This is a genomic window from Streptomyces sp. NPDC059718, assembly GCF_042733315.1.
Lineage (GTDB): Bacteria > Actinomycetota > Actinomycetes > Streptomycetales > Streptomycetaceae > Actinacidiphila.
On the sequence record NZ_JBHWGA010000021.1, the window covers coordinates 38,668 to 93,780 of the forward strand.

The 55,113-nt window shown below is 72.6% G+C and carries 55 protein-coding genes and 1 tRNA gene (1 of these 56 only partly in view); 19 read left to right on the forward strand and 37 right to left on the reverse strand.

All coding sequences use genetic code 11. The annotated features are described in order from the left end of the window. Positions 1-116 precede the first annotated feature (116 nt). Positions 117-476, forward strand: a complete 360-nt coding sequence (locus ACFV3E_RS23515) for a nuclear transport factor 2 family protein (RefSeq protein ID WP_500536405.1) — start codon at positions 117-119, stop codon at positions 474-476. Positions 477-485: 9 nt separating this feature from the next. Here ACFV3E_RS23515 and sigJ read toward each other — a convergent pair whose 3' ends face one another. Continuing rightward, positions 486-1,442: an RNA polymerase sigma factor SigJ gene (gene sigJ / locus ACFV3E_RS23520; RefSeq protein WP_500536406.1), complete on the reverse strand. Its 957-nt coding sequence runs from the start codon at positions 1,440-1,442 to the stop codon at positions 486-488. A 170-nt stretch (positions 1,443-1,612) separates the two neighbouring features. On the opposite strand from sigJ, the gene ACFV3E_RS23525 reads away from it, so the two are divergent. Further along, positions 1,613-1,996 (forward strand): hypothetical protein, encoded by a 384-nt coding sequence (locus tag ACFV3E_RS23525; RefSeq protein ID WP_500536407.1) that lies wholly within the window; start codon positions 1,613-1,615, stop codon positions 1,994-1,996. 31 nt (positions 1,997-2,027) lie between these two features. Here the strand turns inward: ACFV3E_RS23525 and ACFV3E_RS23530 are convergent, their stop codons facing one another. Further along, positions 2,028-2,462: a hypothetical protein gene (locus ACFV3E_RS23530; RefSeq protein WP_500536408.1), complete on the reverse strand. Its 435-nt coding sequence runs from the start codon at positions 2,460-2,462 to the stop codon at positions 2,028-2,030. 165 nt (positions 2,463-2,627) lie between these two features. Between ACFV3E_RS23530 and ACFV3E_RS23535 the strand changes: the two genes are divergently transcribed. After that, positions 2,628-3,683: a protein kinase family protein gene (locus ACFV3E_RS23535; RefSeq protein ID WP_500536512.1), complete on the forward strand. Its 1,056-nt coding sequence runs from the start codon at positions 2,628-2,630 to the stop codon at positions 3,681-3,683. Positions 3,684-3,773: 90 nt separating this feature from the next. Here the strand turns inward: ACFV3E_RS23535 and ACFV3E_RS23540 are convergent, their stop codons facing one another. The 3 genes from ACFV3E_RS23540 to ACFV3E_RS23550 form a co-directional block, all read right to left on the reverse strand. After that, entirely contained in the window at positions 3,774-4,508 is a 735-nt protein-coding gene (locus ACFV3E_RS23540) for a PhzF family phenazine biosynthesis protein (RefSeq protein ID WP_500536409.1), read from the reverse strand. Positions 4,509-4,522: 14 nt separating this feature from the next. Beyond that, complete coding sequence (locus tag ACFV3E_RS23545; protein ID WP_500536410.1) at positions 4,523-5,125, reverse strand: DUF4328 domain-containing protein; 603 nt, start codon at positions 5,123-5,125, stop codon at positions 4,523-4,525. A 99-nt stretch (positions 5,126-5,224) separates the two neighbouring features. After that, positions 5,225-6,067 (reverse strand): GntR family transcriptional regulator, encoded by an 843-nt coding sequence (locus tag ACFV3E_RS23550; protein ID WP_500536411.1) that lies wholly within the window; start codon positions 6,065-6,067, stop codon positions 5,225-5,227. A 231-nt stretch (positions 6,068-6,298) separates the two neighbouring features. Between ACFV3E_RS23550 and ACFV3E_RS23555 the strand changes: the two genes are divergently transcribed. Beyond that, positions 6,299-7,738, forward strand: a complete 1,440-nt coding sequence (locus ACFV3E_RS23555; protein ID WP_500536412.1) for a cellulose binding domain-containing protein — start codon at positions 6,299-6,301, stop codon at positions 7,736-7,738. A gap of 61 nt (positions 7,739-7,799) precedes the next feature. On the opposite strand, the gene ACFV3E_RS23560 is transcribed toward ACFV3E_RS23555, so the two are convergent. From ACFV3E_RS23560 to ACFV3E_RS23605, 10 genes are all read right to left on the reverse strand, one after another. Next, positions 7,800-9,743, reverse strand: a complete 1,944-nt coding sequence (locus ACFV3E_RS23560; protein WP_500536413.1) for a glycoside hydrolase family 5 protein — start codon at positions 9,741-9,743, stop codon at positions 7,800-7,802. Between the two features lie 2 nt (positions 9,744-9,745). Beyond that, positions 9,746-11,143, reverse strand: coding sequence for a phosphoinositide-specific phospholipase C-related protein (locus tag ACFV3E_RS23565; RefSeq protein WP_500536414.1), 1,398 nt, complete (start codon positions 11,141-11,143; stop codon positions 9,746-9,748). Positions 11,144-11,301: 158 nt separating this feature from the next. Further along, positions 11,302-11,553, reverse strand: coding sequence for a hypothetical protein (locus tag ACFV3E_RS23570; protein WP_500536415.1), 252 nt, complete (start codon positions 11,551-11,553; stop codon positions 11,302-11,304). A 233-nt stretch (positions 11,554-11,786) separates the two neighbouring features. Beyond that, the gene (gene sbnA / locus ACFV3E_RS23575) at positions 11,787-12,890 is read right to left on the reverse strand and encodes a 2,3-diaminopropionate biosynthesis protein SbnA (RefSeq protein WP_500536416.1); all 1,104 of its coding nucleotides are present in this window, start codon (positions 12,888-12,890) and stop codon (positions 11,787-11,789) included. A 226-nt stretch (positions 12,891-13,116) separates the two neighbouring features. Then, positions 13,117-14,187, reverse strand: coding sequence for a 2,3-diaminopropionate biosynthesis protein SbnB (gene sbnB, locus ACFV3E_RS23580; protein WP_500536417.1), 1,071 nt, complete (start codon positions 14,185-14,187; stop codon positions 13,117-13,119). Beyond that, entirely contained in the window at positions 14,184-15,218 is a 1,035-nt protein-coding gene (locus ACFV3E_RS23585; protein WP_500536418.1) for a TauD/TfdA family dioxygenase, read from the reverse strand. Before ACFV3E_RS23585 ends, sbnB begins: the two co-directional genes overlap by 4 nt. Next, positions 15,215-18,469 carry a non-ribosomal peptide synthetase gene (locus ACFV3E_RS23590; protein WP_500536419.1) on the reverse strand — a complete coding sequence of 1,085 codons (3,255 nt, stop codon included), beginning with the start codon at positions 18,467-18,469 and terminating at the stop codon, positions 15,215-15,217. Before ACFV3E_RS23590 ends, ACFV3E_RS23585 begins: the two co-directional genes overlap by 4 nt. Before the next feature lie 31 nt (positions 18,470-18,500). Further along, complete coding sequence (locus tag ACFV3E_RS23595) at positions 18,501-21,101, reverse strand: Pls/PosA family non-ribosomal peptide synthetase (RefSeq protein WP_500536513.1); 2,601 nt, start codon at positions 21,099-21,101, stop codon at positions 18,501-18,503. A gap of 448 nt (positions 21,102-21,549) precedes the next feature. Further along, positions 21,550-22,335, reverse strand: coding sequence for a hypothetical protein (locus ACFV3E_RS23600; RefSeq protein WP_500536420.1), 786 nt, complete (start codon positions 22,333-22,335; stop codon positions 21,550-21,552). Further along, positions 22,332-23,948 (reverse strand): serine/threonine-protein kinase, encoded by a 1,617-nt coding sequence (locus ACFV3E_RS23605; RefSeq protein WP_500536421.1) that lies wholly within the window; start codon positions 23,946-23,948, stop codon positions 22,332-22,334. The genes ACFV3E_RS23600 and ACFV3E_RS23605 overlap by 4 nt, the downstream gene beginning before the upstream one ends. 185 nt (positions 23,949-24,133) lie before the next feature. On the opposite strand from ACFV3E_RS23605, the gene ACFV3E_RS23610 reads away from it, so the two are divergent. Further along, entirely contained in the window at positions 24,134-25,096 is a 963-nt protein-coding gene (locus ACFV3E_RS23610) for a lytic polysaccharide monooxygenase auxiliary activity family 9 protein (protein ID WP_500536422.1), read from the forward strand. 33 nt (positions 25,097-25,129) lie between these two features. On the opposite strand, the gene ACFV3E_RS23615 is transcribed toward ACFV3E_RS23610, so the two are convergent. After that, on the reverse strand, positions 25,130-26,140 hold the full coding sequence (locus ACFV3E_RS23615; protein WP_500536423.1) for a questin oxidase family protein: 1,011 nt from the start codon (positions 26,138-26,140) through the stop codon (positions 25,130-25,132). A 284-nt stretch (positions 26,141-26,424) separates the two neighbouring features. After that, positions 26,425-26,847 (reverse strand): nuclear transport factor 2 family protein, encoded by a 423-nt coding sequence (locus tag ACFV3E_RS23620; RefSeq protein WP_500536424.1) that lies wholly within the window; start codon positions 26,845-26,847, stop codon positions 26,425-26,427. A gap of 140 nt (positions 26,848-26,987) precedes the next feature. Here ACFV3E_RS23620 and ACFV3E_RS23625 point away from each other — a divergent pair, with 140 nt between their 5' ends. Continuing rightward, positions 26,988-27,557, forward strand: a complete 570-nt coding sequence (locus tag ACFV3E_RS23625; RefSeq protein WP_500536425.1) for a PadR family transcriptional regulator — start codon at positions 26,988-26,990, stop codon at positions 27,555-27,557. A gap of 19 nt (positions 27,558-27,576) precedes the next feature. On the opposite strand, the gene ACFV3E_RS23630 is transcribed toward ACFV3E_RS23625, so the two are convergent. Next, entirely contained in the window at positions 27,577-28,512 is a 936-nt protein-coding gene (locus ACFV3E_RS23630) for a MerR family transcriptional regulator (RefSeq protein ID WP_500536426.1), read from the reverse strand. Between the two features lie 64 nt (positions 28,513-28,576). After that, complete coding sequence (locus tag ACFV3E_RS23635) at positions 28,577-29,539, reverse strand: LysR family transcriptional regulator (RefSeq protein ID WP_500536427.1); 963 nt, start codon at positions 29,537-29,539, stop codon at positions 28,577-28,579. 106 nt (positions 29,540-29,645) lie between these two features. On the opposite strand from ACFV3E_RS23635, the gene ACFV3E_RS23640 reads away from it, so the two are divergent. Together ACFV3E_RS23640 and ACFV3E_RS23645 are read left to right on the forward strand one after the other, a co-directional pair. Further along, complete coding sequence (locus ACFV3E_RS23640) at positions 29,646-30,341, forward strand: type 1 glutamine amidotransferase domain-containing protein (protein ID WP_500536428.1); 696 nt, start codon at positions 29,646-29,648, stop codon at positions 30,339-30,341. 41 nt (positions 30,342-30,382) lie between these two features. Then, positions 30,383-30,895 (forward strand): HD domain-containing protein, encoded by a 513-nt coding sequence (locus ACFV3E_RS23645; protein ID WP_500536429.1) that lies wholly within the window; start codon positions 30,383-30,385, stop codon positions 30,893-30,895. On the opposite strand, the gene ACFV3E_RS23650 is transcribed toward ACFV3E_RS23645, so the two are convergent. The 3 genes from ACFV3E_RS23650 to ACFV3E_RS23660 all read right to left on the reverse strand — a co-directional run bounded on the left by ACFV3E_RS23650 (position 30,855) and on the right by ACFV3E_RS23660 (position 35,191). Then, positions 30,855-33,050, reverse strand: coding sequence for an FUSC family protein (locus ACFV3E_RS23650; protein ID WP_500536430.1), 2,196 nt, complete (start codon positions 33,048-33,050; stop codon positions 30,855-30,857). The two genes, ACFV3E_RS23645 and ACFV3E_RS23650, sit on opposite strands and share 41 nt — an antisense overlap. A gap of 106 nt (positions 33,051-33,156) precedes the next feature. Continuing rightward, complete coding sequence (locus ACFV3E_RS23655) at positions 33,157-34,440, reverse strand: PP2C family protein-serine/threonine phosphatase (RefSeq protein ID WP_500536431.1); 1,284 nt, start codon at positions 34,438-34,440, stop codon at positions 33,157-33,159. A 76-nt stretch (positions 34,441-34,516) separates the two neighbouring features. After that, positions 34,517-35,191 carry a peptidoglycan-binding domain-containing protein gene (locus ACFV3E_RS23660; RefSeq protein ID WP_500536432.1) on the reverse strand — a complete coding sequence of 225 codons (675 nt, stop codon included), beginning with the start codon at positions 35,189-35,191 and terminating at the stop codon, positions 34,517-34,519. A 276-nt stretch (positions 35,192-35,467) separates the two neighbouring features. Here ACFV3E_RS23660 and ACFV3E_RS23665 point away from each other — a divergent pair, with 276 nt between their 5' ends. The 3 genes from ACFV3E_RS23665 (at position 35,468) to ACFV3E_RS23675 (ending at position 38,663) form a co-directional block, all read left to right on the forward strand. Next, complete coding sequence (locus ACFV3E_RS23665) at positions 35,468-36,439, forward strand: aldo/keto reductase (RefSeq protein WP_500371766.1); 972 nt, start codon at positions 35,468-35,470, stop codon at positions 36,437-36,439. Between the two features lie 74 nt (positions 36,440-36,513). After that, positions 36,514-38,016, forward strand: coding sequence for an MFS transporter (locus ACFV3E_RS23670; RefSeq protein WP_500536433.1), 1,503 nt, complete (start codon positions 36,514-36,516; stop codon positions 38,014-38,016). A 68-nt stretch (positions 38,017-38,084) separates the two neighbouring features. Continuing rightward, a complete protein-coding gene (locus tag ACFV3E_RS23675; protein WP_500536434.1) occupies positions 38,085-38,663 on the forward strand; it encodes a dihydrofolate reductase family protein in 579 nt (192 codons plus the stop codon). A 6-nt stretch (positions 38,664-38,669) separates the two neighbouring features. Here the strand turns inward: ACFV3E_RS23675 and ACFV3E_RS23680 are convergent, their stop codons facing one another. Beyond that, positions 38,670-39,185: a mycothiol transferase gene (locus tag ACFV3E_RS23680; RefSeq protein ID WP_500536435.1), complete on the reverse strand. Its 516-nt coding sequence runs from the start codon at positions 39,183-39,185 to the stop codon at positions 38,670-38,672. Between the two features lie 54 nt (positions 39,186-39,239). Further along, positions 39,240-40,208, reverse strand: a complete 969-nt coding sequence (locus ACFV3E_RS23685) for a LysR substrate-binding domain-containing protein (protein WP_500536436.1) — start codon at positions 40,206-40,208, stop codon at positions 39,240-39,242. Between the two features lie 72 nt (positions 40,209-40,280). On the opposite strand from ACFV3E_RS23685, the gene ACFV3E_RS23690 reads away from it, so the two are divergent. Beyond that, positions 40,281-41,213, forward strand: coding sequence for a DMT family transporter (locus tag ACFV3E_RS23690; protein WP_500536437.1), 933 nt, complete (start codon positions 40,281-40,283; stop codon positions 41,211-41,213). Here the strand turns inward: ACFV3E_RS23690 and ACFV3E_RS23695 are convergent. Together ACFV3E_RS23695 and ACFV3E_RS23700 are read right to left on the reverse strand one after the other, a co-directional pair. Further along, positions 41,180-41,911, reverse strand: coding sequence for a class I SAM-dependent methyltransferase (locus ACFV3E_RS23695; protein ID WP_500536438.1), 732 nt, complete (start codon positions 41,909-41,911; stop codon positions 41,180-41,182). The two genes, ACFV3E_RS23690 and ACFV3E_RS23695, sit on opposite strands and share 34 nt — an antisense overlap. Before the next feature lie 41 nt (positions 41,912-41,952). Beyond that, positions 41,953-43,461, reverse strand: a complete 1,509-nt coding sequence (locus tag ACFV3E_RS23700; protein WP_500536439.1) for a S1 family peptidase — start codon at positions 43,459-43,461, stop codon at positions 41,953-41,955. A gap of 216 nt (positions 43,462-43,677) precedes the next feature. Here ACFV3E_RS23700 and ACFV3E_RS23705 point away from each other — a divergent pair, with 216 nt between their 5' ends. Further along, positions 43,678-44,121, forward strand: coding sequence for an SRPBCC family protein (locus ACFV3E_RS23705; protein WP_500536440.1), 444 nt, complete (start codon positions 43,678-43,680; stop codon positions 44,119-44,121). A gap of 85 nt (positions 44,122-44,206) precedes the next feature. Here the strand turns inward: ACFV3E_RS23705 and ACFV3E_RS23710 are convergent, their stop codons facing one another. The 7 genes from ACFV3E_RS23710 to ACFV3E_RS23740 form a co-directional block, all read right to left on the reverse strand. After that, positions 44,207-45,328 (reverse strand): baeRF3 domain-containing protein, encoded by a 1,122-nt coding sequence (locus ACFV3E_RS23710; RefSeq protein ID WP_500536441.1) that lies wholly within the window; start codon positions 45,326-45,328, stop codon positions 44,207-44,209. 115 nt (positions 45,329-45,443) lie between these two features. After that, entirely contained in the window at positions 45,444-45,674 is a 231-nt protein-coding gene (locus ACFV3E_RS23715; RefSeq protein WP_500324247.1) for a hypothetical protein, read from the reverse strand. Then, on the reverse strand, positions 45,661-45,927 hold the full coding sequence (locus tag ACFV3E_RS23720; protein WP_500371776.1) for a DUF6400 family protein: 267 nt from the start codon (positions 45,925-45,927) through the stop codon (positions 45,661-45,663). Before ACFV3E_RS23720 ends, ACFV3E_RS23715 begins: the two co-directional genes overlap by 14 nt. Positions 45,928-46,099: 172 nt before the next feature. Continuing rightward, entirely contained in the window at positions 46,100-46,771 is a 672-nt protein-coding gene (locus tag ACFV3E_RS23725) for a VanZ family protein (RefSeq protein WP_500536442.1), read from the reverse strand. Positions 46,772-46,979: 208 nt separating this feature from the next. Beyond that, complete coding sequence (locus tag ACFV3E_RS23730) at positions 46,980-48,167, reverse strand: PP2C family protein-serine/threonine phosphatase (protein WP_500536443.1); 1,188 nt, start codon at positions 48,165-48,167, stop codon at positions 46,980-46,982. A gap of 69 nt (positions 48,168-48,236) precedes the next feature. Beyond that, positions 48,237-48,671 (reverse strand): nuclear transport factor 2 family protein, encoded by a 435-nt coding sequence (locus ACFV3E_RS23735; protein WP_500536444.1) that lies wholly within the window; start codon positions 48,669-48,671, stop codon positions 48,237-48,239. A gap of 79 nt (positions 48,672-48,750) precedes the next feature. Further along, the gene (locus tag ACFV3E_RS23740; RefSeq protein WP_500536445.1) at positions 48,751-49,029 is read right to left on the reverse strand and encodes a DUF6510 family protein; all 279 of its coding nucleotides are present in this window, start codon (positions 49,027-49,029) and stop codon (positions 48,751-48,753) included. 555 nt (positions 49,030-49,584) lie between these two features. On the opposite strand from ACFV3E_RS23740, the gene ACFV3E_RS23745 reads away from it, so the two are divergent. Next, on the forward strand, positions 49,585-49,854 hold the full coding sequence (locus ACFV3E_RS23745; RefSeq protein WP_500536446.1) for a hypothetical protein: 270 nt from the start codon (positions 49,585-49,587) through the stop codon (positions 49,852-49,854). A gap of 281 nt (positions 49,855-50,135) precedes the next feature. Here the strand turns inward: ACFV3E_RS23745 and ACFV3E_RS23750 are convergent, their stop codons facing one another. Continuing rightward, the gene (locus tag ACFV3E_RS23750) at positions 50,136-50,264 is read right to left on the reverse strand and encodes a hypothetical protein (RefSeq protein ID WP_500536447.1); all 129 of its coding nucleotides are present in this window, start codon (positions 50,262-50,264) and stop codon (positions 50,136-50,138) included. 5 nt (positions 50,265-50,269) lie between these two features. Here ACFV3E_RS23750 and ACFV3E_RS23755 point away from each other — a divergent pair, with 5 nt between their 5' ends. Continuing rightward, a complete protein-coding gene (locus ACFV3E_RS23755) occupies positions 50,270-50,854 on the forward strand; it encodes a DinB family protein (protein WP_500536448.1) in 585 nt (194 codons plus the stop codon). Positions 50,855-52,003: 1,149 nt separating this feature from the next. Then, a tRNA-Trp gene (locus ACFV3E_RS23760) sits at positions 52,004-52,078 on the forward strand. Between the two features lie 70 nt (positions 52,079-52,148). On the opposite strand, the gene ACFV3E_RS23765 is transcribed toward ACFV3E_RS23760, so the two are convergent. Beyond that, complete coding sequence (locus ACFV3E_RS23765) at positions 52,149-52,532, reverse strand: VOC family protein (protein ID WP_500536449.1); 384 nt, start codon at positions 52,530-52,532, stop codon at positions 52,149-52,151. A gap of 114 nt (positions 52,533-52,646) precedes the next feature. On the opposite strand from ACFV3E_RS23765, the gene ACFV3E_RS23770 reads away from it, so the two are divergent. Together ACFV3E_RS23770 and ACFV3E_RS23775 are read left to right on the forward strand one after the other, a co-directional pair. Then, positions 52,647-52,907: a hypothetical protein gene (locus ACFV3E_RS23770; protein ID WP_500536450.1), complete on the forward strand. Its 261-nt coding sequence runs from the start codon at positions 52,647-52,649 to the stop codon at positions 52,905-52,907. After that, positions 52,883-53,104 (forward strand): hypothetical protein, encoded by a 222-nt coding sequence (locus tag ACFV3E_RS23775; RefSeq protein ID WP_500536451.1) that lies wholly within the window; start codon positions 52,883-52,885, stop codon positions 53,102-53,104. Before ACFV3E_RS23770 ends, ACFV3E_RS23775 begins: the two co-directional genes overlap by 25 nt. A 20-nt stretch (positions 53,105-53,124) precedes the next feature. On the opposite strand, the gene ACFV3E_RS23780 is transcribed toward ACFV3E_RS23775, so the two are convergent. Next, a complete protein-coding gene (locus ACFV3E_RS23780; protein WP_500536452.1) occupies positions 53,125-53,412 on the reverse strand; it encodes a DUF1905 domain-containing protein in 288 nt (95 codons plus the stop codon). 236 nt (positions 53,413-53,648) lie between these two features. On the opposite strand from ACFV3E_RS23780, the gene ACFV3E_RS23785 reads away from it, so the two are divergent. After that, entirely contained in the window at positions 53,649-54,464 is an 816-nt protein-coding gene (locus tag ACFV3E_RS23785; RefSeq protein WP_500536453.1) for an SAM-dependent methyltransferase, read from the forward strand. Positions 54,465-54,516: 52 nt separating this feature from the next. On the opposite strand, the gene ACFV3E_RS23790 is transcribed toward ACFV3E_RS23785, so the two are convergent. After that, on the reverse strand, positions 54,517-55,113 hold the 3' portion of the coding sequence (locus ACFV3E_RS23790) for a Sco1979 family transcriptional regulator (RefSeq protein ID WP_500536454.1). The gene runs 312 nt beyond the window's last position; the window shows 597 of its 909 coding nt (coding positions 313-909); its start codon lies beyond the right edge, outside the window; it ends in the stop codon at positions 54,517-54,519.

Genomic DNA, 55,113 nt, shown 5'->3' on the forward strand with positions numbered 1-55,113 from the left:
CTGGTCCGCCCTAAACCTAAAATTCCCCCGCCCGCGGGCCCGGGCCGCCCCCCCCCGCCCCCGGGGCACCCACCACTGCCAGGTCGGTCCCGCGGGGCCCTGCCACACTGGTACCCGTGACCACCACTGACGCCGCGGCGGCGATACACGCGCACGTAGCGGCCTTCAACGCACGCGAGCTGGACGCGCTCCTCGCGGGTTTCACCGACGACGCCGTGTGGATCACCGGCACCACCACGGTGCGCGGCCGCGTCGCGCTGACCGGCCTCTTCGACGAGGCGATGCGCGGGCTGCTCCCCACGCTGGAGGTGCACGACCTCATCGCCGCGGGCGACCGCGCGGCCTGCCAGATGACCGAGACCCTCACCTACCGCGGCGAGCGCCGCACCTGCCCCATCGCCGCCTTCTACGAACTCAGGGACGGCCGCATCGCCTCGGCGAAGGTCTACCGCGAGGGCAGCGCGGACGTCGCCTGAGCGGCGTCGTCAGGCGGATCCGCTCGCCGTCCACGGCCGGAGCTTGTCCGGGTTGCGGACCGCCCAGATGCGGGTGACGCGGCCGCCGGTGACGCCGAACGCCGCCACGGTGACGGTGACCCCGGAGTGCTGGGCCACCAGTCCGGGCCGGCCGTTGACCGTCCGCTCCAGGAGCGTCAGCCCCGGCGACCTGGCGGCGATGTGGACCAGGTACTGGGCGATGCGCTCGCCGCCTTCGACCGGGCGCAGGACGGTGCCGACCAGCCCGCCGCCGTCCGCGACCATCGTGGCACCGGGGTCGAGGAGGCCGACGAGGGCCTTGATGTCCGCGGCCTCCCAGGCCTCCTTGAAGTGCCGCACCACATCGGCCTGTCCGGCAGCCGGCACCGCCGGGTCCCGCGCGTCGCGAACACGCCGGCGGGCCGAGTACGCCAGCTGCCGGCAGGCCGCCGGCGTCCGGCCGACGATCCCGGCGACCTCGGGGAAGGGGAACCGGAAGACGTCGTGCAGGACGAACGCCACGCGTTCGGCCGGCGTCATCGACTCCAGCACGACCAGGAAGGCCATGGTCACCGACTCGTCCAGGGTGACCCGGTCGGCGGGGTCGGCCGATTCCGCCCCGGCCCCGACGGCAGGCCCGCCGGTCCACTCCGAACGGTCGGGCAGCGGCTCGGGTATCCAGGAGCCGACGTAGCGCTCGCGCCGGACGCGGGCCGAGCCGAGCAGGTCCAGGCAGACGCGACTGGCCACCGTCGTCAGCCAGGCGCCGGGCGACTCGATGGCTTCCTGCTGCTGCCGCGACATCGCGTACCAGCGGGCGTAGGTCTCCTGCACGGCGTCCTCGGCCTCGGCCAGCGAACCGAGCAGCCGGTAGGCGAGGTTGATGAGATGGCGCCGCTCGCCGACGACCGCGCTCAGGTCCGGCTCGGACCGGTCGTGCCCTGACTGGAATGGGGTGCTGCTCATCCTCGCGACCGCTCCCTGGTTCGTCCCGTCCGCTTCCGCTCTCGTCACTTCGACGGGACACCGGCCCCGTTCGTCAGGCCGGTGCCCCGCCTGACAGTTCACGGGCCCAGGTCGTCGGACTGACGGGACAGTACCGATCCGCACCCGTGCGACAGAAGAGGGACCGCGTCATGGCCACACAGACAACGGCAGAACACCGCAGCCTCACGTTCCTCCAGGTCGCTGTCGTCCTGCAGACCTCGGCGATCTTCTTCCAGGCGGTCACCGCCGGAATGCTGCTGTCCTCGTCCCACGGCGAGGTGCTGCACAGCGTGGGAGCGCGCGTGATGTACGGCGCGTCGATGCTGTACGTGCTCGCCGCGATCCTCGCGTGGCGGCCGGGCGGCGGATCGCCCCGCCCCATCCTGTACGCCTCCGGCTTCCTCGTCCTCGCCTCGGCACAGGTGGTGCTGGGCATCGCCCACGTGCCGTCGCTCCATGTTCCCCTGGGCGTGCTGATGTTCGGCCTGAGCGTGCTGGCGCTGGGCCACGTGCTGTATGCCCGCCGGCCGTAGCCGGCCCGCGGTCACGGCCGTCCGGCGGACGTCACCAAGCTGAGGGCCGCTGCGCGCAGCTCACGCTCCCAGCCGGCAGTTGCGCGGGGTCGAGCCACTCGCTGTACCAGGCGGCGGTTTCGAGGAAGTGCGTCTCCTCCGGGGTGTCCGCCGCGGCCGCGTAGAGCCCGCACGCCACCTCGACCGCGGTCAGCTCACCCCGGACGAGCGCCCGCGCACGGTCGAGGAGCGCCCGCCTGCCGGCGGTCTCCTCGTCCGCCACCAGGATGCCCAGCTCGCTCAGGGCCCGTCGGTACAGCTCGCGGATCACGTCCGCGCCGCCGCGGCGCGACAGCCCGGCGAGCTCCCGCAGCGCGGGCGAATCATCGCCGTCCACGAGCGCGTGCGCCGCGAGCATCGGCAGGTCCTCGACGGGCACGATCCCCGCGACGTACTGCCATGCGCTGTTCCGCAACCGTTCGGTCATGCGGGCATCATGCGACGAGGCGGAACGCCGGGGCCAGGGAATTTCCCCGGCGGCGGTCCGCCGGGGCCCGGCCCTCCACGGATTCCGTCGTCGAGCGTGACATAGAGTGCGGTCGTTGCGCTCGGCGGGAAGGCGAAGGTGGAGGCTGCGGTGAAGTGCCCCGACATGTCGCGCGGTGGGCGTCTGGCCGCCCATGGTGCCGTCTCCACCTCCCTGGCCCTGCGCAGTGACCGCGCCCTGCGCGAGCTCGTCGACACGGCCGTGCCGCTCGGGTCCGGCATCGGCGGGAAGGCGGCCCTGCTGGAGGTGGCCGGAACCCCGGTCTTCGTCAAGCGGGTGCCGCTCACCGATCTGGAGAGGCAACCGGAGCACGTCCGGTCCACGGCGAATCTGTTCGAGGTGCCCGTCTTCTGCCAGTACGGCGTCGGCACCATCGGCGCGACGGGCTTCGGGGCCTGGCGCGAGCTCGCCGTGCACACCATGACGACGAACTGGGTGCTGGCGGCGGAACACGAGGGCTTCCCCCTGATGTACCACTGGCGGGTGCTGCCGGACTCGACGCCCCTGCCCGAAGAACTGGCCGACATCGAAAGGGCCGTCGCCTACTGGGGCGGCGGACCGCAGGTGCGCCGCCGGATCGAGGCGCTCCAGCAGTCCTCGGCGAGCGTCGCGCTCTTCCTGGAGTACATCCCGCAGAACCTGCACCAGTGGCTGGGCACCCAGGTCGAAGCGGGGGACGAGACCGCCGACCGGGCCTGCGCCATGGTGGAGAGGGAACTGGCGGCCGGCACCTCGTTCATGAACGGCCACGGGCTCCTGCACTTCGACGCGCACTTCGAGAACATCCTGACCGACGGCCGGCGGCTGTACTTCGCGGACTACGGCCTCGCCCTGTCCTCCGGGTTCGAACTGTCGCAGGTGGAAGCCGACTTCTTCGACCGGCACCAGGTCTACGACCGTTGTTACACCGCCACGTACCTGGTGAACTGGCTGGTCACCGCCCTGTACGGATTCCGGAGGGAGGACCGGGAGGGCCGCTACGCGCTGGTGCGCGCCTACGCGGAGGGCAAACGCCCCACGGGGATCCCGGAGGTGGCCGCGGCGATCCTCGCCCGGCACGCGCCCGTCGCCGCGGTGATGTCCGACTTCAACCTCTCCTTCCAGCGTCAGAGCAGGCAGACCCCGTTCCCGCTGGAGGAGATCCGCCGGCTCGGCGGTTAGCGAACCCGCTCGGCGCGGCGATCTTCGCGTCCGGGTACTCGTGCCGGGGCAGCACACCGGGCATGTGCCGCCCCAGCACCCGGACAGGGATCAGAGGTCGAGCAGATGGATACGGCGGCGGGACGAGGTCGGTGCGCCGAGGGTGATCGCGGGGCGGGTGCGTGTGGGGGTGCCCGGGATGGCGCGCTCCAGGTGGACGCGGCCGCCGAGTTCGACCAGGCCGTCCGGTGCGGGGGCGGTGAGGATCTGGGAGCCGCGGCCCTGGGCGATGTTGAGGGAGCGGTCGAGGCGGTCGGTGAGCAGGAGGGCCGCCGAGCCGGTGGCCTCGACCTCGTCGACGCCGTCGCCACGGCCCGGGAAGCCGCGGGCGCGGACGCGTCCGGCGGCCTCGTCCTCCCAGGCCCAGGCGTAGACCCACTCGCCGGGCGGCGGTACGGGCAGGGCGTCCACTTCCTCGGGCGAGTCGTACTGCCGCAGGGTGCGGTGCGGGGCCCAGGCGGGGCTGGCCTCCAGCCAGGTGAACTCGCCGTCGAGGCGCACGCCTACGACGCCGGCGGGGGTGATCAGTTCGGGGGCGTCCAGCAGCCAGGCGGTGCCCATGCAGGGGGAGCCGGCGAAGGGCAGCCGTCCGTCCGCGGAGCGGATGTCGATGATGCCCCGCTCGGGGTCGTCCACGAACACGGTCTCGGCGAAGCCCGATCGCCGGGCGAACGCGACGCGGTCCTGCTCGTCGGTGACGGTGCTCCCGTCACGCACCACGGCCAGCCGGTCGCCGTGGTCGCCGTCGGGTCCGCAGAAGACCCGCACTATGTCGTAGCCGGTCATGGATGCAGCCTGCCTCATGACTGCGTGACGGGGGAGAGGGCCACCGAGGCACCGAGCGTGGCGCTCTGGAGCGTGGTAATGCGCTCGATGAGGATGCCCACCAGTACGGCCGCGGCGATCATGAACGTCTCCGCGAGCGCGACCAGCGGAATCGAGGCCGGATCGATGTGACCCGCGGTCAGGAGCGCCAGCGCGTGTCCGAGCCAGGCCGCCCACCAGAGGTTCACGACCGTCTTGTCGCGGGTCTCCTGCCACGAGACCGAACTCGCGCGCCCGATGTCCAGGAGCACCTGACGCGGGACGAAGAAGTTGACCAGCGGGACGAACCACACGCCGATGGTCCAGCCGCGGGACGGGAGGGACGCCTGGGGGGTCAGCGCCTGCGCGTTGTGCCGTGCCCGTGCGAGCCAGACGAGGAAGAGCACGGTCGCGAGCGTCATCGCGTAGAGGAAGACCATGGAGACCATGCCGGACGTGCGCAGGGTCTGCTGCGTGGGATGGAGGTAGTGATCCCGGAGCGCCACCGCCCGGAACACATCCAGGATCGCGGCCGCGGCTATCGCCGCCTGCGCGCAGCGGGCGGGCAGCAAAGGGGATTTGGGGGGCTTGCTGGACATCGTGGATGGCCTGTCTCGGGTCGTGCGCGGCTCCGGTGGACACGGGAGCGGAGTGATCATAGGGGTTGAGGGCCGCACATGTGTACGGGTTGCGGGCCCTCATCCGCGGGGCTGTACGTCCCCCACCACGTGGGCGAGCGTGCCGGCCGGGGCGGCGCGTTCGTCGGGGGGCATGCCCGGGTGGTGTCCGGCCGGAACGGGCAGGCCCGCGGGCGCGGAGTCGGCGAGGGAGAGGCGCGAGACGATGCGGTAGCGGTCGCCGCGGTAGAGGGAGTGCACGTACTCCACGGGGCGGCCGGCGGCGTCACTGGTGAGGCGGTCGAAGAGGAGCGCGGGGGAGAGCACCGGCACGTGCAGGAGCCGGGCCTCCTCCTCGTTGGCGACGGTGGGTTCAATGGACTGGACGGCCTCGTGCACATGGACGCCGTGCCGCTCGCGCAGGTACGCGTAGAAGTCCCCGGACTCCATGTCGGCGGCGCGCAGCCCCGGCACCAGTTCGGCCGGTACGTGCAGGTACTCGACGGCCATCGGCTCCCCGTCGACGAGGCGGAGGCGGGCGATGCAGACGATCTCGGCGGCGGGCGACACGCGGAGCTTGCGGCCGACGCGGGCACCGGCCCGTACCGTGGCGAACTCCAGGACGCGGCTGAGCCAGTGGCCGGAGGCCTGCGGCAGGCTGAAGGCGTTCTCCCCCTGGGCGAGTTCCTGGGTGATCTTCGCGGGGGCGACGAACATGCCGCTCCCGTGGCGCCGGACGAGCAGGCCGGTGGTGACCAGTTCATCGACGGCCGAGCGCACGGTGGGGCGGGAGACGTCGAGCCGCTCGCACAGGGCGCGCTCCGAGGGGATCGGGGTGCCCGGTGCCTGGGACTCCACGAGTTCCAGGAGGTGGTCGCGGACCCGTTCCCGTTTCAGCGGTGACCGCGGTGCCTCACCCGTCATGCGCCCCGCCCTTCTCCGTGGCCGTGCAATGCCGTGTGTCCGAGGCTATCCAGTTGCTGACCAGTTCTCCAGCCTTCCGCCATCGCTTGAGCCGTCGACGTCCCGAATTCCCTTCCTGTTACGGGACTTGACCCTTCATCTGGTCTATGCCACCTTCCCTTACCAGTGGAAGACCAGTTGCCAAGTGGTAAGCCCTCCCCCACGCGCTCCACCCGACTGGAAGGGGTCCCCATGTCAGGACCGTTCCGCACCACCGCCCGGGTCCGCACCGCCATGGCCGCCTGCGCGACGGCGGGTCTCGCCTGCGCCGGGCTCGTCGCACTGCCCGCGTCCGCCGCGGCGGCCACGCTCACCGCGCAGTACCGGACGAGCGCGTCCGGGGCCACCGCGGACCAGAGCGAGCCCTGGTTCGAGATCACCAACCGGGGCACCTCGTCCGTCCCGCTCGGCGAGGTGACCCTGCGCTACTACTTCAAGGCCGACAGCCCCACCACCGCGTACCGCTTCGCGTGCTCCTGGGCGGTCAAGGGGTGCGCCAACATCACCGGTACCTTCGGCACCCTCGCCAACCCCACCGCCACCGCCGACCGTTACCTGGAGATCGGCTTCACCTCCGGCGCGGGATCGCTCGCCCCCGGGCAGGACACCGGCGACATGCAGCTGCGCTTCTACCGCGCGGACTGGCAGCGCCTGACCCAGTCCGACGACTACTCGTTCAACGGCTCCCAGACGTCGTACGCGGACTGGGACAAGGTCACCGTGCAGCGCGGCGGCTCGGTCGTCTGGGGCACCGCGCCCGCCGGCAACGACCCCACGACGCCGCCCACGGATCCGCCGACCACGCCGCCCACCGACCCCAACGCGCCCGCGCTCTTCGACGACTTCAGCTACACCTCGAGCAGCGACCCCGCGCTGCAGAGCCACGGCTGGACCGTGAAGTCGGGCCAGGGCGGCCCCGGCGTGCCGGGCGCCACCTGGTCCCCCCAGGACGTCACCTTCGTGGCGGGCACCGGAAGCAACAAGGTCATGAACCTGCGCCTCACCACCGACGGCACCGCCGCCGGCACCAAGGAGAGCGAGATCCAGACCAGCGCCCGCAAGTTCCGCAACGGCACCTACGCCGCCCGGGTGCGCTTCAACGACACCCCGACCGGCGGTCCCGACGGGGACCACGTCGTGCAGACCTTCTTCGCCTTCACGCCGCTCAACGCCCCGATGGACCCGAACTACAGCGAGCAGGACTTCGAGTACCTGCCCAACGGCGGCTGGGGCGAGCCGAGCAACATCATGTACACGACGTCCTGGGAGACCTACAACCCGGACCCGTGGAACGCCGTCAACACCCACTCGGAGAACCGCCAGAGCTACGAGGGCTGGCACGACCTGCAGTTCACCATCGACAACAACGCCATCACCTACTACATCGACGGTCAGGTCTTCGGCACCCACGGCGAGCCCTACCTGCCCGAGACCGGCCAGTGGATCGACTTCAACCACTGGCTCATCGACCTCGCCGGCCAGACGGGCAGCACCTCGCGCTCCTACAACCAGCAGGTGGACTACGTCTACTTCGTCAAGGACCAGGTGCTGACCCCGGCCCAGGTCGCCGCCAAGGTGGCCGCCTACCGCACCGCGGGCACCGTCTTCACCGACACCGTCCCGGCCAGCTGACCGGGCCCCGTGCCGCCGCCCCCCGCCACAGGGGCGCGGTGGGCGGCGCCACGGACCGCCCCTACGGAAGCGACCGGCAGTACAACGCGTCCGGCGTGCGGGAGGAACCGAAGCGGCCGGTGTAGGCGATGCCCGCCGCGTACTCGCCGTCCGCACACTGGCCCTTGTAGCCGCCGTACGCGAAGTCCCCGCCGGCACCCGACGCGGGACGGTTGTCGCCCCGGTCGAACCACACGGTGCGCCCGCCGCCGCCCAGGGCCATGCCCGCGGTGGCGCACAGCGCACTGGAGACGGCGGCGCCGTGGACGGCGTAGCCGACGAGGAACGAACCGGCCGGGCACTGCAGCTTGGTGTAGCCCGACGCCCAGTCCCCGCCCGACGGGACGTACCGCTCGTCCGTGACGACCTGGTACGCGCCCGAGGACGCCCACAGGTCCCCGGTGCCGGTGTCGGTGCACAGACCGCGGTTGCCGGTGTGGGCCAGCCCGATCAGCCGCTGCCCGTCCGGGCACGCCGCCTTGCGTGCGCCGGGGTCCCAGTCGGGACGGGCCCGCATGCGCAGGCTCTGCACGAAGTCGCCGTGGTCCGGGCCGAGCATCGACCAGCGGGCGACGGGGCCCACGTACCCGGTGCGGCCGGGGCTTCCGACGAGCCGGGACCAGGCGCCGGCCCGCCAGTCGTCGCCGTCGTACAGGCCCATCCGGTGGCCGGCGGCGTCCCAGTGCAGGAGCGCCCAGCCGTTGCCGTGGCGGTTCTCGTGCCAGCCCACCAGCGGCCAGTAGGCGAAGTCGGTGTCGGTCTGGATCAGGAAGTCGGTGAAGTTCGCGAACCACGCGCGGGACTTCTCGTTGGTCTCGTCCCGGCCGCCGACGCCGAACTCGCTGATCCACAGCGGTGCCGTGTAGTGCCGGCCGGTGTCCGACGACACGTAGAAGGCCTGCCGGCGCAGCTCCGCGAACAGCTCGTCGCGCCCGAGGTCGCTGTAGCGCGGGTCGTGGGTCTCGCCGATGCCGGTGGCGCCGCTGTGGCGGGGGCCGGTGTAGCCGTAGAAGTGCGCGGAGTACACCAGCTTCCCGGACCGGACGAGGGTGTGGGACAGCCGCTGGACGGGTTCGAGGGTGGGGCGGTCGTGGGGGAGGCCGTCGACGGGCAGGCCCGTCCAGTTGATGCCCTCGACGATGACCAGCAGGTCGGGGTTGGCCTCCTGGAGGATGCGGTCGCCCAGGTGCTGCGAGGCGGCGAACCAGTCGTGGTCGTCGCCGAGGCCCCAGTTGGGGTCGTCCCAGATCGAACGGCGCACCTCGTTGTACAGGTCGGCTCCGACGACACGCTTGTTGTCGTGGTAGCGGCGGACCATGGACAGCCAGTCGTCCTCCCAGGCGGCGGTGGACTGCGAAGCGTTCCAGCGCTCGTTGCCGTCCACGCCGCAGCACCAGCGGGTGGTGTTGGTGTGGTTGTTGAGGATGACGGCGAAGCCCGCGTCCGTGAGGGCGGCGACCACGGCGTCGTACACCTGCAGCGGTGTCCTGCCGCGCAGTTGGGGGTTGGCCGCGACGGCCGCGTCGGTGACGGGGACGGTGTCGTGGATCATCTCGCCGGAGAACGGCAGCCGGACGCTGTTGATGCCGAGTTCGGCGAAGCCGGAGAGGATCTCGGCGATCGGCGCCCGGTCGAGGCCGAGCGGCATGCGGCCGGAGTCCTCGCCCGCGTGGTGGTTCGCGGGGTCGCCCGGATCGCCCGAGCCGTTCCAGGTGCCGCTGGCGCCGTGCCAGTTGCCGGACGTGAGCTTGAAGCGGTTGCCTTCGGCGTCGACGATGTAGCGCCCGCGGGTGCTGAGCGGCGGGGTCCAGGACGCGGCGAGTGCGGTGGCCGGCGCCGCGGTGGCGGCGGGGGCCGAGGGCTCCGGGTCCCGCGCGAGCGCGGTCGTGGGGGTGAGCAGGCCGATGAGGGTGACGAGCGCGGCGGCCACGGCCGTGAGGGGCCGGCGCGGTAACGTCGCGGCCACGGCTACGGCACCACGGTGTAGGTGTTGAGCTGGTCGACCGCGCTCTTCGGCGAGCCGAGGTCGTAGCGGTCGACGGCCACGTACGTGGGCTTCTTGCGGGCCGCGGGCTCGCAGAAGTTCTGGGTGCGGTTGAGCAGCTTGCCGTTGTCGGTGGACGCGGTGCCGGCGATGGTCGTGTCCCGGAAGTGGTTCATGACGAACAGCGGCCGGAAACCGGGCTCCTCGCGGGTGAGCGGGACGTTGACCCCGGCGCCGTACCAGCGGCTGTAGCAGGACCAGTCGGAGGTGCTCGCGCCGGAGCCCATCGACCAGTAGTTCTCCACGGTCCACTCCTGCTGGTACAGCACGCCGAAGCTGTCGCGCTTGAGGCCCGTGTCGGAGCCGCGGGTCCGGTCGGTGAAGATCATCAGCTGCTTGCCGCGCGCGGCCAGGTCGGCCATGGCGGGCCAGCCGTGCTCCCGTACGCCGTCCTGGTCGGGGCGGTACAGGACGTCGTACAGACCGTTCACCCGGGAGAGCTCGGAGCGCAGCACCTCGGGGGAGACGTAGTCCTCCAGGAAGACGGTGACGAACTGCCCCGGGTGCTGCCGGAGGAAGTCGACCATCCGCTGCAGGTCCACCCAGAGGGCGACGGGACGGCTGACCAGCGTGCAGCTGTTGTGGCAGAGGATCGCGCCGTCCGGGGTCTGGTGGATGTCCATCATGAAGCCGCGGACGCCGTCGTCGAGTTGCTGCGAGATGCCGCGCGACTGGTTGGGGAAGAGGTTCACGAAGGGCGGGGCGAATCCGCCGTCGACGCCGTTGGCGTAGGCGTTGTGCGCGGTCAGGAAGGTGACCTGGTCCAGGGTGCGTTGGTCGGCGGGCGGCATGGCGGCCCGGGGGAGCGGGACGGGTGTGAGGTACCACCGGGACAGCGGGCCCGCGGCGCCCACGCGCGGCCGCTCGGGGTACACGCCCCCGCTCGGCGCGTCGCCCAGGGTGAGGCGGTCGGAGGTGCCGGGCACGCCCAGGGCGTACGTTCCGTCGCCGGCCGCCGTGATCTCCCAGGCCGCGTTCGCGCCGCCGCACGCAACGATCGCCGCGTCGGCGCCGGAACGCCCGAGGCAGTGGCTCGCGTCGTCGGTGCTGCGCAGTTCCTGCCCTCCGGACACCGCGACGGCCGTCCACTGCTGGCGGTCCTCGTTGCCCTTGGGCCGGTGCAGCGCCACGGTGCCGCCGCTGTCGGAGGCGTTGAGGCCGTTCACGGCGCTCTGTACGGAGAGGGTGCCGCCGGGCGCGGCGGCGGGCGCGGGCGCGCCGGACGCCGGTGGCAGCCCGGGAACGGTCACCGCGAGGACCGCGGCCGCCACCGCGCCTGCGCGGGGCAGGGAGACGAAGCGAGCGCTTCGAGAGGTAGTCATGCGCATGACATACCACCGGTAACGCTTGCCATGTAAGGGCGTGTCGGGCCGGGGACGGCCGGCCCCGGAGACGGGGAATGCGGGGGCCGGCGCCGGCCCCCGCATTCACATCGTGCGAACCGGTGCGTCATCCGGCCCGCGGTGCCGCCCGGACCGGCTCAGGCTTCGACGACGCCGGGTCCGACCCAGGCTTCGGTGGCGGCTCCGGGGCCGACCCAGGCCCTGATGACGCCGGGTCCGACCCAGGCTTCGGTGGCGGCTCCGGGGCCGACCCAGGCCTTGACGACGCCGGGTCCGACCCAGGCTTCGGTCGAGGTCTCGGACTGCGGGCCGGTGGCGGCGACGACCCCCGCGGCGATCAGCAGGGAGGCGGCGGAGAGTGCCAGAGCGGTGGCGGCGCGGCGGATCATCGTAGGTTCCCCCTTGGTCCCAGGTGTCGTTACCGACCGTGCTCACGAGGCTACGGCGACGCTCCTGGGCGGGGGATGAGCACGCGTGCTCATTTCCGCGCGGCGGATCTACTCAGTGCAGGCGGCCCGAATGCCTCTTGCGGAAACCCGGCCCGACGCGGACGTGCTGCTGCGGCGGTCGGGGACCGCCGCAGCAGCACGCGATCGACGGGGGCGGCGTCGCCGCCCGGCCGTCAGTGCAGTTGACCGTCGGGTGAGACCGACGGCATCCTCGCCGGTTCGGGTTCGGGTTCGGCGGGGGGTGCCGCGGGGGCGTTGGCCCACGCGGCTTCGGCCGCGGCCGCCCAGGCGGGGTCGGCCCAGGACGTGTCGGCCCGTTCGTCGGGTTCGAGGACGTCCTCGCCGTACAGGTCCTGCAGCCAGTTGCTCTGGTAGATCGTGTCGAGGTACCGCTCGCCGAGGTCCGGCGCGATCGCCACCGACGTGAGGCCGGGGGCGCCGTTCTTCTCGAGCCAGCTCATCGCGCCGCTGACCACGGTGCCCGTCGAGCCGCCGAAAAGGAAGCCGCGGCGGGCCAGCCGGTGGCAGGCGCGGATGGTGTCCGCCTCCTCGACCAGGACGACCTCGTCGACGAAGGACTCGTCGAGCAGCGGCGGGTGGACGCTCATGCCCAGCCCGGGGATCATCCGCCGGCCCGGGGCCCCGCCGAACGTCACGGAGCCGACGCTGTCCACCGCGACGACCTTCACCGGCCGGGACCACTCACGGAACCAGCGGGCGCAGCCCATCAGCGTTCCCGTGGTGCCGGCCCCGACGAACACGACGTCGACCTCGGGGAACTGCCGTGCGATCTCCGGAGCGGTCGTCCGGTAGTGAGCCCGCCAGTTGCCCGGGTTGGTGTACTGGCTGAGCCACACGTACCGGTCGTCCGAGGCGCACAGCGCGCGGACGAAGTCCAGCCGCGCGCCGAGGTAGCCGCCGTGGGCGTCGGGGCCCGAGATGATGTGCACCTGGCTGCCCAGGGCCTTCATCAGGAGCCGGGTCGACAGGTTGCACCGTGCGTCGGTGACGCACAGGAACCGGTAGCCCTTGCTGGCGGCGATCATGCTCAGGGCCACGCCCAGGTTGCCGGACGAGGACTCGACCAGGATCGACTCCGGAGTCAGGATCCCCTCCCGCTCGGCGGTCTCCACCATCTCGGTCGCGGCTTTGAGCTTGATCGAACCGGCGAAGTTGAAGCCCTCGCACTTGAGGAAGAGCGGTTGCCCGAAGATCGACTCGAGGTCGACGAAGAGCTCTTCCTCGTTGAAGGCCTGGGGAACGGATATGACTGTCACGATGGCCTCCTCATCTGCAGCGCCTCTCCCGTCGAGACGGGGGAGCAGCGCGTCAGCGGCCGCTGTGTCCTGCACTGATGAGCTTGCGTGGCTGGACCGTTGGTCTTTCCCGGAGGTGCGTCCGCATGCGGCTCCTTGTCGTCCGTCGCCGTGGTTCCCGCCCCTCCGTCGGGGGCCCGGGCCCAGGTCCGGGGTCCTGGGGTCGTGGGGGCGGGGTCGCGGCCGTTCATCCGTACCGGCGCAGTTCGTGGAAGAAGTCGTCGACGACGCGCAGCTCGCCGGAACGCGCCACCTCGTCGTAGACGTACTTGCCGACCGCGAGGTCGAGGACTCCGAGGCCGAAGGGCGAGAACACCACGGGCCGGTCCTCGCGGAGCGCCACCCGTCCGGCGATCACGTCGTCCAGCGTGCCGGCCAGGAAGTCCCGGTTGCCCGTGCGCTGCTCCGCCAGGTGCGGCGACGTGTCCGCCTTCAGGCAGTGCTCGACGTCGTCGACCACGTTGGTCGAGCCGAGCACGATCTCCGGCGTGAGGTCGCGCAGCGACATGTGCAGCACGAGCGGCTTGTGCCCGAACCAGGTCATGTCCCGTACGTGGGGTTCGCCTGCGACGGTGGCGAAGACCACCAGGTCGCTCGAGCGGATGAGCTGCTCGGGGTGCTCGTACAGGGTGATACGTCCCGGGGCGCCCGTTTGCTCGACGTAGCCGCGGAAGCCCTTCGCGCTCTCGGCGGACAGGTCGTGCACGCCGATCTCGTCGAAGTGCCATCCGGTGCCCACCAGGTAGGTGTGGATGTAGCGGGCGATCAGTCCCGTCCCGAAGAATCCGACGCGCTTCGGGCGCCGGTCGGGGCGGCTCAGCCGGTCGGCGGCCAGGGCCGCCATCGCCGCCGTCCTGGTGGCGCTGATGATGGAGCTCTCCAGGCACGCGATGGGGTAGCCGGTGTCGTGGTCGTTGAGGATCAGCACCGCCGAGGCGCGGGGGATCCCCGCCGCCACGTTCTCCGGGAAGCTGGAGATCCACTTCAGGCCGTCCACGCGCACGTCGCCGCCGATCGAGGCGGGCAGGGCGATGATCCGGGCCGTGGGGCGGTCGGGGAACCGCAGGAAGTACGACGGCGGGTTCACCGAGTCACCGGCGGAGTGCAGCCGGTACGTGGTCTCCACGAGCTCCGTGATCTGCTTCTCGCGCCCGTGCAGCGCGCGCTGGACCTGGGCACCGGGGACCACCGCGAACGGCGGTACGGTGAGTGGCCCGGAGGGCGTGGAACCCTGTGCGGCGGAGCGGTTGCTGGTCATGCGGTGGTCACCTCGACGGTCGGGGAGCAGTCGGCCAGGCGCACTGCGTCGGCCATGCCGACCAGCACTTCACGGGGGCCCTCGTAGGCCTCGCGGCTGTGCGCGGTGCGGATGTTGTCGACGAGCATCAGGTCGCCCGTCTGCCAGGGCTCGCGGGCGGTGTTCGCCTCGTAGACGGTGTTGAGCAGCTGGACGACGTCCGCGCCGATCGGGTCGCCGTTGCCGAAGCGGGTGTTGAACGGCAGGCCCTCGGCGCCGTACATGTCCACGAGGTACTCGTGCACCTCGGGGTCCATCGTCCATTCGTTGAGGAACGCGATCTGGTTGAACCAGCAGCGCCGGCCCGTGACCGGGTGGCGTACCACGGCACTGCGCCGCTGGCGGGTGCGCAGGGCCCCGTCCGGCTGCCACTCGAAGGCGATGGCGTTGGCGCGGCAGTAGTCCTCGACGGCGGAGCGGTCGTCGGTGCCGAAGGCCTCGGCGACGGTCGCCCCGATCTCGTCGTTGTAGCTGCGGGTGAGCAGCCAGCCCTCGCGCTCGAAGCGCTGGACCAGCTCGGACGGCAGCGCCTCGAGCACGGTCGGCGCGTCGGCCACCGCCGTCGCCCCGCCCTTCTCCGGCGCGGTCAGGCAGGCGAACATCATCATGCCGGGGAACTCCAGCCGGTAGCTGAGTTCATGGTGCATGCACATCGGCTGGTTGGGCGGCCAGTTGGAGGAGGAGTACAGGCCCTCGGCGTAGGTCCGCCGGGACGCGAAGGCCTCCTTCTCTGCGGTCAGCCGGCCGGCCAGTCGCTTGACGACGCCTGCGGCCTTGTCCGCGTCGGTGAGCCCGAGGCCGCGGATCAGGACCGAGCCGTGCTCGGCGACGACCGCGCGCAGCGCGTCGCGGTGCCCGTCGGCCCAGCCCGCCGGGTCCTGGACGGCCCCGGTGCGCAGGATCGGGGGTGAGCCGGGCCGCAGCTCGAGGTCGAGCAGGGACGGAGGGGAAGCTGAGGTCGACAACTGCGTCTCCTCTCGGTTGCCGTTCATGGGGAGGCCAGGAGTTCGGCGGCGCGCAGGACCGCCTGCGCCACCTCGTCCGGGCAGGTGCGGGGGAAGTGGTGACCGCCGCGGGCGAGCTCGTACAGCTCGACGTGCTCGGCCAGCAGCTGCCACTCGCGGTACCGGCGGGAGTGGTCCGCCGTGTACGGGTCGTCGGCGGCGACGACCACGGTGACCGGCGTGGACAGCCGCACCGGCGGTGCGGAGTCCAAGGCGTCGGCGAAGTATCGGTGGGCCGCGACGCAGTCGTGGCGGTAGGCGGCGGCCACGTGCCCGGCACGGGCCCTGTCCAGCTCGGCGAGCTGGCCGTAACCGCCGTCGCCGCTCAGTTCCGCGGCGATGTCGGCGTCGCTGCGGCCGGTCAGCGCGTCGGCGGCGGCACGCCGTCCGGCGGAGTCGCCGAGCAGCTGCGCGCCGAGGAACACGCGCTGGACCTCCACGCCGCGCTCCCGCAGCCGCCGGGCGGTCTCCACCGCGAGGGCGGTGCCCGAGGAGTGGCCCCACAGCAGGATCCGGGACAGTCCGCGGCGGGCGATCTCCTCGACCACCGCGTCGACCACCTGCGCCATCGGCGCGAAGTCCTCGTCGCGGGCGGCCGGGTCGTGGCCGGGCAGTTCGACGGCGTAGACCGCGCAGCCGGCGGGCCGCAGGGCCGCGGCCAGCGGCCGGAAGTTCACCGCGTTGCCACCGGCGTACGGGAAGCACACCAGGGCGCCGTGCGGCTCGCCGTCCGGCTCCGACAGGGCCTGCAGCAGTCCGGGCCGGCGCGTCGTCCGGCCGTCGACGACCTCGGCGAGGTCGGCGAGGACCGGGTGCGCGGTGACGTCCTTGAGGGAGATCGCGCGGTCCAGCAGGATCGCCAGCCGTACGGCGGAAAGCGAGGTGCCGCCGCGGTCGAAGAAGTGGTCCTGGCGGCCGATCCGCTCCTGCGGGATGCCGAGCACCGTCGCCCACGCCCTCGCCAGGCGCAGTTCGGCGGGGGTGCCGGGAACCTGCAGGTCCGTCCCGGCGGAGTCCCGCTCGGAGGTCTCCTCCGTGGCGAGCGCCGTCAGGGCCTTGCGGTCGATCTTGCTGTTGGCGGTCAGCGGCAGGCTCTCCTTCCAGTGGAAGGCCGCGGGCACCATGTAGGCGGGCAGGGAAGCCGCCAGGTGCTCGCGCAGCACGTCCGCCTCCACGGGCGCGGGGCCCGAGTAGAAGGCGACCAGCTGGCTGCCGTCGTCGCTGACGACGACCGCGCCGTCGCGCACCCCCGGCGCACGCACCAGGGTGTTCTCGATCTCGCCGATCTCGATGCGGAAACCGCGGATCTTGACCTGGTGGTCCTTGCGGCCGAGGAACTCCAGCGTGCCGTCCGGGTGCCAGCGACCGTAGTCGCCGCCGCGGTACAGCCGCTCTCCGGAGTGGTGGGGGTCGGTCAGGTACGCCTGCCGGGTGCGCTCGGGGTCGTTGATGTAGCCGCGGCCCACGCAGACCCCGGAGAAGACGACCAGACCGGGCGCGCCCAGCGGCACCGGGGACAGGTGCTCGTCGACGACGTACACCCGCACGTTGTTGACGGGCCGGCCCAGCGGCACCCAGTCGGTGTCCGGGACCCGGTCCATCACCGCGTGGTTGGTGTCGTCGCTGGTCTCGGTCAGCCCGTAGGCGTTGACCAGCTTCACGCCGGGCCGCACGGCGAACCAGCGCCCGATGAGGTCCTTCTTCAGGGCCTCGCCGGTCACCGACACGCAGCGCAGGTCCGGCAGTTCGCGCGGCTGCCGCTCCAGGGCGGACAGGACGACGTCCAGGTAGGAGGGGACGAGCTGGAGGACGTTCGCCCGGCCCTCGACGACCTTGTCGAGGAAGCGGTCGGCGTCCAGGATCGTCTCCTGCTCCACCAGCAGGGTGCGTCCGCCGACGAGCAGCGCCGAGACCAGCTGCCACAGCGAGATGTCGAAGCACTGCGGGGCGGTCTGCGCCACCACGTGCCCCTCGCCGATGCCGAGGTCGTCGATCTTGGCGTAGAGGTGGTTGAGGAACCCCGCGTGCTCGCACATGGCGCCCTTGGGCTCCCCGGTCGAGCCGGAGGTGAAGTAGATGTACGCCAGCTGGTCGCGGGCGACGGCCACGCCGGGATCCTCGCTCGGGTGGTCCTCGGCGTAGGCGTCCTCGACCGGCAGCCGCTGCACCTGGGGGAGCGCGGACAGCGCCTCGTCCAGCGTGGCGGTGCTGCCGCGCTCGGTCAGCGCCAGGCGGCACTCGGCCCGGGCCAGGGTGTTCCTGATCCGCCCGGCCGGGAAGTGCGGCTCGATCGGCAGGTAGGCGCCGCCGGCCTTGAAGACCGCCAGCACGGCCGCCAGCCAGTCCAGGTTCCGCTCGGTGACCACCGCGACCACGCCCTCGCGCTCCAGACCACGCGCCAGGAGGGCGTGCGCCAGGCGGTTCGCGCGGGCGTTGAGGTCGCCGTAGGTCCACTGGCGGTCCCCGTGGACGGCCGCGACCGCCTCCGGGTGCGCGCGGACCCGCTCCTCGAACAGCTCGTGCATCCGCCGGTCCGGCAGCTTCCTGCGCGGTCCGGCCATCCCGGTGACCTGCAGCCGGTTCTCCTCCGCCGACAGCAGGCTCTTGCGGGTGTGCTCGGCGTCCAGGTCGGCGGCGATCCGCGCCAGGGCGGCAACGTGGTAGCCGGCGACGCGGGCCGCGGCGTCCTCGTCCATGACATCGTTGGCGTAGCGCAGCCGCAGCGAGAGCCGGCCGCCGCGGTCCGAGGCTCCGACCCAGAGCACGGTGCCGGAGGTGAGCTCGACACCACCGCCGGACAGGTCGAAGACCGTCTCGAACAGAGGCTCGGCCAGGTCGAGCTCCTTGCGGAGCGCGTCGACCGGGAAGTCCTGGAAGGCCAGCAGTTGCGACTCGGCGCCGTGCGCGTCCAGCAGCAGGGACCGCCACGAGCCGGGACCCGCCGACAGCCGGCACGGCAGCACCGCACCGCCCGCGGCGACGTAACCGGTCACGACGTCGGCCTCGCCGGCGAGCGCTGCCAGCACCTTGGCGTGCGCGGCCAGCAGCACCGAGCCCACCGGGACGGCGACCTCCTCCGCCACACGGCGCACGGACGCCGTGAGGCCGTCGGGGACCGCCACCACGTGCTCGGCGGCGCCGGTGGCCGGTTCGGGAGTCCAGCGGGGGATCGCGGTGAACCCGCCCTTGACGAGCACTCCGCGCCAGAACTCCCGTCCGGCATGCGCTGCCATGTCCATCGACTTGCCTCCACTCGCGGTTTTCACGGGACTACACACCGCTGATCAGCGCGGTGGCGCGATCGCCGCCGCTGTCCGGGGTCTTCGGGCTCTCGGGCATCTCCCGGGCGGGGTTGCCGCCCCACCGGGCGAGCGCGGGGAGTTCCTCGCCCTTCATGACGAAGGAGTCCGGGGCGATCACGGCGCCGTCGCCGACGGTCACCCCGTAGTGGACGAGGGCGCCGACCCCGAGGGTGCAGCCGGCACCCAGCGTGCTGTGGTCGGACTTGAAGGCGCCGTCCTCCTGGGAGTGGCTCTGGATGACGGTGCCCGCGTTGAGGGTGCAGTCGTCGCCGATGGCGGCCAGGGAGCGCTCCGGGAGGAAGAGTCCGTCGTCGAAGACCCGTCGCCCGATCCGCACGCCGAGCAGACGCCAGACGACGTTCTTGAACGGGGTGCCGTTGAGGACGTTCAGGTACTCCGTCGCGGCCGTGACCTTCCAGTAGCGTTCGTGCCGCCAGAAGTCGGGGTCGTAGATCGAGCAGTACAGCGGCCGCAGCCCGCGGAACCTGGTGACGATGCGCTCGCCGAGCACGACGTAGGTGACGGTGACCACCAGGACCATGACGTTCGCGACCGCGACCGCGGCGGCGCCGTACATGGGGTAGAGGTCGGCGGCGACGGACGCGGTCAGCGCCACCAGGAAGAGCAGCAGCCACTGCAGCAGCAGGTGGAGCACCGCGGTGCCGGTGTTGTGCTTGTTCTTGTCCGACAGCAGGCGGTGGAACCCGTCGCCGTCCTTCAGATGGTCGAATTTGCTGTCGCGGTCCACCGTGCGGGGAATCTCGAAGCTGGGCGAGCCCAGCAGTCCGACGTTCTCCCGGACCGGCCCCTCGACGGGGACCATGACCTTGGTCGCCAGCAGGCAGTTCTCGCCGGTCCTGCCCTGGGGCGGATAGGCGATGTGGTTGCCCAGGAAATTGTGCGGGCCGATCGCCGTCCGGGTGACGCGGAAAGAGGTGCTCGAGTAGTCCGCATTCATGATGGACAGTCCGTCGGCGACCATGGTGCCGCTGCCGACCTTGCTCAGGTACGGATTCTCGTGCTTCACCTCGGTACCGAAATTCGAGCCGGTCTGTTCCACCGGCGACAGGTCGTACCCGATGGCGCGCAGGTAGTGCACGACGGCGGAACTGTCGCCGAAAAGGACGCGGAAGAACTTCCGGTTGGTGAGGAGGCCGATGGTGCGGTGGAGCCCGTAGCGGAACCCGTAGAGCGGGTGGACCGTGTCCGGCTTCACGAGCGGGTGCAGCAGTCGCGGCAAGGTGACCACGACGAGGAGGCCCACCAGCACCGCCCCGCAGAAGAGGGCGAAGGAGGCGGCGAGGGCGTCGGCGTAGAAGGTCCACGTCGTCAGGGCCACCGGGCCCGGCTCCAGCAGGAGGTCCAGGCGCGGGATCACCGCGAGAAGGATCGCCACCCCGCCGACCGCGACCGGGATCCAGGCGGCCAGGAGGATCAGCAACTGCGCCAGGCAGTAGGTGACACGGCGGCTCCTGCCGCACTCCACCGGCGGGACCATGCGGTAGTCCGCCGCGCCCGGCTGGGCGGGGGAGCCGTGCCAGCGCTCGCCGGCGGGGACCGCCTGGCCGCTGTGGAGCGAGGAGGCGTGGCCGAGTTGGGCGCCGTCGCCCATGGAGGTGCCGATGTCGAGCACGGTCACCTCGCCGATCAGCACTTCCCTGCCGAGGGTGACCGGACCGGTCTGGATGACCCCCGAGTGTCCCCGGTAGCAGGAGAAGTACGAGTCCTTGCGGATCACCGTGCCGTCGCCGATGGTCAGCAGGTCGGCGCAGACCGGGACGTGCTTGGAGAAGATGGCCACGCCGCGGCCTATTCGCGCGCCCAGCGCCCGCAGGTACAGCACGTACAGCGGTGAACCGACGAACAACACCATGGGGTTCGCCCGGATCAGGGTCCGCACGCACCAGAACCGGAAGTACGCCAGGCTCCAGATGCGGATCTCCTGCGGCTTCCACCGTCCGACCAGGAGCCACTTGCCCACGACCGGCAGGACGCAGACGCCCGCGAAGGCCGCGCCGCCGAACTCCACGGACCGCAGATAGATGTCGAAGGGGCTCGTGCCGGCGGATATCCACTCCGCCCCGCGCGTCACCACGAGCGCGGCCAGGTAGGAGTAGCCCAGGAAGAACAGTGCCTGCAGCACGCCGCAGAACACGTAGCGCGGCGTGCCCCTCGCCGCCGCCACCTGGATCGGCTCCGGGAGCGGCACGTCGGCGAGGGCCGAGGTGGCGGGGGTCTGGGCGCCGACCGGCGGGGCCTCCGCCAGGGCCGTCGCGAGACTTCTGATCGTCGGGTACCGGTAGATGTCCTTCATCGACACGGACGGCAGGTCCTGGTGCTTGCGCACGCGGGCGCAGAAATGTGCCATCACCAGGGAGTCGGCACCCATTTCCGTGAAGAAATGGCTGTCGACCGACACCCGGTCCGTGTGCACGATGCCCGCCAGGATGTCGGCGAGGATCCTTTCCGTGCCGTCGGCCGGGGCGGTGTAGGGGCGCCCGGTGGTTGAAGATTCATCGGGATCCGAAGCGGGATCCGACGCCAGGACCTCTGCAGATTTTTCCACGATGTGAGCTCCTTGAGGAAAAGTCGACCACGGGCGGCCGGTAAGGCCGGTACCCGGTGTCCCTCTTGCCCCGGCTATGGGCCGGAGCGAGTAATCCGGAAGCCATGCGGTCGTGAGCTCTTCTCTCGCCATACAACCATATGTCGCTCCTCGTAGTCTCCGCCGTCCTCGTTCGGACTGCCACTCGAAGATGATCGAAGTGGTATGTCGCGGCCCTGGACTGCGCAAATGCTCGGGAAGTCGCGATGAATCGACGAGTACCGTTCTTGAAAGGCGGAAAAACCACCGATTCGCAAGGTTGCGGGAAAGTCGCGGAGATGCGATAAGCGCTACCGAGAGTGGTCGCCCCAGTCAAGAGAGTTAAAAGGCGACGGGAAGGTGCTGAGGCCTCGTCATATGGCTGAGCCCGCCCGCGCACAGGCTGCGCGGGCGGGCTCGGTGGTCGCGGGGGTCACGGGCAGTCGTACGAGAAACCCGTCGTGACGGCGCGGTGGCCGGGAGTGGTGATGCGCAGTTCCGCCTGCGCCCGGTACGTGCCGTGACCGCGGAAGGTCCACAGCAGGTGCAGTCGCGCCTCGTGGCGGCCGCGGGGAACCTCTTCGTACAGCACGTCGGAGGAGGTGCCGTCGTTGCGTAGCCAGCGGTAACCGATCGTGCCCGGGCGGCCGTTGGTCGTGACGACTGCGACGAGGTCGACGGTCGTGTCGCACGCGGGCGCCGACGGGGACGGGGTCACCGTCACCCGCTTCACCTCGAGGCCCGGACCGAAGCGCTGCCAGGCCAGGAAGACGAGCACCGCCACCAGCACCGCTCCGGCCAGTACGTACCGCCGCGGCCACCTGCGACGACGCGGTCCGGGCGGCGGAAGCGGGATGATCCGGCCCCGCCACACCTCGGCCGCGACGTTGGCCCGCGCCGCCGCGGCGGGTGTGACGCCGGGCCCGAACCGCATGACCTCGCCCTCGACCCGGTCCGGCAGGACGACGGTGGGGCCGGCCTTCACCGTCGGCACGGTTCCCTCGGCGCTGACCACCGGCTCGAGCCGTGCCGTCGGCAATGTCGACGGCGCCCAGTGCTCGGCGAGGACGGTCGCGCTGTACTCGGGATCCGCGTCCTGCGGCGCCGTGCCGTGCGGCCTCGCGTCCTGGGGGGTCGCGTCGTTCGGCGCCGCGTCCGTGGGGCCAAGACGGAAGGTGCGCTCGGTGTCCTCCGGGGGGAGGTCGCGGGACCCGTTCACGTGATCACGCAACCACGGGCGAGGATCTGCTGGAACGACTGCCCGTTGGCCGCCGCGGGGTCGGTGGTGGCGACCGCGCCGAACCAACAGCCGCTGCTCCGCGGGAACGTGTGGTCGGCGGTGAAGGAGTACGAGGTGGAACCACTGCGGGTGAAGGTCTGTGCGCCGTCGGCGGTGCCGGGCTCCCCCTTCGCGTCGCTCGTGTACCAGGTCACCGTGACGGTCACGGGGCGTGCATCACTGGTGCGCAGCTGGATCGTGGCCGAGGCGCTGAATACACCCGTCTGGGCGAGCGAGGTGACCGAGACGTCGCTCACGCTCACCGGGGGTGTGGTCGACGCCGAGGGCGACACCGTCGGCGTGGTCGTCACGGACGCGGAAGCCGTGGCCGAGGCCGTCGTGGTCGGCGTCGGCGCGGTCGGCGTGCTGACGGCGGTCGCCCCGGTGGAGGCCGAGGCGCTCTCCGACGTGGAGGGCGACGGGCTCGGGGAGCCGGGCGAGGGACTGCCCGGTGGAGCCGTCGTCCCCGGCGCTTCGGAGGTGCCGCGCGGGGTCGCTCTCGTCGTTTCCCCTGTCCAGTTGGCGGTCGTCCCGCGCGGGTCCTCACCCGAGGCCACCGCGGCGAAGGTCAGCAGTCCGGCGATGATCACACCGCCCACCGCGGCGAGCATGCCCTGACGTGTCAGGCGCCGTGCGCCGCCGCCGACCACGGTCGTGGCCAGGTCGACCGTCCCCGGCCCAGGACCCGCCGACGGGAAGAGCAGCGGCAACAACGCCGCGAGCGCGGCGAGCCTGCGCTGCCCTCGCTCCTCCCAGTCGTTCCCGTAGGCCGCTCCCGCGATCACCTCCAGTTCCGCCACGTACGCCTCGGCGTCCGCCGGACGCTGCGCCGGGTCCTTCGCCATCCCGCGAAGGATCAGTTCACGCACCTGCTCCGGTGCCTGCTCGACCGGTACCGGCGCTTCGATATGCTGCACGGCCAGCTCGGCGAAGTTCTCACCATGGAACGGCTTGCGGCCGGTCAGGCACTCGTAGAACGTCGCGGTCGCCGCGTACACGTCGGTCGCGGGCGATGCCGGGCGCCCGTTCCACTGCTCGGGGGCCATGTAGGCGGGTGTTCCCGCCACGGCCCCCTTGGTTCCGGTGCGCAGGGCGATACCGAAATCGACCAGCTTCGACGATCCGTCCGCCGCGACCAGGACGTTCTCCGGTTTGTAGTCGCGGTGCACCACACCCGTGCGGTGGGCGGCGGCGAGGCCGAGCAACGACCCCTTCAGCACCACCAGGGCTGCTTCGGGCCCGGTGGCTCCTTCCTGGCGGAGTAACGCCCTCAGTGCCAAGCCGTCGACCAGCTCCATGACGATGGCTGCGCCTGCTGGACCCTCCACGTACTCGTACAGACTGGCGACATATGGAGTGTGGAGACCTCCCAGCAGTTGCGCCTCGGCTCGGAACTCCTGCAGGAACTCCGGGTCACCCCGCAGTTCCTCGCTCAGGTACTTGATCGCGACGGGCGTTGACGTGGCGTCATGGGACGCGAGCACCACGCGACCGCTGCCGCCCGAGCCCAGTTCTCTGGCCTCGGTGTACCCCGGAGCCCTCCAGCCGCTCATTCACTTGTCCCCCTGCCTGTGGCGCGGTGCCGGCGACCGCGTCGACTTTTCCTCAACAGACACGATTCCTCCGCGACCGGTTCCCGGGGAACCCCCCACCCGGCTGAACACCCCCCGCCGACCGTCCGTACTACGGGGGGACGTGCGTTCCGATCCACCGAACGGCAACAGGGAAGGCGGCCGGCATGGCCCCATCGCGCCACGTGCTCAGCTCCGTCGTCGCAGGCACGGCCGCGTTGCTGCCGCTGGCCCTGGCGGGGCCGGCGGCCGCCCACGGCGCGCCGGTGTCCCCGGTCAGCCGTGCCGCGGCGTGCGCGTCCGGAAGCGGACAGTACGTGGGGACGGCCGCCTGCCGGGCCGCCGCGGCCGCCAACGGCGGGAGCCGGCCCTTCGCGGACTGGGACAACCTCCGCGTCGCCGGGGTCGCGGGCCGCGACCGCCAGGTGATCCCGGACGGGAAGCTGTGCAGCGGCGGGCTGGCCGCCTTCCGCGGCCTCGACCTGCCGCGCTCAGACTGGCCGGCCACCCGGCTGACGCCGGGCGCCGCCTTCACCATGGCGTACGGGACGACCATCCCGCACCAGGGCACGTTCCGGCTGTACCTCACGAAGGAGGGCTACGACCCGACCCGTCCGCTGACCTGGTCGTCGCTGGCGAGCGACCCCTTCGTGAAGGTCACCGACCCGCCCGTGTCCGGCGGCGCCTACCGCATCAGCGGGCGGCTGCCCTCGAACCGCACCGGGCACCACGTCCTCTTCACGATCTGGCAGAACTCCTCGACACCCGACACGTATTACTCGTGCTCCGACGTCGTCTTCCCGGCAGCCGCGGCCAAGGCACCGGCCAGGCCCGCGAAGCCGGCCAAGTCGGCGAAGCCCCCGGCGACCGCGGCCTCCGCGACGCCCGAGGCCACGGCATCAAAGGGCACCGCGTCCCCCTCCGCCGCCCGGGCGGCCGGATCCCCCGCGGCCGTCCAGGCCTCCCCGCGGGACGCCGTGCGTACCCCGGCCACCCAGCCCGTGGCCGCCGAGAGCGAGGGACCGGGGCGCACCCTGCTGGCCCTCGGCAGCGCCACCCTGCTCGGCGGCATGGCCGCGATCGCGCTGCTGTTCCGGCTGCGCCGCTCGCCGGGCACCCGGGGCCGTTAGGCCCTGGTCGTCGAAGCCCCGCCGGACCGCCGCCTACCGCAGCGGTTCGCTCAGCTCGATGGAGCGCAGGGCGGCCGCCAGGGCCGGCTCGTCGCCGACGTCGAGGGCGGTGTCGGTCAGTTTGATGACGTGTTCGTCGCCGTGCTCCAGGGCCCGTGCGAAGACCTCCTCGGACGTGAAGGTGCCGGGCGGGGTGTACGCGACCGGCGCGTCCGGTGCGTACATCGCGGTCACCGCGGCGGAGGCCGTCCAGGCGACCCGCAGGCTGGGCACCCACAGGGCGCGCGGGAGCGCGGGCAGGGTGCGCAGGACGGCGTTGGGGGCAGTGGCCGCGTGGACCAGCATCGTCTCCTCGCCGTGGCCGTGGGTGGCGTACCGGTGGGTGGCCGCCCGCACCAGTTCGGTGAGCCGGGTGCGGGCCTCGTCCGGGTCCGTGACCGCCGCCGCCCACACCGGCAGGCCCGTGACGCGGCCGAGCCGGGCCGGGAAGCCGCCGTCCCGTACGGCGAGGGGCACGACCGCGTCGAGGGCGGCGGCGGCGCTGCCCGCGCCGGGCAGCGGTGCGAGGTCCGCGACGGGGTGGTGGCGGGCGGCCCAGTAGCCGAGGCCGTGGGCGAGTTCGGCCAGACGGGGTCCGGTGCTCTCGCCGGCCAGCAGGGTGCGTACGGCGTGGCCCACCCGGATCACCGGGTGCGTCGAGCCGCCGTACATGCCGGGCAGGAGGCGGGGCCACCACAGCGTGAGCACCTCCCGCCAGGGGTGCTCGGCGATCTCGCGCCCGAAGTAGCCGATCCAGTCGGCGGCCCGGCGTGGATCGCCGAGCGCGGCACGCCAGTTGCCGGCCGTGACCGGCTCGGTGCCGGAAGGGAACTCCTCGAGCTTGCGCGCGTACAGGTCGAGCCAGCGGTGCACAGAACGGGCCTGTCCGTGGGCGGCGAGGGCCTCGACGGCCATCGGCGCGTGGTTGGTGAGCCGTCCGAGCCGTTCGGGCCCCGATCCGTGCAGTCGCTGGAGCGCTTCGTCCAGGGTCCCTGTCGTATCCATGGCCAGGACAGTAGGCGGGGCGCGGCGGCGGCGTAACAGGCCGCGGACGTAGGACCGGGCCTAGGTCGCGCCGTCCTCGGAGCCCTTCGGAGCCCTTTCGGACCCGTTCGGCCCGGGCTCAGGCGAGCCCGGAGGAGTCCGCGGATCATGGGCTCCTCGGCCTTCGAGCGGGCCTTCGGTGCGCGGCCGGCACCGCTCGGTGAGGCGCTCGACGCCACCGTCGCCTGGTACCGCGGACTGCTCGCGGCCACGTGACGGCGGCGCCCTCCCGGCGCCGGGCCGCCTTACGGGGCCGGGACGAGACCGTCGGCGACGAGGCCGGCCAGGACGGCCTCCCCGAGCGCGTGCACCGCGGACTGCGGGCGCACCATCACGGTGAACTCCTTGACCAGGCCCGCCTCGTCGACCTGCAGCAGGTCGATGCCGTGGATGCTCCTGCCGCCCACGGTGGCACGGAACACCAGCACCGTCGACGGCGCCTCGGTGCCGTCGGCGCTCGTCCCGACCGTGCCGTCGAGGGTTCCCACGTAGTGGAAGTCCTCGAAGGTGCGCAGCAGGACGCCGAAGAGCCCCAGCACCATGGGCTTGCCCTCGAACGGGGTGAACTTCACCGGGCTGTAGAGGCGGATGTCGTCGTGGAACAGTTCGTCCAGCGCGGCGAGATCGCGGCGCTCGACGGCGGACCGGAAGCGGTCGGCGGCTGTCATGGCTCCTCCTGGTCGTCCGGCTCCGGACGTCGACACTCAGAAAATTGATTACTCAGTTTCTTGAGTATCATGAGGAGCGGTCACGCGGAAGAGCACGGCACGGCGGGACAGACGTGACGACGGACGGAAGGGGAGCCGGGATGGCCCTGCGGCACGCGGTCCTGGCCGCACTCCTGGACGGGGAGCTCAGCGGCTACGAGCTGACGAAGGCGTTCGACATCGGGGTGGCGAACTTCTGGCACGCCCTTCCGCAGCAGCTCTACGCCGAACTGGCCAGGCTCGAGAAGGAGGGGCTGATCGCGGGCCGTGAGGTCGTCCAGGACAGCCGGCCCAACAAGCGCCTCTTCCACGTCACCGAGGACGGGGTCGCCGAGCTGGAACGGTTCGCGGCGGCGGTCGGCAAACCCTCCTTCATCCGCGACGACCTGCTCGTGGCGGTGCAGGCCGCGGACGTGGTCGACGCCGGGGAGCTGATCGCCCGGCTCGGCGAGCGGGCCGCCTTCGCCGACGCCAAGATCGAGCTGTTCGAGCGGCTCCTCGCGCGGATGCGCGGCGACCGCACCGAGGAGGAGTTCCTCGGCCGCGGCCGCCGCGTCGGCCCCTACCTCACCTGCCTGCGGGGCCTGGCCTTCGAGGAGGGCAACCGGGACTGGTGCCGGCGGGCCGCCGAAGTCCTGCGGCAGCGGGCCCGCGTCGCCGAGGAACGCTGACGGCCCGCCACGCCCTGCCTCATCCCGCCCGCAGGGCGGCCGTCAGCCACGCGACCGCCGGGGCCAGCGCGGGCGGTGCCTCGTGGCCGCCCACCCGCGCCAGCAGCTGCCAGTAGCGCTCGTAACGGGAGTCGTGCGAGATCTCCAGCCGCTCGGCCAGCCAGCCCCGGAACTCCGGGCCGTCCGCCCGGCCGGACAACTCCGCGTACGCGCGGACGAGTTCCTCCACGACAGGGCGGGCCGCCGACGAGGCCGGGCCGATGCCCGCCGCCACGGCGCCGCCCGCACGCTCCCGCAGCAACTCGGCCGTCCGGCGGGCAGCCGCCGGGTCCGGCTGCCCGCCCTCCGCGAGGGCGCGGCTCTGGTCGGCGACGGCGCGGCGGACGCCGGCCCTGAAGTCCTCGTCCTGGATCAGCTCGGCCAGCTCCACCCAGGCGCCCACCTGCTCCGGCGAGGCGTCGTCGGGGAGTTCGGGCATCGCGGCGCGCATCATGGCCGGGAAACCGGGGTCGACGTCGATGCCGCTCACGATGTCGTCGACGAACTCGTCGACGAGGCGGCGGCGTTCACGGTCCGAGAGGGTGGCGAGTCGGTGCATCAGTTCCGTCTCCTGTGGTGAGGCCCCGCGCCCCGCGACCGTCCGCAGCACCGCCTGGCGGACCCGCAGGGTGCGGATCTGCACCTCCAGCGCCTCGGCGTGGGCCGCGGCGACCTCGGCGACGGTGACCTTCCTGTCCAGGATGGAGTGGACGGCCGCGAGGTCGATGCCGAGGTCGCGCAGCGTGCGCACGAGGGCCAGACGGTCCAGCGCGGCCCGGTCGTAGAGCCGGTAGCCGGCGGGTGTCCGATCGGTCGGCGGCACCACTCCGGTGTCCGACCAGTACCGGATGGTCTTCACGGTCAGACCGGTCAGCCGGGCCAGCTCACCGATGGTGTGGAGGGTGTCGTCATCCATGTCCGCCATCCTGGGGTCTCCCGCCGCGGGAGACTCAAGCATGCGCCCCCGGCGGCGCCGCGCCTCACCAGGCGCGGGCCTCGCGCAGCAGCAGGTCGCGGACGAGGCCGAGGTGCGGGTGGTGGTCGGCGCCCGGGCGCTGGACGAGGTAGGCGGTGTTGATGGGCGGGTCGTCGGGGTCGAGCAGCGGGACCAGGGTGCCCTCCGCCAGGGCGGCGGCGCACAGGTAGCGGGGGAGGACGGTGAAGCCCGCGCCCGCGGCGACGGTGGCGAGCACGCCGCGCAGGTCCGGGACGGTCACCGCGGCCTGGCCGGTGAGACGGCGGCCGAACACATGGCGCCAGTAGCGGCGCGCGATCGGCAGGTCCTCGGCGTACGAGACGAGCGGGACGCCGCTCAGCGCGCCGGGCCCGCCGGAGGCCACGTCCAGCCGGGCGGCCCGGGACGGGGCGGCCACCAGCACGAACTCCTCGTCCATCAGGGGCACGGCGCTGAGCAGGCGCCCGCGCGGGCGGTGCGTGGAGATCACCAGGTCGTGCTGTCCGGCCCGCAGCGACTCCAGCAGGACGTCGGTGAGCCCGGTGCCGATCCGCAGCCGTACGCCGCGCTCGACGAGCGGCGCGAGCGCGGGCAGCACGCGCTCGCACAGCAGCTCCGCGGGGCCGCCGAGGCGGACCGGCTCGGCGGGGAGGTCCGCGTCGCCGTGCCCGCGGTCGGCGACGGCGGCGAGCGCGTCGAGCGGCCCGGCCACCCGTCCGGCGAGCTCGTCGGCGAAGGGCGTGGCGGCGACGCCGCGGGGCAGCCGTTCGAAGAGTTCGCGGTCCAGTTGGCCTTCGAGCGTACGGATCTGGGTCGTGACCGTCGGCTGGGAGAGCCCCAGGAGCCGCGCGGCCGCGGTGAAGGAACCGGCGCGGTGCACCGCCAGGAAGGTGCGCAGCAGCGTCAGGTCCAGCGACCCCCCTCTCGGGCCCCCGCCCCCGCGCCCGGAGCGTATTCCCGGCGACCCATTGGAAAGCGTATGGCTCATGACGGCGATCCTATTGGATGCCAATGGGAGGTCCGCCCTACCGTCGAGCCGTCCGGCCCGCTCCGACGCGGTCCGGAGGCAACCGAGCACACCAAGGAGACCTGACATGGCGAAGATCCTGTTCGTCCTGACCGGCGCCTCGTCGTGGACGCTGTCCGACGGCACCGAGCACCCCACCGGCTTCTGGGCCGAGGAGGCCGTGACCCCGTACCGGATCCTCACCGCCGCGGGTCACGAGGTCGTGGTGGCCACCCCGGGCGGCGTCGTGCCGGCCGTGGACCGGGGGAGCCTGGCCGCCGAGTTCAACGGCGGGGAGGAGGGCGCCCGGGCCGTCGCCGAGGAACTGGAGGCGATGACGGTGCTGCGGCGCCCGATCAAGCTGGAGGAGGCGGACCTCGACGACTACGCCGCCGTGTTCTACCCCGGCGGCCACGGACCGATGGAGGACCTCGCCGTCGACCCGGTCTCCGGACGCCTGCTGACCGCCGCGCTCGGCTCGGGCAAGCCGCTCGGCGTCGTCTGCCACGGCCCCGCGGCCCTGCTCGCCGCCGAAGGCGCGGACGGCGGCTGGCCGTTCGCGGGCTACCGGCTGACCGGCTTCACCAACGCCGAGGAGATCCAGGGAGGGCTCGCCGGCCGCGCCCCCTGGCTCCTGCAGGACCGTCTGGTCGCCCTCGGCGCGGACTTCCAGGAGGGCGAGCCGTGGACGCCCCACGTGGTGACCGACCGTAACCTGATCATCGGTCAGAACCCGGCCTCCTCCGGTCCGCTGGCCGAGCGCCTGCTCGCCGCGCTGGGCTGAGGCTGGACCGGGCCGCCCGGCGCCCCCGAGGATGGGGTGCCATGAGGGTGAACAGCGTGGCCGACGCCGAGGCCCTGGCGCGCCTGGCGCACGAGGGCCAGACCGACCGCATCGGCGTGCCCTACATCGAGCACGTCCGGGCGGTCGCGGCGGGGCTCGCCGCCTTCGGCCCGGACCTCCAGATGGCCGGACTCCTGCACGACGTCATCGAGGACACCCCCTGGACCGCCGGTCGGCTGCGCGCCGCCGGCGTCCCGGAGCGGGTCGTCGGCATCGTCGAGCAGGTCACCAACCAGCCGGGCGTGCCCTACGAGGACAAACTGCGCCGGATCGCCGCCGGCCGGGACGCGGCCCTGGTGAAGATCGCCGACAACGCCCACAACAGCCACCCGGACCGGGCCGCGCGCCTCGACGAGGCGCAGCGGCTGCGGCTGGCCGCCAAGTACCGCGGGGCCCGGGCGATCCTGTGGCCCGCGGTGCCCCGCGAGGACGTCGCCACGATCCTCGCGGTCGTCAACCCGGCACTGCTGCCGGATCTTCCGCCGGCCGGCTGATCGCGGTGACCACCCGCTGGAGGCTGGCCAGCCAGATCGCGGCGTCGACGGCGTAGTACAGCAGCGGGTCCGGTGCCCGGCCGCCCGAGGCGGCGCAGACGTCCGCGATGACCGTGCGGTCCGTCGGCACGCTCCGCAGCGGGGACTCGACGGGTGCCGGACGCATCGTGCCCGAGCGCAGGTCGTACGTCAGCGGCAGTGTGGTCAGCCGCAGATGGTGCGCCGCGTCCCGCAGGTGCGCGGCGCTGAGCGGCCACGCGGCCAGCGCGCCCGGCGGGCAGTGGTCGACCAGGGTCTGCCCCATGGTGAGGACCCGGTTCCCGGCCAGCATGATCGCCTGGAAGTCCGTCGGGAGCGCGGGCCCCGTACCGGGGGTGTCGCGTTCGGTGGCGAACTGCGCGTAGCTCGCCTCCGCGATCAGCTGGGCGAGCCGGGCCCTGGACAGCGCGTCGCCCACCGTCCCGGTCCCGGTGATGCACTCGGTGATCCGGGTGACCGCCAGGGTGCCCTGGTCCAGCAGACGCGAACAGGCCCGCCCCAGCTCGCCCGTGCCGCCCCGCGGCCAGGCCAGCAGCCCGACGACGATGCCGGTCAGCGCACCCGTCACCACGTCCGCGATCCGGAACGCGGCGAGCTCCGGACCCGAGGGGGCGATCTGTGTGAAGGCGGAGGCCACCGCGACGGTGAAGAACGCCTGGCCCCAGCCGAGACCGAGCACCGGCCCCGCCGTGAACGCCAGGAAGAAGACGGGCGCCATCATGACCGCGTACACCGGCGTGTGGTCGCCCACGAGCAACAGCAGCAGCGCGGCCACCCCGGCCCCCACCAGCGTGCCCCGCACCGCGGGGACCACGGTCGTACGGGTGCCGGCGGCGCTGGTGCGCATCACCGTCAACGTGGTCAGGAGCGCCCAGAAGCCGTGCGACAGGTCGAGCCCGCCCGCGATCAGCCGCGCCGCGGCGAGGGCCAGTGCGATGCGCACGGCGTTCTGGAAGTAGACCGAGCGCGGCGTGAGATGGGCCCGCATCCGGTGCCCGTACAGGGCGACCGGCGACTGCCCCGCGTACCAGAACGGCCCCAGCCGCTCCTCGGGCCGTGTCGTGCCGGGCGGCACCGGCGCGCCGAGCGCGATCCGCACGGAGGTGACCAGGAAGGCCGCGGTGTACGCGATGTCGAGCGCGATCGCCCCGTCCCGCACCGTCGTGGCGGAGGTCGCTCCGGACACCGGCCGGCGGACCCGGCGCTCCTCGAAGGCCGCCGCGGCGGCCGCGCACGGGGCGACGAGCGGCGCCGGGGCCTCGCCCTTCAGCGCCCGGGCGGCGCTGTGGCAGGCGGTTGCCGAGGCCAGCAGCATCCGCGACCGGGCGGCGTCGGGGGCCGGTGTGCGCTCCGCCGCGTCCTCGGCCAACTGCCCGGTCTGCGCCAGCAGGTGCCGCAGGTACGCGGCCCCCTGGCACAGCGCCCGGTCGCGTGCCCCCGCCGACGCCGGGCGCTCGTCCTTCGGCACGTGGCTCATGCGCAACTGCTGCGCCGTCTCCAGCAGGCGTTCCAGTCGCTCGGTCACCACCGGCGGCTCGAGCGCCAGCGACTGCAGCGCCTTCGCCGCGGTCTCGCACGCGTGGGCGAGCCGGTCCTGGTAGCGGCTCGGCGACGGATCCGGCCACACCCACACCTCGGCGGCGGCCATCAGCAGCACGCCGACCACCAGGCCGCACAGGCGCAGGCCCAGCGACTCCGGCTGGTACGGGGGGAAGCACGGCAGGATGTAGAACAGCTGCAGCCCGTTGGCGAGCCCCACCAGCTTGGGTCCGCCCACCCCCGCGTACGTCACCGCGAACCCGACCCCGAGCATCCCCAGCGCCGCCGTCCAGTCGCTGACGGCCAGTGCCGTGCCCAGGGCGATCAGCAACGCGGCCACCGGCAGCGCGGCCAGCAGGGTGCGGGCGCGCTCGACCGGCGTACCGGGCACGTAGGACAGGGCACCGGAGGCCACGGCGCCGAAGAGGGCGTAGATGGCGACGACCGGCTCGCCGAAGCCGTAGCGCGCGACGTAGAAGCTCAGGCACGCCACGAGGGTCACCCGCACCGAACGGCGCACCGCCCGGAGGCCCGGATCACGGGCCCGCAGCCACTCCAGCGCACCGCGACCGGGCACCCGCGGCCTCCTCGTTCCTCAGGTCCACGACACGCCGGACCCCTTCAGATCACGGTAGGCCGGGCCGGACCCCCCGGCCACCGCGCGGTCCGGCCCCGCCCGCGCCTCACAGGCGCAGGGTGACCAGCGCGATGTCGTCGGCCGCGCCTCCGGTGACGCCGAGCCGGGCCAGCAGGGCGTCCGCGAGCCGCTCGGCGCCGAGCCCGGGCGTCTCGGCGAGTGCGGAGGTCAGCCGGGCCAGGCCCGTGTAGATGTCCTCCCTGCGGCGCTCGATCAGGCCGTCGGTGTAGAGCACCAGCGTGTCCCCCGGGCGGTACGACAAAGCCGCCTGCGGTCGGGCGACGTGGGCGGGGCGGGCACCCAGGGGCGGGTCGGTGGCCTGGTCCAGCAGTTCGCAGGTGCCGTCGCCGTGGAGCAGCACGGGCGGCGGATGCCCGGCGCTGCTGTAGCTGATCGTGTGCCGCTCCTTGTCGATCAGCGCGCTGACGGCGGTGGTGGCCACGGCACCCTCGACGCAGCGGGCGTACAGGCCGACGACCTCCAGGGCCTTGGCGGGACCGTCGACGGTGCGCATGGCCGCGCTCAGCGCGCTGCGCAGCATCCCCATGACGCTGGCGGCCTCCAGGCCGTGGCCCACGACGTCGCCGACCGCCACCGCGTAGCAGTTCGGCGAGAGGTTGACCACGTCGTACCAGTCGCCGCACACGTTGAGCGAGCCCGCGGCCGGCAGGTAGCGCACCGCGATGTCCTCGTGCTGGTGCAGGTCCGGCGAGTGGAGCATGGCCTCCTGCAACGTGAGGGCGACCTGCCGTTCGCGGGCGTGGGCCTCGCGCAGCTGGTCGTTGAGGCGCTGCAGCTCCCGGGCCCGCGCGTACAGCTCGGCCTCCATCGCCTGCTCCCGCTCGCTCAGGTCCGAGCCCTGCAGCCCGTGCCGGTGGCGGCGGGCCTGGACGAACGAGGTCACGTCCTCCACCCGGTGGATGATCCATGCGACGGTGCCGTCCGGCCCGAGGACGGGGGTGTTGATCGGGCTCCACCAGCGCTCCTCGAACCTCCCGGGATCGGCCATCACCGGGATGTCGTACTTCTGCAGCGCCATCGTGTCGGGCTCGCGGCAGGTCAGGGCCCGCTGCAGGGAGGCGCTGAGGTTGCGCACCCCGTCGGCCAGCGGGTCGTCCGGGTTGTCGGGGAACGCGTCGAAGATGTACTGGCCGATCAGGTCGTCCCGGGTGCGTTTGGTCGCGGCCAGGTACGCCTGGTTGACGCCCACGATCACCAGCGCCGCGTCCAGTACCAGGTACGGGCTCGGGGTCGCCGCGAACAGCGCCGCGTAGTCGATCGGCGGTGTCGCCACGGCGTGCTCGTCGTCCCCCGTGTCCGGCAGGGCCACGCAACCAATCTATAAGGCGTTCGGCCTCCTCACCTGTCGCGAAGGGGCCGCCCGGCGGGACCGCGCGGCGGCGGGTTCAGCCCGAGGCGAGCGACGTACGGGACTCCAGGTCGCGGCGCGTGGCGTCGCCGTACTCACCGCTCTCGTCGCCGCGGACGCCGTACCAGACCTGGAAGCGGGCGACGGCCGCGGCGAGGCGCCCGTCGAAGCGGCCGTCGACGGCACCGTCCGCGTAGACGTCCGGGATCCGCAGCAGCCGGGCCTGGAGCTCGCTGACGGCCGGTCCGGTGTCGCCCTGCCGGAGCACCCCGCCGATCGCGCCGGCACCGGGCGAGCCGGGACCGGCGGCCGTGGGTGCGCCGGGTGCGGAGGGGGAGGCGGGGGCGGCGCCCTGCGGGGTACCGGGGTGGAGGACGCCGGGGGAGAACAGGGCGAGGGCGAGCGCGAATCCGGCGGCGCCGCCGGTGCCGGTGAGCAGCGCGACGCGCAGCGCGCGCGGGGTGCGGGGGTAGCGCCGGGGCGGTGGCGTACGGGTGCGGGCCCGGAGGTCCGCGGCCCGGGGATCCGAGGTCTGGGGCGCGGCCCGTCGCGGGGGTGGTCCGGTGCGGGGCAGCGGCTGGGTGTCAGGGCCGCCGTCCGGGGGCGGGGCGGCACCGCCGGCGGGGCGGAAGAGGCCGAGGGACTCCTCCCACGGCTCGTCCGGCCCACCGGGCGTCTCCCGCGCGGTGATGACGCGCGTCGGCTCGATCATGCGGCGCCGCGGCGGTCCTCCGCCGGACGGGTTCGGCACAGCGGTCCCCCTGTTCTCCCCCCGTCATCCGTACTGGGCCGACCACGCTAGGACCCGCCGGTGGTCCGAACGCCCGGAATCGCCGAATGCGCCGCGTCCCGGGCCCCGTTGGGGTATGTGCGCGGTCACCGCCGACGGCGCCGCGAAGGAACCCTGATGACCTTGTGCGGGCCGGTCGCCTATCGTCGTGGCTGCGGAGACCGCTCCGCGGGTGACGGCACCGAGTGGAGGACGACTGTGCGCTACCGGGACCTGGGACGCAGCGGGCTGCGGGTGTCGGAGATCGGCTACGGAGCCTGGGGGATCGGCGCGTCCGCGTGGGTGGGCGCGACCGAGGACGAGTCCCTGCGCGCCCTGAACCGGGCCGTCGACCTCGGGGTGAACCTCATCGACACCGCACGCGGCTACGGCGAGAGCGAGCGCATCGTCGGACGGGTCGTCCGCGACCGCGCCCGGGCCGGTGACGAGATCCTCGTGGCCACCAAGGTCCCGCCGAAGAACCGCCTGTGGCCCGCCCCCGACGGCGTGGACCCGGCGGAGGCGTTCCCCGGCGACCACATCCGCGAGAGCCTCGAGACCAGCCTGCGGGCCGCCGGGCTCGACCACTTCGACGTGCTCCAGTTCCACGTCTGGAGCGACGAGTGGGTCGGCCGCGGGGACTGGGCGGAGACCGTCGCCGACCTGAAGAAGGAGGGCAAGATCCGCCTCTTCGGGGTGTCGGTCAACGACCACGAGCCGGACAACGCCCTCGCCCTGGTCCGCAGCGGGGTCGTGGACACGGTGCAGGTGATCTACAACGTCTTCGACCAGGCACCGGCGGACGCGCTGCTCCCCGCCTGCCAGGAGCACGGGGTCGGCGTCATCGTCCGGGTGGCCCTCGACGAGGGCGGCCTCACCGGCCGGATCACCGCCGGGACCACCTTCCCCGAAGGGGACTTCCGCAACCGCTACTTCCGTGACGACCGCCCCGCGCAGGTGGAGCGGCGCGTGGACGCCATCGTCGCCGACCTCGGCATCGACCCGGATGACTTGGCGGAGACCGCCCTGCGGTTCGTGCTGAGCGCCCCCGCGGTCTCCACCGTCATCCCCGGCATGCGGTCGGTGCGCAACGTCGAGCGGAACACCGCGCTGAGCGACGGCCGCCCCCTGACGCCGGAACAACTCGCGGTCCTGGCCCGGCACCGCTGGGAGCGCAACTTCTACGGCTGACCGCCCGCAGCATGAACGCCCCCGGCGGGGGAAGGCGCGCTTCCGGACAGAACGGCTCGTTCACGGAGGTGGCCATGTCAGCGTCGACGGCTCACGCCGACCCGCCGGGAGCGTTGCGGACCGATGTGCCGGCCCGGCTGGACCGGTTGCCGTGGACCCGCTGGCACTGGCGCATCGTCATCGGCCTGGGCACCGTGTGGATCCTCGACGGCCTCGAGGTCACCATCGTCGGCAACATGGCGGGCCGGCTGGCCGAGCAGGGCAGCGGCATCGACATCAGCACCGCCCAGGTCACCACGCTGGCGGCCGCGGTGTACGTCGCGGGGGCCTGTCTGGGCGCGCTGTTCTTCGGCAGGCTGACCGACCGGCTCGGCCGCAAGAAGCTGTTCATGGTGACCCTGGCCGTCTACCTCGCGGCCACGGCGGTCACCGCTGTGTCGTGGACCGCCTGGTTCTTCATCCTGTGCCGCTTCTTCACCGGCTTCGGCATCGGCGGCGAGTACGCCGCCATCAACTCGGCGATCGACGAACTGATCCCGGCCCGGGTGCGCGGCCGGATCGACCTGATCATCAACGGCAGTTTCTGGATCGGCGCCGCCGTGGGCGCGTTCGCGTCCATCGCCCTGCTGGACACCTCGCTGTTCGCCGGCGACGTCGGCTGGCGGCTCGCCTTCGGCATCGGCGTCGTCCTGGGGCTGGTCATCCTGCTGGTGCGCCGTCATGTGCCGGAGAGCCCGCGCTGGTTGTTCATCCACGGACGGGCGGAGGAGGCCGAGCGCCTGGTCGCCGACGTCGAGCGTACGGTGGCAGAGGAGAGCGGCAAGCCCCTGCCGGAGCCGGGCGAGAGCATCCTCATCCGCCCGCGCGGCGAACTGGGCTTCCTCACCATCGCCCGCACCGTCACCCGCGAGTACCCGCGCCGCACCCTGCTCGGCCTCGCGCTCTTCTCCGGCCAGGCCTTCCTCTACAACGCCGTCACCTTCGGCTACGCGGTCATCCTCACGACCTTCTTCGACGTGCCGAACGGCGACACCGGCTACTACTTCGCCGTCATCGCGGTCGGCAACTTCCTCGGCCCGCTGCTGCTCGGTCACCTCTTCGACTCCGTGGGCCGCAAGCCGATGATCACCGGCAGCTACGTCGGCTCCGGCCTGCTCCTGTTCGGCACCGCCTGGCTGTTCCAGCAGGGCGCCCTCAGCGCGGTCACCATGACGGCCTGCTGGACCGCGGTGCTGTTCCTCGCCTCCGCGGGCGCCAGCGCGGCCTACCTGACGGTCAGCGAGATCTTCCCGCTGGAGACCCGGGCGCTGTGCATCGCCTTCTTCTACGCCGTCGGCACCGCCCTCGGCGGCATCACCGGCCCCCTGCTCTTCAACGGCCTGGTCGGCAGCGGCGAGCCGGGCGACACCACCCTCGCCTTCTGCCTCGGCGCGGCCCTGATGACCCTCGCGGGCCTGGTCGAGGCGGCCATCGGCGTACGCGCCGAGCGGCGCAGCCTGGAGTCCCTGGCCGCCCCGCTCGGCGCCGTCGAGGAACCGGCGGGGACCACCTCCGGCACCGCCGGCGCGCGCCCGTGAAGGGCGTACCCGGTGGCCCCCGGGGCGTATCGTCCGGTGGGTCGTAGGCAACCCAGGGGAGGACCCCCGTGCGAAAGATCATCCTGCAGATGGCGGTGTCCCTCGACGGCTACTTCGAGGGGCCCGACCGTGAGATCGACTGGCACCGCGTGGACGAGGAACTGCACCTCCACATGAACGAGCGGCTGAAGACGATGGGCGGCTTCCTGAGCGGCCGCGTCACGCACGAGCTCATGGCCGCCTACTGGCCCACGGCCGACGCGGATCCGGAGAGCAGCCCCGCCGTCGCCGAGTTCGCCGGGATCTGGCGCGACATGCCGAAGGTCGTGTACTCGCGGACGCTGGAGCGGGCCGACTGGAACGCCACGATCGTGCGCGACGTCGTCGCCGAGGAGGTCATGGAGCTCAAGGCGCGGCCGGGCGGCGACCTGGTGCTCGGCGGTGCCGACCTCGCCGCCTCGTTCCTGCGGCTGGGACTGGTCGACGAGTACCGGATCTACGTCCACCCGGTCGTGCTGGGCCGGGGCAGGCCGGTCTTCCCCGACTCCGACACGCTCACCGCCCTCCGGCTCGCCGGGGCGCAGACCTTCGGCAACGGGGTCGTGCTGCTGCAGTACGGCCGCGCCGACGCCGGACCGGGCGTCTGACCGCCGCTAGAGCGCGCCGCGTTCCACGCAGCCGCGCAGGAACGCGGCCTGCCCGGCGTGCAGCAGGTCGTCCGACACCACGCTGACCAGCCGTACCGCGAGCGTCACCGGCGGATCCCAGCTGGTGTCGACGACGCGCGGGAAGTCCGTCTCGCGCAGCGTCCGCAGGTAGCCCAGGGTGTGCTCGTACACCGCGTCGTGATAGCCGGTCAGCAGCTCGCCCGACGCGACGCGCAGCGCGGCGACGTCCTTGGGGCGGTGGCCGTAGCCGGTGTCGTACGGTGCGAAGGGCAGGCCGAAGCGGTCGGCCCAGCCGCCGGTGGTCCACAGCTGCTCGGTGCCCGCGACGCCGGCCACATGGTCGTCCTGAATGCGCGTCAGGTGCCAGATCAGCCAGGCGATCGAGTTCGCCCCCTTGTCGGGCCGCGCGTGCAGGGCGTCCAGGGGCATGCCGTCGACGGACTCGTGCACGGTCTCCTGGATCCTGCCGAAGGCGTCGGCGAGCAGATCTGCGCTCTTCATGCGTGCTCCCTCGGTTCCTGTGCCGGGCGGTCCCCCGGTGCCGCTCCGCCCACGCTAGGCGTGCCGCCCCGCCGCGGCCACCAGACACTCCAGCACGCGGCGCAACGGCGGCTGCCCCGCGGTGCCGGCGGCCAGCAGCGCCGAGACCGTACGGGTCACCGGGTGCGCGGGCGGGTGCAGGCTGACGCCGTCCAGGGCGGCGGGCAGTGCCAGCCGCGGGACGAGCGCCACACCCGCACCGGCCGCGACGAGGGCGGTGAGGACCGAGAAGTCACTGGCCAGCGCCACCGGCCGGGGCACGAATCCGGCCGCGCCGCAGGCCCGCCGGGTCAGTTCGTGGCAGGAGGTGTCCGGCCCGGGCATGAGCCATTCCTGCCCGGCGAGGAGCGCCAGGTCGAGGGCCTCGCCCGGGGCCAGGCCGTGTTCGGCGGCGAGCGCGGGAGGAACGGCGAGCAGCACCGGGTCCTCCATCAGATGGTGCTGTTCGCAGCCGGCGGGCACCTCGCGCGGCAGCAGGCTGTACGCGTGGACGACGGCGATGTCGGCCTCGCGGCGCCGCAGCAGCTCCACCGCCGCGCCGGGTTCGTGCTCGGCGATCCTGAGCCCGGTCGGAGCAAGGGCGCCGGCACCCGACCCGGCACTCGCGCCCGCACCCTCCCCGCCGCCGGCATCGCCGTCGGCGAGCAGCCGCCACACCTCCGGCAGCAGGGTGCGCGCCGCAGACGGGAAGGCGGCGACGCGGACGGGGCCGCCGGCGCCCCCGCGGAGCCTGTCCAACGCTGCCTCGGCGGAGGCGAGATCCCCGAGGATCACCTCCGCGTGCTCCACCAGCAGCCGCCCGGCCGGGGTCAACCGCAGCGTGCGGCCTCGCTTCTCCAGGACCGGGACCCCGGTCTCCCGCTCCAGCGCGGCGAGTTGCTGGGAGACGGCGGGGCCGGTCAGATGCAGCGCCTCGGCCGTGGCGGCGACCGTGCCGTGCACCGAGAAGGCCCGCAGCAGGCTCAGCCGGCGGACGTCGAGCATAAAGCTAACCTTCTCGTTTGTGAAAGAAAGAGTAACTGGATCTTTTCCATCCTAGTCGGGACAGTGGGACACGTGAAGCCTCCCGCCCCCTCGCACCCAGTCCTCGCCCTCGCCCTCGCCGGTACCGTCGTGCTGTGGGCCTCGGCGTTCCCCGCCATCCGCGTCGGCCTGGAGGGGCTGGGGGTCGCCGGCCTGTCCTTCCTGCGGCTGGCCGTGGCGTCCGCCGCGCTCGCCGTGGCCGCACCCCTCCTCGGCGTCCGCCGGCCGCGGCGACGCGACCTGCCGCTCATCGCGTTGTGCGGCCTGACCGGCATGGCCGCGTACCAACTGCTGCTCAACTGGGGCGAGGTCCACGTCCCCGCGGGCACCGCCAGCCTGCTGGTCGCCATCGCCCCCGCCTTCAGCGTGCTCCTCGCGACGGCCTTCCTCGGCGAACCGCTGACCCGCACCGTCGTCGCGGGCAGCCTCGTGGCGATCGGCGGGGCAACCGTCATCGCCCTCGCCCGCGGCGGCGCGCACTTCACCGCGGGTGCGCTCGTCGTCCTCGGCGCCGCCGTCGTCCAGGGCGTCTACCACGCCGCCACCAAACCGCTGCTACGCCGCCACACCGGGCTGGAGGTCGCGTGCTACGCCATGTGGGCCGGCACCCTGATGCTGCTGCCGCTCGCCCCCGGCACCGTGCGGGCGGCGGCCCACGCCCCCCGCTCCGCCCTCGCCTCGGCGGTCTACCTCGGCCTGCTGCCGTCCGCGCTGGGCTTCGTGATCTGGGGGTACGCGGTCGCCCGGCTCAGCCTCGCGACCTCCACGGCGGCCCTGTACCTCGTACCGCCGGTGGCCCTCCTCGTCGCCTTCGTGTGGCTCGGCGAGACCCCCCGGCCCACCGAACTGACGGGCGGGGCGATCGGCATCGCGGGCGTCGTCCTGATCAACCGCGGGCGGCCCGGGGCGTCCGGGGCCGGCCGGGCCGGGCGTCAGCGGATCGCGAGGACCAAGGTCACGACGTAGTGCTCCTCGACCACGCCGTCCGGGAAGTGCCGCAGCAGACGCTCCCGTTCGGCGGCGAGGAAGGCGTCGGCGCGTTCCTCGCCGAGCACCAGGAAGGCCGACTGGGTGCCGAGGTTCGCCAGATGCACCTCGACGGGCACCCGCCGGGACCACGGCAGCCGGTGCTCGGTGAAACCCGGCCCGTCCGGCAGCCGCCCCGAGCGGGGATGGGACAGTTTTCCGAAGAAGCCGCCCAGCCGCTCCTGCTCGGCGGCGATCCACGGCACCGACATGTCGGGGTCGTTGCGCCACAGCGCGAACGCGCCGCCCGGCCGCAGCACCCGCAGCGCTTCCGGCACCGACCGCCGCGGATCGGTCCAGTGCCAGGCCTGCGCGTACGTCACGAAGTCGAAGGCGCCGGAGGCCAGTGGCAGCCGGTCGCCGTCCCCGCGCACCAGTGCGACGTCCGGCAGGTTGCGGCGCAGCTCCGCGGCCATGCCGTCGCCCGGCTCCACGGCCACCACCCGGGCACCGCGCTTGTGCAGCAGCGCGGTGGCGATGCCCGTCCCCGCGCCCACGTCGGCGACCAGGGCACCGCGCAGCCGGCGGCCCGCCAGCTCCTCGACGGCGTCGAGGAGGGCCGGCGGGTACGAGGGGCGGTTCGCGGCGTACCGTCCGGCAGCCCGGTCGAAGGCGCGGGCGCGAGGTGAAGTGGTCATACCTCCATGATCCTCCGCCCCGGCCCGCTCGCGGCGGCCGGTCAGTCCCAGCGTCCGGAGCCGTAGCCTCCACCGGCTCCCGCGGCGGGACGGATCCACCGCGTGGCCAGGAACGCGAGGCAGCTGACGGCGACGATCAGCAGACCGGGGCCGATGCCGCCCCCGCTGCCGATCGCGCCCAGCGATGTCTGATCGCTCGCGGTCCCCGGGTAGACCGGCGCGCCACCCGGGGCCGTCGGGGCGGCGGGGGCCCCCGGGGCCGCCTGCTGCGCGCCCTGACCGTTGCCGGGGCCGCCTGTGCCGCCGGAGCCGCCCCCCGTGCCCCCGCCCGCCTCACGGGTGGGCGCACCGGCGGAGGCGGCCGGCGGCGCGCCCGGTGCGTCGCCACCGGCGGCCGGCGCCGGGGCGTCACCGCTGTCCGTGGCGCGCGGCAGGCTCACGCCGAGCGCCGCCATCGCCGAGCTCACCGGCTGGAAGAAGGTGATGCCGCCCGCCGTGCAGTCGCCGCTGCCGCCCGAGGTGATCCCGAGTGCGAAGCCCTGCGCGAACAACGGGCCGCCGCTGTCGCCGGGCTCGGCGCACACGGAGGTCTGTATGAGACCGCTGACCGTCCCCTCGGGGTAGTTGACCGTCGCGTTCAGGCCGGTCACCTGACCGGAGTGCAGCCCCGAAGTGCTGCCGCTGCGGAAGACCTCCTGCCCCACGAACGGGTCGGCCGCGCCGGTGATCCGGACCACACGGCCCGCGCCGACCCCGACGACGCTGCTGTGGTCCGAGCCGTCGTTCTGGTACTGCACGAGCGAGAAGTCGCCGCCGGGGAAGGAGGTCGAGACGGTGGTGCCGACGGGCCTGGTCCCCTGGTTGTCGGCGAACCAGGCGGTGCCCGGCGGGCCGCAGTGACCGGCCGTCAGGATGAAGTCGGTCGTCCCGTTGGTGACGTTGAAGCCCGCGGAACAGCGGCTGCCCCGGGTCAGGATCGGCGCGGCCCCCGCGGTCCTGGTCGTGAAGTCGGCCCCGGTGCGCTCCATGCGGACCTGCCCGCCGATGCCGTCCGCGACGGACTGCAGGCGCGCCCACTCGTCGGCGGAGACCGTGCTGTCGGCCAGCACCAGGACCTCGTTGGAGACCGGGTCGACCGACCAGGCGGTTCCGGGCACGCGGGGGGCCTCGCGCAGTTCGCCGGCCGCGTCCTTCAGGTCGCGCATGCTGTAGCGGACTACCTCCGCCCGGGCGCCCGCCCTGGCGACCTCGGCCGCGGTGCCCTGGTCCGTCACGGCGACCACCGGGCGGCCCTCGGCGTCCACCCAGCTGCCGCCGGTCCGGGCATCGCCGAGGCGCGCCGCCAGGTCTCTGGCCAGGCCCGCGGCGTCCGCCGCGCCCTGCCCGCCCTGCGCGCCGTCCGGGGCGTCCAGCACCTGGCTGCCGCTCCCGGTCCGCGTGCCGTCGGGGGCCGCCCCGAAGGCCTGCGACATCATCACTCCGCCGCAGACCACTCCCGCGACGGCCACGAGCCGCAGCGCGCGCTGCACCTGACGCCGTGTGCGCCTCAACGTGCCCCCTACATCCGCTTCCGTACCTGCAGGTCACCGGCATTGGCTGCCGCGGGTCCCGAGAGGGGACCCGGCCTTCCATACGTGCGGGGGAGCCGCAGCGCTCACCGCGCGCGGCGACGATCCGGAACGCGCGGACGTGCCCGGGGTGGCGAGGCGCTCTATCGTGGCTGGGTCGGCCGGAGCCGGCGATCCAACGAGCCATCAAGGAGCGACATGGGCGGTCAATTCGAGGCGGTCGTCGAGGTCGACCGTCCCGTGGCGGAGGTCTTCGCCTTCCTCGCCGACGGGCGCAACGACCCCAAGTTCAGCCCCCGCGTACAGGAGATCCTGCGTACGCCCGACGCCCCGACGGCGGTCGGCACGGTGTTCACCAGCATCGTGAAGGACGCCGGGATGAAGTCCCACCGGGAGTTCCGGATCACCGAGTTCGACCCGCCCAACCGGATCCGCTGGACCGAGCAGTCGAAGAACCTGGTCACCGCCGAGGGCGGTTACGACCTGCAGCCGGTCTCCGAGACCACCACCCGGGTGCGGATCTTCAACCACCTGGAGGGGCACGGTATCGGGAAGCTGCTGGTGGGCCTGGCCCTGAGCGCCGCACGCAAGGACGCCCCGGCGTTCGGGCAGCGGATCAAGGCCGCCGTCGAGGCGTCCTGACAGCTCACCGACACCCTGACACCCTGACACGGGTCACCGGGGCCGCGGCGCCCACAGCGGCCCCGGGTGACGTCCCGGCCGGGGCTCAGTAGCGCAGCACCGCCGCGATCCGGTCGTGCTCGGCGAGGCTGTCCGGCGCCACGAAGCGGACCTCGGCACCCTTGTCGAGCGCGGCCTCCACCAACTCGTCCACGATGTCCTCGCGGATGCCGTCCTCGAAGCCGCCCGCCTCCGGGCCGTCACCGTCCACCGGGGTGAGGTGACCGTCGCTCAGGCGCACCGTGCGCTGGAAGTCCTCCTCGACCACGACGAGTTCGGCGCGGCCCTCGCACACGGACTCCCACACCTCGTCCAGCCCGGCCGCGAAGGTCCTGCGACTGCGGGCGTCCACCAGCCTGCGGCCGGTCCGTTCCGTCTCCCGCTCGGCGAACTCCTTCTGCGCCGGGGCGAGTTCCTGGAGCAGCGTCTGCGCGGGGCCGTTGGCCAGGCCGCCCTTGTGCACGACGGCCACCGCGGCGTCCGCGGCGGTGCCGACCTCCTTGAGCAGGGCGACCGCGTCCGGCAGGCCCACCAGGAACAGCGGCCGGCCGTCGGCGGCCAGGAGGGAGGCGAGGGCGCCGTCGACGGACCGCAGGAAGCGCCGCGTCTCCTCGTCCCGGAAGGTGCTCGGGTGGTCCCCGACCTGCTCCTGCCGCTCGGGGTCCCACTGCACGGGGTCCGGCTCCATGGGGAAGCCCTGCGCGTCCTGCGGGTGCAGCGACTGGCCGCTGCCGCTCCACAAGGTCGCCCGGTCGGCCGCCACCGTGAGCACCCAGTACGGGAGGGCCCTGGCCTTCGCGGCGACCAGGTTGCGGGTCAGGAAGCTGTCGCTGAGCACCACGCGCTCGGGGACGGCCCGGGGCAGCGTCCAGATCTGGTGGTCCCGTTCCGTGGCGTACATGACGAGCCCGTCCAGCGAGTAGCGCAGGTCCACTTCGGCGGCGGCGGCCTTCAGCTGCGTCTTGATGGCCATCCGCGAGCGGCGGGACGCCTCCGGATCGTGCTCGATCCGGCGCTCGGCCTCGGCGAGCAGATTGCGCAGCCGTACGGCGTCCTGGGCGTTGTCCGGTTCGCGCCGGTGCGTCGGCATGGTCAGCGACACCGCCGGATACGGCCTGGTCGCGCGCAGTGCTCGCAGGGTGCCGGCCGTCAGGGCATCGGTTTCCATGATCGCCTCCCTGAGGGGTCCGCGGTTGCTCCCCGCGGACGGGGGCAGCCCACACCCCGAGCCTCGCACACCAGCCGGGCCGCCGCCTGCCGGGGAGGGCCCGGCCGCGCGGCGTTCAGGCCCCGTTGCGGTGGTGCGCGCCGAAACCGGAGTCCCAGGCCCACATGTGGGTGCAGCCGGGGCACTGCAGATGCACCACGGGCCCCTTGTTCGACAGCAAGTAGCGCCAGTGGTCGGGGCAGTTGCGGCCCGCGGCGCAGGTGGCGCACTCCCGGTGGTCCTCGCAGCGCGGGCAGGGGACCCACGCCCGGCGGCCGGGGTCGGCCGTGGGATCAATCGGAAGCAGCACCGTCGTCCTCCCCGGACCCCTCGCGGGGCGGCAGCACGCCCGCCGCCACGAGCGTGCGGTACACCGCCTCCTGCTCGTCGTCGAGGCCGGAGTAGAGCAGCCGGTACGCCGCATCCTCCTCGCGCAGCACGGCGACCGGGTCCCAGTCGTCGCCGAGGGCGGCGAGGACCTCGGCCCGGCGGCGGGTCTCGTGGTCGGTGAAGTCCAGCTCGAACGCGTGGAGGCGGTCCGGGATGTCGTCGTCGTTCATGTGGCTCGCTCCCGGGGCAATCGGGGATGAATCCACTCTGTGTAACAAAGGGTCGTGCTCGGGGGAAAGCCTTTCCGGCCCCGATGTGACGAACTCCATGCGGCTCCGCCGCTGGTCAGGGACGTACCAGCGGCGGAGCGCCAGGTGGCCCGGGTGGGTGCCCGGGCCCCGTTCAGGAGCGCCGGGCGGCCTTGCGGCGCACCGTCCCGAAGGACAGGAACGACTTGCGGGGCGCCGCCTGCGCGGCCTTGGCGCCCTTGCCGGCCTTCGCCGTGCTGCCGGACTTCCCGGATTTCCCGGATTTCCCGGACTTCTCCGACTTCCCGGCCGCACCGCTCCCGCGCGTCCCGAACGCCTTCGTGATCCTTGACGTTCTCGTACCGCCCGCGGGCTTCGCCGCCGGGGCCGCGGCCTGGTCGGGTGCCGCCGGACGGACGGCGTGCACGGCCCGGCCGAGGCGACGCCCGAAGAGCAGGTAGCCCAGCAGAGCACCGGTGGTGTTCATGATCACGTCATCGATGTCGAAAGCGCGGCCCTGCACCACCGCGCCCTGCGCCAGCTCCACGAGGATCATCACCAGACCCGTCGTCACCACCACGCGCAGCGCCCCGCGCGCCTTCGGTGCCAGCACCGGGAGCAGCACGCCGAAGGGCATGCCCAGCAGCACGTTCCCACCGACCTGCCGTACGGCGCCCGCCACCGTGTACCGCTCGTAGTACTGGCGCAGCGAGGCGCCGGGGTGCATGTTCGCGTGCGCGAGACCCTCCGAGGCGTACGACGGCACCAGCGTCGCGCGGGCCAGCACCGCCCCGAACGCGACCATCGCCACGAACGCCAGCGCCATCGCCGCCCACCGGGCCAGCGAGGCCAGTGGTGACCGCCGCCCCTCTTGCCTTGCCTCCGACGAACGCCCGCGCAACGCCAACCGAGCCACGGACTTCCCCCCTCTTCTCGTCTGTTCCGGTCGTGGTCTCCCCGTGTCACAGACCGGATACCCCGAGCGCCCCCCGGGATGCCGGGTGACCGCCGCTCTCCGCGGCGGTCAAGGGAGTTCACCCCGGGGGCGCCGCCTGCTGGGGAGGCGGCGGCGTTGAGGGCGGGCGACCGCCCGCGCGCCCCGTCGCAGCCACCAGGGCCGGCGACCGGCTGATCGCCAGGACCGCCGCGTCGTCGCCGAGGCAGCCGCCCGCGTAGGACAGCAGGTCGGTGCACAGCCGTTCCACCAGCGCCTCGGGATCACCGGCGGGCTGCCCCGCGAGCCGTCCGGTGAGCGGGTAGAACGCCCCGGCCACGTCGCGCGCCTCGACGACCCCGTCGGTGTACAGCAGCAGGGTGTCGCCCGGCTCGAAGGGGAACGTGCGCACCGAGGGCTCCCCGCCGGCGAACTGCGTCAGCCCCAGCGGCGGCGCGGGCGCGGGCATGTCGAGCGGGGTCACCCGGCCTTCGCGGAGCCGCAGCGGCGGGGGATGACCGCAGGTGACGAGGTGGACCACCGGCTCGTCGTCCGGGATGTCGGCGACGACCGCGGTGACGAAGGACTCCGCCTCGTCCTCGGCCGGCCCGGCCTCAGCGGTGAGGTCGGAGGAGATCGCCTGTTCCAGCCACAGGACCAGCGCCGGCAATTCCGCCTGCCGGTGCGCCACGGCGCGGAAGGCGCCCAGGGTCAGGGCGGCCTCGTTCACGGCCTCCATGCCCTTGCCGCGGACGTCCCCCACGATCACCCGGGTCCCGGTGTCCGTGCGCACGGCCGCGTAGAGGTCCCCTCCGATCTGTGCCTCCGCCTCCGCGGCGAGGTAGACCGAGGCGATGCGCAGCGGCCCGATGCGCCGGGGGATGGGCCGCAGCAGCACCCGCTGCGCGGTCTCCGCCACCGAGCGCAGCCGGGTCACCTGCTGCTCGTGCTTCACGCGCAGATGGGCGAAGAAGGTCGCCAGCACCGACATCAGGGCCAGGGTGGCGATCTGCGCCGAGTGGTTGAGGTCCAGGGGCGTCGTGCGCACCGCCGCCACGAGGATCTGCGCGACCACCGCGACGCCGCCGACGACCGCGGTCGTCCTGGCCCCCGCGAACGACGCGGTGATCGCGGGGGCGGCGACCAGGAACGGCCCCAGATGGACGTCGGGCGGTGACATGATGTCCACGACGGTGACCATCAGGATCAGCGTGAGCATGGCGGCCACCAGCAGATGTCCGGGCCGCCACGACCGCCCCCACTGTTCCAGGCGTCGTGCAACATCCATGACTCTTGGATACACCCGCATCCATGGCCCTGCCCGCTCGTACGCCCTCCGCTCCTCCGCCGCCCCGGCTCAGGAGCGCCACTTCTCCCGGACGAGGACCTCCGCGATCCGCCAGCCCGTCCCGGTGTGCCGCAGACCGAAGGTGTAGCGGCCGCCGCACACGAAGTTGGGGGCGGTCGGGCCCGCCCCTGCTTCGCCGAGCCGCATGGGGTTGACGTAGTCGGCGTGCGCCACGGCGGACGGCGGGTCGAGGGCGATCCGGCGGTTGACGACCAGGTGCTGGCGCACGGGGAACAGGCGCATCGTCGAGGCGAGCCACTCGGCGACCTCGGTGGCGGGTCCGGCGATGCCGCCCGCGGACGAGTAATCGGCCCGGCCGTCTGGGGCGAAGAGCGCGACGTACGCCGTCCAGTCGCCGTCGTCGACGGCCGCCGCGTAGCCGCTGATCAGGTCGTCGACGGCCAGCCGGTCCAGCAGGGTCTCCCACTCCGCTCGCGTCGTCATCGGCACAGTGTTGGGCATACGGCACGAAGAGCCAAGACCCGTGCGGCGGTCGCTCGGGTCGGTTGTGGGCCCGGCGACGTCACTCGGGGAGCGGGATGCGCACGCTCACCGAGCCCCGCAGGTCCAGCCACGCGGCGGACGGCCCGCGCACCAACCGCAGGATCACGGTGTCGCACCCGGGACAGCGGGCCACCAGCCCGGGGGAGTGGTCGTACACCCGCAGTGTGGCCACCGGCCCGCTACGCCCGCAGCCCACGCAGCGGCCCTCGGCAGCCGTCATGTCCACCGCGAAGATCTCCCGGAGCGGCCCGGCCAGCGCGTTGCCGTCGGTGTACGCGTCCGTGCCCTGTGCGCTCATCCCAGCCTCCCGTCGCCCCGGCCGCCCCAGCGCCACCCACCCTATGCACGCGCAGCCCGCCCCGCGCGGTGCACCAGGGTCAACGGGGGCCGCCGTGAGCTTCGAGCATGACCCCACAGGGGGGTGTTGCCACTGGTCAAAGCCGCGGCCAAGCCATCCAGGCCACGACGCGGCGTACGTCGTCCTCCGTACTGAGGCCCGAGGAATCGCGCGACCACCACAGGAGGTAGCCCGCCCGTCCGTTCGACGCCGCTGGAGGAAACCGCGGCTCTTCTCCGCAATCGCGGCTGTGGTGCTCGCCGCACCCCTGGCCATCTGGAGGACTCAGTCACTCGCCTCGCCTCGGCGTCCCTCACCGACGACCGACGACCGACGACCGACGCTCGGCGGGTGAGATCATCGTTGGGTGGCGGACACTTCAGCAGATCCGCGACGTGTCCGGGGACCAAGTGGCCGTCGTCCTGGACCCGAACGGGGCAGTGAAGTGGCTCTCCTTCCAGCGACGTTGGCGCCTGTCCCAGGTGCTCTGTGGGAAAAGGTGAGGATGCACGGGTGATGACCATCGCGAGCCAGACGGGTCCCGGGCCGGGCCCATTTCTGCTCGTCTGGAGCTTGCTCGCCATCGTCGGCGGCGGCCTGCTGGTGACGAGGAAGTGGTCCGCTCGGTTGCACGACGTGGTTGTGACCGGCCTGGAGGGCCGGCCGGAATCGCAGCGGCGGGCAACAGCGGCGCCCTCATGGTTTCTACGGCTCATCGGCGGCCTCTTCGCGATCGGCGGGCTCATCGGCTTGCCGCTCGCAATGTTCATGATCGTGAGCGGGTAGATCCAGAGACCAACCGAGCCGCGGGAAGCTTACGGTCCACTGTTCCGCTGACATGCAACGATGACATCAGCGGCCACGTACGGCCCCGGATCAGCTTGCGAGCCTTCCTCTTCCGTGACCAGGACAAGCTGGTGATCACGTCGCGGTTTTGGCGTGAGGAGCACCTACGCAAGCATCCCGAGCACGTGGGAAGGGTCTTCGCTGTCGAGATCCCGGCCGCGGAATTCGCCGGGATCCTTGAGGCACTTGTTGCTGAGCTCGACCGAGGCTGAGAGGTTGTCTCACGTGTCACGTTTCGCGAGCTTCTTGTAGCAGGTCAGGGCGGCGGCCATGGCCAGGCCTCGGCTCTGCCGGTCGTTGCGGACCACGTAGGGGATCTTGAGACCACGAGCAGCCCATGGCAGGCTCATGCCGCATGATCGATGAATTCGCGAAAGACAACCTGCACGGGAGACTGCGGCGGGACCGCGAGGCGCTGCTCTGGAAACTCGACGGCCTGTCCGAATACGACGCCCGCCGACCTTTGACAGCGACCGGGACCAACCTCCTCGGCCTGGTCAAACACGTGGCCACCGTCGAGGCCAGGTACTTCGGCGAGGTCTTCGACCGCCCTTCCCCGGAACCGCTGCCCCGGTGGCAGGACTCCAACGGCAGCGATCTGTGGGCGACCGAGGACGAGACCCGCGATCAGATCATCGGGTTCTACCGGCGCACGTGGGAACACTCGGACGCGACGATCAACGAGCTTCCCCTCGACGCCCCCGGCCACGTGCCGTGGTGGACGGAGCCTTGTCCCAACACGAACCTGTTCGCCATCATGGCCCATGTCCTCGCCGAGTCCATACGGCATGCCGGGCACGCCGATATCCTGCGCGAGGGCCTCGACGGCCGGACCGGGTTGCGCGCCGAATTCGAGATGCAGATCGACGAGGAAGCCCGTGCGGCCCACCGCGCGAAGATCGAGCAGGCCGCCAGGTCGGCCGCACCAATCAAGGCTTAGAGGTTGACTGACGTGACGTGATGTTCGTGCGGCATGAAGCGGGTCGTGGGTGCTGATCCATCGAAGCGTCTGGTTCCTGAATGTGGGAGGCAGAGACGACCGGTGATTCACGGGATCGGAGCCTCATCCCGTGCCGCTCGGCCCGGAGTGGTGAGAGACTGCGTGCATGAGGATCAACCGAAAGGGCCATGCCGCGTAGGCGCCCATCGCGCCTAAGAGCGCAGAACCGGGTGTTCGCCCCATGGATGGGCGGCTACTCCAAGATCGGTCGCCTCTCGGGGCCGGCCCAGGCACGGATCATTCAGCTGGAACGAACGCGACTGCGTCCAGGGCTCATCGGGCAGGCACTCTCACGCTGGTCGAGCGTCGCGCGGGCCCCTCGGGGCCGGCTTCCTGCGCTCTTCGCCGATCGCTGTGGCTACCCCGACTGCTGTCCCGAGCCCGCTGATGAGCGGGACATCCTGGAGTGCGCGATGCATGCGCTTCCCTCCAAGACGGCTCGCGAGTTGCGTCTCATCGTCGAGCACTTGGACCAGTCGATCATCCAACGGCAATACCTGGACACCTACGGCCAGCCCACCCATCGGTGGTGGAGGCATGCTTTCTGACACGCCCGGTACAGCACCGAAGCACAGCGCCCCAGCGGCCACTGAACCTCCGCACGGTTCCATCGCCGGGCCCGCAGACCGCTCTCCACCCACGCCGCCGCCGAGCTCGTCCAACAGGGTGGCGTGCGGGTCGCGCCCCTCCGCCGGCCGGTCCGCCCCGCAGCGCTCACGCAGGCGTTCCTCCAGTGCCGACCGGGCGCGGTACGCCGCGGCGACGGCCTCGCGCCCGCGCCCGGTCAGCTGTACGAGGCGGACCCGCGCGTCACCCGGGGCGGGTTCCGTTCGGTGCCGGAACAGGTGGCCGTGGGAGAGGCGCAGGTCGCCGAAGCCGTCGGCGGCGAGGCGGTCCTGCACGGCGTCGGCGGCGGCGAAGCCGACGAACAGGGCGAGCGCGCCGGTGTCCAGGGCCAGGGGGCCGAAGGAGGGTATCCGCCCGGCGCAACCACGACTGCTATGAACACCCGGGCGTCTGACCGGCCTTCGCCACCCCGGAAATTGCGTGGCCCGCCCACTGCCGCACATGTCAAGGTGGAGCCACCGAAGGGGTGTAGCTCAGCCCGGCCAGAGCAGCGGACTCCAAACCCGCACGCCGCAGGTTCGAATCCTGCCGCCCCTGCAAACGTCCTCGTCACCGAACCTCCCCCGGGCCACCTGGGCGACCGTGGGCGGACCGGACACCTGACGGCCTAACCCTCGTCCAGGCAGAGGCAGAAGGGGTGGCCGGCCGGGTCGAGGAGGACGCGGACGTTCTCCTGGGGTTGGTGGCCGGCGAGCGAGGCGCCGAGCGCGACCGCGTCGGCGACGGCGGTGTCGAGGTCGCCGACCTGGAAGTCGAAGTGCATCATGGGCCGCTGGTCGCCGTCGGCGGGCGGCCACGTGGGGGTCCGGTAGCCGGTGGCCTGCTGGAACACGAGGTAGGCCGGACCTTCGGGCGCGGCGACGACGGACGTGCCCGGTTCCTCGTGCACGACGGGCCACCCGAGCAGCTCGGCGTAGAACGCCGCGAGGGCGGCGGGATCCGGTGCCTCCATGGCGGTGCCCCACCACATGCCCAGGGTTCGTGATCGCACGGCCGCAGTCTGCCGCGGTGCCGGGGGCGTTGTCCACGTTTCGCGTGGAACGGAGCGTACGGCCTGCGCCGACCGGTGGCGGCTTGGTTGGGTGTGCGCCGTGGAAGCGCAGGTGTGGACGTCATTGCTCGGTGTCGCGCTCGGGGGCGCTTCTCCTTCCTGGCCCAGATCACCGCGGGCCGGCAGGCCGGCCGGAGCGAGGCCATGCGCCGGGAGGCGGACGTGGCGGAGGCGCGGCGGACGGAACGGCTCGAGCTGCTGCGGGAGTTCACCGACCTGGCCCAGCAGGCGATACGCCTGGCCGAGCAGCGGGAGGACGCACGGGACTGGGAGGCGGCCGCGAGGCCGGAGTGGCGGCGGCGGCCCTGGGGCTGATCGACCGGCTGTGGGTGTGCGAACGGATGATCGCGGTCGTCTTCCCGGCCGAGTTCCACCGGCGTGCCCGGGCCTACGGGACCGCGGTAGACCAGGTGCTGTGGCGCGAGTACGCGTACACCGAGGTGCCGTTGCACGACCACGTGCGCGAGCCGCAGCTGGCGTTCCTGACGGCGGCCCGCGCGCAATTGGACTGAACCGCGTGGGCGCCGTCACCTCAGAGGCGGACCGTCATCTCCACCGTCACGTCGTCCCCTGCCGCGATGCCCTGGGGCCTGCGCACGGCGACCTTCAGCGGCAGCAGGTAACCGCCGTCCTTGGGGAAGAGCGACGTCGTGAACGTGGTGTCGCCGATGCGGGCCTTGACGGGGATGACGCCCCAGCCGTAGGTGGCCATCGCGGCCACCTCGCGGATGTGCTCGGACTCCTCCTCCGGAACGGTCGCGAAGTAGTACGGCGACGGTCCGCGCCACTCGATCACACGGCCGGCGAAGACGAGCTCCATGGGGTCAGTCCCGTTCCTGCAGGGTGGCCGGACCACCTCAGCGTACAGGCGGTGCCCCGGAAGGGAGGGGGATAAGTCCGGTAGCGCGGTGACTGATGGTGTTTCAGGAGTCAAACATGTTGGCGATCAATTCACTTCCCATGGGTGAAACCGCAGGGCGACAAGGTGACTTGAGCCTAGAATGGGATTCCGCGATCACCCCGCGTTCAGGGCGTGGGCAGGACTGTGAGGGCCGGATGAGCCAGGAGCGAGAGCCGCTGCCGACCACGATCGACACCGGGATTCCCAGCGTCGCCCGGATGTACGACTTCCTGCTCGGCGGCAAGGACAACTACGCCATCGACCGTGAGGCCTCCGAGGAGCTGCTCAAGGTCGTCCCGAGCACCAAGGAACTCGCGGTCAACAACCGCAGGTTCCTGCAGCGCGTCGTGGGCGTGCTCGCCCGCGAGTACGGGATACGCCAGTTCCTGGACCACGGGTCCGGCCTGCCGACGCAGGACAACGTCCACCAGGTCGCCCAGCGCGTCGACCCGGCCGCGCGCGTCGTCTACGTCGACAACGACCCGATCGTGCTGGCGCACGGCCGTGCGCTGCTGGAGGAGAACGAGAACACGGCCGTCATCCAGGCCGACTTCCGTGACACCGACGGCATCTTCGGCCACTCCGAGGTGGAGCGGCTGATCGACTTCAGCCAGCCGGTCGCCGCCCTCTTCGTCTCGGTGCTGCACTGCATCCCCGACGAGGACGACCCGGCGGGCCTGGTCAGGCGCGTCGCGGAGCGGCTGGCGCCGGGCAGCTTCCTCGTGGTGTGCCAGCTGGTCAGCGAGGACAAGGCGGTGCGCGACTTCGTCACCGAGTTCATGGACGCCAGCACCCAGGGCAACTGGGGCCGGGTCCGCCAGGAGAGCGACGTCGAGGGCTTCCTCGACGGTCTGCGGATCCTGGAGCCGGGGCTGGTCGAGGTGTCCACCTGGCGCCCCGACACCGACCTTGCGCCCCGGCAGGCCACCCAGGAGTGGATCGAGTTCGGCGGGGTCGGCCACAAGGCCTGAGGACGTCAGGGGTCCCGGGGCCGGAAGGGCCGGCCCGGGGACCCGCGTCAGCTCACGACAGCTGCTTGAGGAAGTCGCGCAGGAAGTCCGGCGTCCGGACCGGGGGCTCGGCCTCGGCGCTGAGCCGGTCCATGACGGCCAGGTAATTGTCGACGTCGTCCTGCTTGTCCAGGTACAGCGAGCTGGTGAGCTGCTCCAGGTAGACGATGTCGGGCAGGTCCGGCTCCAGGAAACGCAGGATCGTGACCGGTCCGCCGGCGGTGGCGAGGCCGCCGACGCTGAACGGCGCCACCTGCAGCGTCACGTTCGGCATCGCGGCCGCCTCGATGAGCCGCTCCAGCTGGCGCGACATCGCCTCGGCGCCGCCCATCGGACGGCGCAGCGCCGCCTCGTCCACGACCGCCCACAGCCGGGGCGCGTTGGGCCCGTTCAGCAGGTGCTGGCGCTCCATACGCAGCGCGACCCGACGCTCGACCTCGACCCCGGACGCCCTGGGGTGCCCCAGCCGGATGACGGCGCGGGCGTACTCCTCGGTCTGCAGCAGCCCGGGGATGAACTGCACCTCGTACGTACGGATGACGGAGGCGGCCTCCTCGAGGCCCACGAGCGTCTCGAACCAGCCGGGGAGCACATCGGCGTACCGGTGCCA

Bases quoted from the DNA above. Each gene is read 5' to 3' on its own strand.
- sigJ (WP_500536406.1), bottom strand. From the start codon at position 1,442: ATGAGCAGCACCCCATTCCAGTCAGGGCACGACCGGTCCGAGCCGGAC.
- ACFV3E_RS23525 (WP_500536407.1), top strand. From the start codon at position 1,613: ATGGCCACACAGACAACGGCAGAACACCGCAGCCTCACGTTCCTCCAG.
- ACFV3E_RS23530 (WP_500536408.1), bottom strand. From the start codon at position 2,462: ATGACCGAACGGTTGCGGAACAGCGCATGGCAGTACGTCGCGGGGATC.
- ACFV3E_RS23535 (WP_500536512.1), top strand. From the start codon at position 2,628: ATGTCGCGCGGTGGGCGTCTGGCCGCCCATGGTGCCGTCTCCACCTCC.
- ACFV3E_RS23540 (WP_500536409.1), bottom strand. From the start codon at position 4,508: ATGACCGGCTACGACATAGTGCGGGTCTTCTGCGGACCCGACGGCGAC.
- ACFV3E_RS23545 (WP_500536410.1), bottom strand. From the start codon at position 5,125: ATGTCCAGCAAGCCCCCCAAATCCCCTTTGCTGCCCGCCCGCTGCGCG.
- ACFV3E_RS23550 (WP_500536411.1), bottom strand. From the start codon at position 6,067: ATGACGGGTGAGGCACCGCGGTCACCGCTGAAACGGGAACGGGTCCGC.
- ACFV3E_RS23555 (WP_500536412.1), top strand. From the start codon at position 6,299: ATGTCAGGACCGTTCCGCACCACCGCCCGGGTCCGCACCGCCATGGCC.
- ACFV3E_RS23565 (WP_500536414.1), bottom strand. From the start codon at position 11,143: ATGACTACCTCTCGAAGCGCTCGCTTCGTCTCCCTGCCCCGCGCAGGC.
- ACFV3E_RS23570 (WP_500536415.1), bottom strand. From the start codon at position 11,553: ATGATCCGCCGCGCCGCCACCGCTCTGGCACTCTCCGCCGCCTCCCTG.
- sbnB (WP_500536417.1), bottom strand. From the start codon at position 14,187: ATGACCAGCAACCGCTCCGCCGCACAGGGTTCCACGCCCTCCGGGCCA.
- ACFV3E_RS23585 (WP_500536418.1), bottom strand. From the start codon at position 15,218: ATGAACGGCAACCGAGAGGAGACGCAGTTGTCGACCTCAGCTTCCCCT.
- ACFV3E_RS23590 (WP_500536419.1), bottom strand. From the start codon at position 18,469: ATGGACATGGCAGCGCATGCCGGACGGGAGTTCTGGCGCGGAGTGCTC.
- ACFV3E_RS23605 (WP_500536421.1), bottom strand. From the start codon at position 23,948: ATGAGCGGCTGGAGGGCTCCGGGGTACACCGAGGCCAGAGAACTGGGC.
- ACFV3E_RS23610 (WP_500536422.1), top strand. From the start codon at position 24,134: ATGGCCCCATCGCGCCACGTGCTCAGCTCCGTCGTCGCAGGCACGGCC.
- ACFV3E_RS23615 (WP_500536423.1), bottom strand. From the start codon at position 26,140: ATGGATACGACAGGGACCCTGGACGAAGCGCTCCAGCGACTGCACGGA.
- ACFV3E_RS23620 (WP_500536424.1), bottom strand. From the start codon at position 26,847: ATGACAGCCGCCGACCGCTTCCGGTCCGCCGTCGAGCGCCGCGATCTC.
- ACFV3E_RS23625 (WP_500536425.1), top strand. From the start codon at position 26,988: ATGGCCCTGCGGCACGCGGTCCTGGCCGCACTCCTGGACGGGGAGCTC.
- ACFV3E_RS23630 (WP_500536426.1), bottom strand. From the start codon at position 28,512: ATGGATGACGACACCCTCCACACCATCGGTGAGCTGGCCCGGCTGACC.
- ACFV3E_RS23635 (WP_500536427.1), bottom strand. From the start codon at position 29,539: ATGAGCCATACGCTTTCCAATGGGTCGCCGGGAATACGCTCCGGGCGC.
- ACFV3E_RS23640 (WP_500536428.1), top strand. From the start codon at position 29,646: ATGGCGAAGATCCTGTTCGTCCTGACCGGCGCCTCGTCGTGGACGCTG.
- ACFV3E_RS23645 (WP_500536429.1), top strand. From the start codon at position 30,383: ATGAGGGTGAACAGCGTGGCCGACGCCGAGGCCCTGGCGCGCCTGGCG.
- ACFV3E_RS23660 (WP_500536432.1), bottom strand. From the start codon at position 35,191: ATGATCGAGCCGACGCGCGTCATCACCGCGCGGGAGACGCCCGGTGGG.
- ACFV3E_RS23670 (WP_500536433.1), top strand. From the start codon at position 36,514: ATGTCAGCGTCGACGGCTCACGCCGACCCGCCGGGAGCGTTGCGGACC.
- ACFV3E_RS23680 (WP_500536435.1), bottom strand. From the start codon at position 39,185: ATGAAGAGCGCAGATCTGCTCGCCGACGCCTTCGGCAGGATCCAGGAG.
- ACFV3E_RS23685 (WP_500536436.1), bottom strand. From the start codon at position 40,208: ATGCTCGACGTCCGCCGGCTGAGCCTGCTGCGGGCCTTCTCGGTGCAC.
- ACFV3E_RS23695 (WP_500536438.1), bottom strand. From the start codon at position 41,911: ATGACCACTTCACCTCGCGCCCGCGCCTTCGACCGGGCTGCCGGACGG.
- ACFV3E_RS23705 (WP_500536440.1), top strand. From the start codon at position 43,678: ATGGGCGGTCAATTCGAGGCGGTCGTCGAGGTCGACCGTCCCGTGGCG.
- ACFV3E_RS23710 (WP_500536441.1), bottom strand. From the start codon at position 45,328: ATGGAAACCGATGCCCTGACGGCCGGCACCCTGCGAGCACTGCGCGCG.
- ACFV3E_RS23720 (WP_500371776.1), bottom strand. From the start codon at position 45,927: ATGAACGACGACGACATCCCGGACCGCCTCCACGCGTTCGAGCTGGAC.
- ACFV3E_RS23725 (WP_500536442.1), bottom strand. From the start codon at position 46,771: ATGGCGCTGGCGTTCGTGGCGATGGTCGCGTTCGGGGCGGTGCTGGCC.
- ACFV3E_RS23730 (WP_500536443.1), bottom strand. From the start codon at position 48,167: ATGGATGTTGCACGACGCCTGGAACAGTGGGGGCGGTCGTGGCGGCCC.
- ACFV3E_RS23735 (WP_500536444.1), bottom strand. From the start codon at position 48,671: ATGACGACGCGAGCGGAGTGGGAGACCCTGCTGGACCGGCTGGCCGTC.
- ACFV3E_RS23740 (WP_500536445.1), bottom strand. From the start codon at position 49,029: ATGAGCGCACAGGGCACGGACGCGTACACCGACGGCAACGCGCTGGCC.
- ACFV3E_RS23745 (WP_500536446.1), top strand. From the start codon at position 49,585: ATGACCATCGCGAGCCAGACGGGTCCCGGGCCGGGCCCATTTCTGCTC.
- ACFV3E_RS23750 (WP_500536447.1), bottom strand. From the start codon at position 50,264: ATGAGCCTGCCATGGGCTGCTCGTGGTCTCAAGATCCCCTACGTGGTC.
- ACFV3E_RS23755 (WP_500536448.1), top strand. From the start codon at position 50,270: ATGATCGATGAATTCGCGAAAGACAACCTGCACGGGAGACTGCGGCGG.
- ACFV3E_RS23780 (WP_500536452.1), bottom strand. From the start codon at position 53,412: ATGGAGCTCGTCTTCGCCGGCCGTGTGATCGAGTGGCGCGGACCGTCG.
- ACFV3E_RS23785 (WP_500536453.1), top strand. From the start codon at position 53,649: ATGAGCCAGGAGCGAGAGCCGCTGCCGACCACGATCGACACCGGGATT.